54 protein-coding genes and 2 riboswitches (2 of these 56 cut by a window edge) are annotated in these 55,838 nt (G+C 56.6%); of the genes, 25 read left to right on the top strand and 29 right to left on the bottom strand.

Annotated features, from left to right (window positions below):
* Positions 1 to 448, bottom strand: partial view of a class II 3-deoxy-7-phosphoheptulonate synthase gene (locus PLU01S_RS11785; protein ID WP_010798028.1) — the 5' portion only. 899 nt of this gene lie to the left of the window's left edge; 448 of the gene's 1,347 nt are visible here — the first part of the coding sequence; it begins with the start codon at positions 446 to 448; its stop codon lies off the left edge, out of view.
* 125 nt (positions 449 to 573) lie between these two features.
* Here PLU01S_RS11785 and PLU01S_RS11780 point away from each other — a divergent pair, with 125 nt between their 5' ends.
* The 3 genes from PLU01S_RS11780 to PLU01S_RS11770 all read left to right on the top strand — a co-directional run bounded on the left by PLU01S_RS11780 (position 574) and on the right by PLU01S_RS11770 (position 4,018).
* Complete coding sequence (locus PLU01S_RS11780) at positions 574 to 1,323, top strand: spermidine synthase (RefSeq protein ID WP_010798029.1); 750 nt, start codon at positions 574 to 576, stop codon at positions 1,321 to 1,323.
* A 270-nt stretch (positions 1,324 to 1,593) separates the two neighbouring features.
* A complete protein-coding gene (locus tag PLU01S_RS11775; protein ID WP_010798030.1) occupies positions 1,594 to 3,270 on the top strand; it encodes a DEAD/DEAH box helicase in 1,677 nt (558 codons plus the stop codon).
* A 94-nt stretch (positions 3,271 to 3,364) separates the two neighbouring features.
* On the top strand, positions 3,365 to 4,018 hold the full coding sequence (locus PLU01S_RS11770) for a thiopurine S-methyltransferase (RefSeq protein WP_074825382.1): 654 nt from the start codon (positions 3,365 to 3,367) through the stop codon (positions 4,016 to 4,018).
* A gap of 35 nt (positions 4,019 to 4,053) precedes the next feature.
* Here PLU01S_RS11770 and PLU01S_RS11765 read toward each other — a convergent pair whose 3' ends face one another.
* Entirely contained in the window at positions 4,054 to 5,439 is a 1,386-nt protein-coding gene (locus PLU01S_RS11765; RefSeq protein WP_010798032.1) for an adenylate/guanylate cyclase domain-containing protein, read from the bottom strand.
* A 223-nt stretch (positions 5,440 to 5,662) separates the two neighbouring features.
* On the opposite strand from PLU01S_RS11765, the gene PLU01S_RS11760 reads away from it, so the two are divergent.
* Complete coding sequence (locus tag PLU01S_RS11760; protein ID WP_074825384.1) at positions 5,663 to 6,223, top strand: NAD(P)H nitroreductase; 561 nt, start codon at positions 5,663 to 5,665, stop codon at positions 6,221 to 6,223.
* Here the strand turns inward: PLU01S_RS11760 and PLU01S_RS11755 are convergent.
* The 4 genes from PLU01S_RS11755 to PLU01S_RS11740 all read right to left on the bottom strand — a co-directional run bounded on the left by PLU01S_RS11755 (position 6,204) and on the right by PLU01S_RS11740 (position 9,517).
* Positions 6,204 to 7,538: a HAMP domain-containing sensor histidine kinase gene (locus PLU01S_RS11755; RefSeq protein ID WP_074825590.1), complete on the bottom strand. Its 1,335-nt coding sequence runs from the start codon at positions 7,536 to 7,538 to the stop codon at positions 6,204 to 6,206. The genes PLU01S_RS11760 and PLU01S_RS11755 overlap by 20 nt on opposite strands.
* Before the next feature lie 61 nt (positions 7,539 to 7,599).
* Positions 7,600 to 8,046 carry an LTXXQ domain protein gene (locus PLU01S_RS11750; protein WP_074825387.1) on the bottom strand — a complete coding sequence of 149 codons (447 nt, stop codon included), beginning with the start codon at positions 8,044 to 8,046 and terminating at the stop codon, positions 7,600 to 7,602.
* Between the two features lie 130 nt (positions 8,047 to 8,176).
* Positions 8,177 to 8,854 (bottom strand): response regulator transcription factor, encoded by a 678-nt coding sequence (locus tag PLU01S_RS11745; protein WP_010798036.1) that lies wholly within the window; start codon positions 8,852 to 8,854, stop codon positions 8,177 to 8,179.
* A 78-nt stretch (positions 8,855 to 8,932) separates the two neighbouring features.
* Positions 8,933 to 9,517 (bottom strand): septation protein A, encoded by a 585-nt coding sequence (locus tag PLU01S_RS11740; protein ID WP_019365064.1) that lies wholly within the window; start codon positions 9,515 to 9,517, stop codon positions 8,933 to 8,935.
* 62 nt (positions 9,518 to 9,579) lie between these two features.
* Between PLU01S_RS11740 and PLU01S_RS11735 the strand changes: the two genes are divergently transcribed.
* The 3 genes from PLU01S_RS11735 to PLU01S_RS11725 all read left to right on the top strand — a co-directional run bounded on the left by PLU01S_RS11735 (position 9,580) and on the right by PLU01S_RS11725 (position 11,935).
* The gene (locus PLU01S_RS11735) at positions 9,580 to 10,452 is read left to right on the top strand and encodes a PHP domain-containing protein (RefSeq protein ID WP_074825388.1); all 873 of its coding nucleotides are present in this window, start codon (positions 9,580 to 9,582) and stop codon (positions 10,450 to 10,452) included.
* Positions 10,449 to 11,081, top strand: a complete 633-nt coding sequence (locus PLU01S_RS11730) for an L-threonylcarbamoyladenylate synthase (protein WP_010798039.1) — start codon at positions 10,449 to 10,451, stop codon at positions 11,079 to 11,081. Before PLU01S_RS11735 ends, PLU01S_RS11730 begins: the two co-directional genes overlap by 4 nt.
* Before the next feature lie 119 nt (positions 11,082 to 11,200).
* The gene (locus PLU01S_RS11725; protein ID WP_162493724.1) at positions 11,201 to 11,935 is read left to right on the top strand and encodes a segregation and condensation protein A; all 735 of its coding nucleotides are present in this window, start codon (positions 11,201 to 11,203) and stop codon (positions 11,933 to 11,935) included.
* On the opposite strand, the gene PLU01S_RS11720 is transcribed toward PLU01S_RS11725, so the two are convergent.
* The 11 genes from PLU01S_RS11720 to PLU01S_RS11670 form a co-directional block, all read right to left on the bottom strand.
* Positions 11,936 to 12,661 (bottom strand): cobalt-precorrin-6A reductase, encoded by a 726-nt coding sequence (locus PLU01S_RS11720; RefSeq protein WP_074825392.1) that lies wholly within the window; start codon positions 12,659 to 12,661, stop codon positions 11,936 to 11,938. It abuts the gene before it with no gap.
* Entirely contained in the window at positions 12,658 to 13,749 is a 1,092-nt protein-coding gene (locus PLU01S_RS11715) for a cobalt-precorrin-5B (C(1))-methyltransferase (protein ID WP_074825394.1), read from the bottom strand. Before PLU01S_RS11715 ends, PLU01S_RS11720 begins: the two co-directional genes overlap by 4 nt.
* Before the next feature lie 79 nt (positions 13,750 to 13,828).
* Positions 13,829 to 14,617 carry a precorrin-4 C(11)-methyltransferase gene (gene cobM / locus PLU01S_RS11710; RefSeq protein WP_074825396.1) on the bottom strand — a complete coding sequence of 263 codons (789 nt, stop codon included), beginning with the start codon at positions 14,615 to 14,617 and terminating at the stop codon, positions 13,829 to 13,831.
* Positions 14,614 to 15,378 carry a precorrin-3B C(17)-methyltransferase gene (gene cobJ, locus PLU01S_RS11705; protein WP_074825398.1) on the bottom strand — a complete coding sequence of 255 codons (765 nt, stop codon included), beginning with the start codon at positions 15,376 to 15,378 and terminating at the stop codon, positions 14,614 to 14,616. Before cobJ ends, cobM begins: the two co-directional genes overlap by 4 nt.
* Positions 15,375 to 16,139 carry a cobalamin biosynthesis protein gene (locus tag PLU01S_RS11700; RefSeq protein ID WP_074825399.1) on the bottom strand — a complete coding sequence of 255 codons (765 nt, stop codon included), beginning with the start codon at positions 16,137 to 16,139 and terminating at the stop codon, positions 15,375 to 15,377. The genes cobJ and PLU01S_RS11700 overlap by 4 nt, the downstream gene beginning before the upstream one ends.
* Complete coding sequence (cobI, locus tag PLU01S_RS11695) at positions 16,133 to 16,831, bottom strand: precorrin-2 C(20)-methyltransferase (RefSeq protein WP_074825401.1); 699 nt, start codon at positions 16,829 to 16,831, stop codon at positions 16,133 to 16,135. Before cobI ends, PLU01S_RS11700 begins: the two co-directional genes overlap by 7 nt.
* Positions 16,828 to 18,090, bottom strand: coding sequence for a bifunctional cobalt-precorrin-7 (C(5))-methyltransferase/cobalt-precorrin-6B (C(15))-methyltransferase (locus tag PLU01S_RS11690; protein WP_074825403.1), 1,263 nt, complete (start codon positions 18,088 to 18,090; stop codon positions 16,828 to 16,830). Before PLU01S_RS11690 ends, cobI begins: the two co-directional genes overlap by 4 nt.
* Positions 18,087 to 18,728, bottom strand: coding sequence for a precorrin-8X methylmutase (locus PLU01S_RS11685; RefSeq protein ID WP_074825404.1), 642 nt, complete (start codon positions 18,726 to 18,728; stop codon positions 18,087 to 18,089). Before PLU01S_RS11685 ends, PLU01S_RS11690 begins: the two co-directional genes overlap by 4 nt.
* Positions 18,729 to 18,732: 4 nt before the next feature.
* The gene (locus PLU01S_RS11680) at positions 18,733 to 19,770 is read right to left on the bottom strand and encodes a sirohydrochlorin chelatase (RefSeq protein WP_074825406.1); all 1,038 of its coding nucleotides are present in this window, start codon (positions 19,768 to 19,770) and stop codon (positions 18,733 to 18,735) included.
* Entirely contained in the window at positions 19,770 to 20,456 is a 687-nt protein-coding gene (locus tag PLU01S_RS11675) for a CbtA family protein (protein WP_074825407.1), read from the bottom strand. Before PLU01S_RS11675 ends, PLU01S_RS11680 begins: the two co-directional genes overlap by 1 nt.
* A gap of 9 nt (positions 20,457 to 20,465) precedes the next feature.
* Positions 20,466 to 20,651 carry a CbtB domain-containing protein gene (locus tag PLU01S_RS11670; protein ID WP_010798051.1) on the bottom strand — a complete coding sequence of 62 codons (186 nt, stop codon included), beginning with the start codon at positions 20,649 to 20,651 and terminating at the stop codon, positions 20,466 to 20,468.
* A gap of 96 nt (positions 20,652 to 20,747) precedes the next feature.
* Positions 20,748 to 20,963, bottom strand: a riboswitch (cobalamin riboswitch).
* 58 nt (positions 20,964 to 21,021) lie between these two features.
* A riboswitch (cobalamin riboswitch) is annotated at positions 21,022 to 21,211 on the top strand.
* 123 nt (positions 21,212 to 21,334) lie between these two features.
* On the opposite strand from PLU01S_RS11670, the gene cobW reads away from it, so the two are divergent.
* From cobW to PLU01S_RS11645, 5 genes are all read left to right on the top strand, one after another.
* Positions 21,335 to 22,387: a cobalamin biosynthesis protein CobW gene (gene cobW, locus PLU01S_RS11665; RefSeq protein WP_074825409.1), complete on the top strand. Its 1,053-nt coding sequence runs from the start codon at positions 21,335 to 21,337 to the stop codon at positions 22,385 to 22,387.
* A gap of 4 nt (positions 22,388 to 22,391) precedes the next feature.
* Positions 22,392 to 26,141 (top strand): cobaltochelatase subunit CobN, encoded by a 3,750-nt coding sequence (gene cobN, locus PLU01S_RS11660; RefSeq protein WP_074825411.1) that lies wholly within the window; start codon positions 22,392 to 22,394, stop codon positions 26,139 to 26,141.
* A gap of 42 nt (positions 26,142 to 26,183) precedes the next feature.
* Complete coding sequence (locus PLU01S_RS11655) at positions 26,184 to 27,194, top strand: magnesium chelatase ATPase subunit I (RefSeq protein ID WP_074825413.1); 1,011 nt, start codon at positions 26,184 to 26,186, stop codon at positions 27,192 to 27,194.
* Positions 27,176 to 27,880, top strand: a complete 705-nt coding sequence (locus tag PLU01S_RS11650; protein WP_074825415.1) for a VWA domain-containing protein — start codon at positions 27,176 to 27,178, stop codon at positions 27,878 to 27,880. The genes PLU01S_RS11655 and PLU01S_RS11650 overlap by 19 nt, the downstream gene beginning before the upstream one ends.
* A gap of 73 nt (positions 27,881 to 27,953) precedes the next feature.
* Positions 27,954 to 29,273, top strand: a complete 1,320-nt coding sequence (locus PLU01S_RS11645) for a DEAD/DEAH box helicase (protein WP_010798057.1) — start codon at positions 27,954 to 27,956, stop codon at positions 29,271 to 29,273.
* A 42-nt stretch (positions 29,274 to 29,315) separates the two neighbouring features.
* Here PLU01S_RS11645 and PLU01S_RS11640 read toward each other — a convergent pair whose 3' ends face one another.
* The 4 genes from PLU01S_RS11640 to PLU01S_RS11625 form a co-directional block, all read right to left on the bottom strand.
* Positions 29,316 to 31,139, bottom strand: a complete 1,824-nt coding sequence (locus tag PLU01S_RS11640) for a sensor domain-containing phosphodiesterase (protein WP_074825417.1) — start codon at positions 31,137 to 31,139, stop codon at positions 29,316 to 29,318.
* A gap of 214 nt (positions 31,140 to 31,353) precedes the next feature.
* Positions 31,354 to 32,313 (bottom strand): L-histidine N(alpha)-methyltransferase, encoded by a 960-nt coding sequence (egtD, locus tag PLU01S_RS11635; RefSeq protein ID WP_074825418.1) that lies wholly within the window; start codon positions 32,311 to 32,313, stop codon positions 31,354 to 31,356.
* Positions 32,314 to 32,315: 2 nt separating this feature from the next.
* Complete coding sequence (egtB, locus tag PLU01S_RS11630; protein ID WP_374940309.1) at positions 32,316 to 33,599, bottom strand: ergothioneine biosynthesis protein EgtB; 1,284 nt, start codon at positions 33,597 to 33,599, stop codon at positions 32,316 to 32,318.
* Between the two features lie 198 nt (positions 33,600 to 33,797).
* A complete protein-coding gene (locus PLU01S_RS11625) occupies positions 33,798 to 35,015 on the bottom strand; it encodes a maltoporin (protein ID WP_026003839.1) in 1,218 nt (405 codons plus the stop codon).
* A 201-nt stretch (positions 35,016 to 35,216) separates the two neighbouring features.
* Between PLU01S_RS11625 and PLU01S_RS11620 the strand changes: the two genes are divergently transcribed.
* From PLU01S_RS11620 to PLU01S_RS11610, 3 genes are all read left to right on the top strand, one after another.
* Complete coding sequence (locus PLU01S_RS11620; protein WP_010798063.1) at positions 35,217 to 36,710, top strand: MFS transporter; 1,494 nt, start codon at positions 35,217 to 35,219, stop codon at positions 36,708 to 36,710.
* Positions 36,711 to 36,826: 116 nt separating this feature from the next.
* Complete coding sequence (locus PLU01S_RS11615) at positions 36,827 to 41,197, top strand: DNA glycosylase AlkZ-like family protein (RefSeq protein ID WP_074825422.1); 4,371 nt, start codon at positions 36,827 to 36,829, stop codon at positions 41,195 to 41,197.
* Positions 41,198 to 41,334: 137 nt separating this feature from the next.
* Positions 41,335 to 42,843, top strand: a complete 1,509-nt coding sequence (locus tag PLU01S_RS11610) for a methyl-accepting chemotaxis protein (protein WP_074825424.1) — start codon at positions 41,335 to 41,337, stop codon at positions 42,841 to 42,843.
* Between the two features lie 37 nt (positions 42,844 to 42,880).
* Here the strand turns inward: PLU01S_RS11610 and PLU01S_RS11605 are convergent, their stop codons facing one another.
* Together PLU01S_RS11605 and PLU01S_RS11600 are read right to left on the bottom strand one after the other, a co-directional pair.
* On the bottom strand, positions 42,881 to 43,609 hold the full coding sequence (locus tag PLU01S_RS11605) for a TorF family putative porin (protein ID WP_074825426.1): 729 nt from the start codon (positions 43,607 to 43,609) through the stop codon (positions 42,881 to 42,883).
* A 329-nt stretch (positions 43,610 to 43,938) separates the two neighbouring features.
* Entirely contained in the window at positions 43,939 to 44,862 is a 924-nt protein-coding gene (locus PLU01S_RS11600) for a DUF6279 family lipoprotein (protein WP_019365038.1), read from the bottom strand.
* A gap of 210 nt (positions 44,863 to 45,072) precedes the next feature.
* Here PLU01S_RS11600 and PLU01S_RS25695 point away from each other — a divergent pair, with 210 nt between their 5' ends.
* Both PLU01S_RS25695 and PLU01S_RS11595 read left to right on the top strand, forming a co-directional pair.
* On the top strand, positions 45,073 to 45,219 hold the full coding sequence (locus PLU01S_RS25695) for a PA1414 family protein (protein ID WP_010798068.1): 147 nt from the start codon (positions 45,073 to 45,075) through the stop codon (positions 45,217 to 45,219).
* 312 nt (positions 45,220 to 45,531) lie between these two features.
* A complete protein-coding gene (locus tag PLU01S_RS11595) occupies positions 45,532 to 46,671 on the top strand; it encodes a PQQ-dependent sugar dehydrogenase (protein ID WP_074825428.1) in 1,140 nt (379 codons plus the stop codon).
* 24 nt (positions 46,672 to 46,695) lie between these two features.
* On the opposite strand, the gene PLU01S_RS25690 is transcribed toward PLU01S_RS11595, so the two are convergent.
* The 3 genes from PLU01S_RS25690 to PLU01S_RS11585 all read right to left on the bottom strand — a co-directional run bounded on the left by PLU01S_RS25690 (position 46,696) and on the right by PLU01S_RS11585 (position 47,827).
* Positions 46,696 to 46,845 (bottom strand): hypothetical protein, encoded by a 150-nt coding sequence (locus PLU01S_RS25690; protein ID WP_010798070.1) that lies wholly within the window; start codon positions 46,843 to 46,845, stop codon positions 46,696 to 46,698.
* 85 nt (positions 46,846 to 46,930) lie between these two features.
* Positions 46,931 to 47,539: a hypothetical protein gene (locus tag PLU01S_RS11590; RefSeq protein ID WP_074825430.1), complete on the bottom strand. Its 609-nt coding sequence runs from the start codon at positions 47,537 to 47,539 to the stop codon at positions 46,931 to 46,933.
* A gap of 78 nt (positions 47,540 to 47,617) precedes the next feature.
* On the bottom strand, positions 47,618 to 47,827 hold the full coding sequence (locus tag PLU01S_RS11585) for a cold-shock protein (protein WP_010798072.1): 210 nt from the start codon (positions 47,825 to 47,827) through the stop codon (positions 47,618 to 47,620).
* 243 nt (positions 47,828 to 48,070) lie between these two features.
* On the opposite strand from PLU01S_RS11585, the gene PLU01S_RS11580 reads away from it, so the two are divergent.
* Both PLU01S_RS11580 and def read left to right on the top strand, forming a co-directional pair.
* The gene (locus PLU01S_RS11580) at positions 48,071 to 48,919 is read left to right on the top strand and encodes a CvfB family protein (RefSeq protein WP_074825433.1); all 849 of its coding nucleotides are present in this window, start codon (positions 48,071 to 48,073) and stop codon (positions 48,917 to 48,919) included.
* 34 nt (positions 48,920 to 48,953) lie between these two features.
* On the top strand, positions 48,954 to 49,493 hold the full coding sequence (gene def, locus PLU01S_RS11575) for a peptide deformylase (RefSeq protein ID WP_074825436.1): 540 nt from the start codon (positions 48,954 to 48,956) through the stop codon (positions 49,491 to 49,493).
* A gap of 5 nt (positions 49,494 to 49,498) precedes the next feature.
* Here the strand turns inward: def and PLU01S_RS11570 are convergent, their stop codons facing one another.
* Both PLU01S_RS11570 and PLU01S_RS11565 read right to left on the bottom strand, forming a co-directional pair.
* Positions 49,499 to 50,128, bottom strand: a complete 630-nt coding sequence (locus tag PLU01S_RS11570) for a DsbA family oxidoreductase (RefSeq protein ID WP_074825438.1) — start codon at positions 50,126 to 50,128, stop codon at positions 49,499 to 49,501.
* A gap of 46 nt (positions 50,129 to 50,174) precedes the next feature.
* Positions 50,175 to 50,609 (bottom strand): NUDIX hydrolase, encoded by a 435-nt coding sequence (locus PLU01S_RS11565; protein ID WP_074825440.1) that lies wholly within the window; start codon positions 50,607 to 50,609, stop codon positions 50,175 to 50,177.
* Positions 50,610 to 50,927: 318 nt separating this feature from the next.
* On the opposite strand from PLU01S_RS11565, the gene PLU01S_RS11560 reads away from it, so the two are divergent.
* The 4 genes from PLU01S_RS11560 (at position 50,928) to PLU01S_RS11545 (ending at position 53,845) form a co-directional block, all read left to right on the top strand.
* Positions 50,928 to 51,842: a hypothetical protein gene (locus PLU01S_RS11560; protein WP_139208764.1), complete on the top strand. Its 915-nt coding sequence runs from the start codon at positions 50,928 to 50,930 to the stop codon at positions 51,840 to 51,842.
* Positions 51,843 to 51,844: 2 nt separating this feature from the next.
* The gene (locus PLU01S_RS11555; RefSeq protein ID WP_010798078.1) at positions 51,845 to 52,282 is read left to right on the top strand and encodes a phage holin family protein; all 438 of its coding nucleotides are present in this window, start codon (positions 51,845 to 51,847) and stop codon (positions 52,280 to 52,282) included.
* Entirely contained in the window at positions 52,279 to 53,157 is an 879-nt protein-coding gene (locus tag PLU01S_RS11550; protein WP_074825444.1) for a DUF3618 domain-containing protein, read from the top strand. Before PLU01S_RS11555 ends, PLU01S_RS11550 begins: the two co-directional genes overlap by 4 nt.
* A gap of 352 nt (positions 53,158 to 53,509) precedes the next feature.
* Positions 53,510 to 53,845, top strand: a complete 336-nt coding sequence (locus PLU01S_RS11545; protein ID WP_074825446.1) for a hypothetical protein — start codon at positions 53,510 to 53,512, stop codon at positions 53,843 to 53,845.
* Here the strand turns inward: PLU01S_RS11545 and PLU01S_RS11540 are convergent.
* Complete coding sequence (locus tag PLU01S_RS11540; RefSeq protein ID WP_083397877.1) at positions 53,839 to 54,441, bottom strand: hypothetical protein; 603 nt, start codon at positions 54,439 to 54,441, stop codon at positions 53,839 to 53,841. The genes PLU01S_RS11545 and PLU01S_RS11540 overlap by 7 nt on opposite strands.
* A 195-nt stretch (positions 54,442 to 54,636) precedes the next feature.
* Here PLU01S_RS11540 and galU point away from each other — a divergent pair, with 195 nt between their 5' ends.
* Together galU and gorA are read left to right on the top strand one after the other, a co-directional pair.
* Positions 54,637 to 55,467, top strand: a complete 831-nt coding sequence (gene galU / locus PLU01S_RS11535) for a UTP--glucose-1-phosphate uridylyltransferase GalU (protein ID WP_010798082.1) — start codon at positions 54,637 to 54,639, stop codon at positions 55,465 to 55,467.
* A 130-nt stretch (positions 55,468 to 55,597) separates the two neighbouring features.
* Positions 55,598 to 55,838, top strand: the beginning of a protein-coding gene (gorA, locus tag PLU01S_RS11530; protein ID WP_010798083.1) for a glutathione-disulfide reductase. It continues 1,121 nt past the right edge of the window; only the first 241 of its 1,362 coding nucleotides appear in the window; the start codon lies at positions 55,598 to 55,600; the stop codon falls past the right edge of the window.

Genomic DNA, 55,838 nt, shown 5'->3' with positions numbered 1-55,838 from the left:
CCGGTACGCGGTTGGCTTCATCAAAGGTGATGCCATTAACGATATCGCCGCGATAGGCTGGCAGCGTGACGCCATCCTGGGTTTCTTCACCCGAAGAGCGAGGCTTGGCGAACTGGCCGGCCATGCGACCCACCTTGACCACAGGGCACCCGGCGGCAAAGGTCATCACCACGGCCATCTGTAGCAGCACCTTGAACGTATCGCGGATCTTGCCGGCAGAGAACTCCGCAAAGCTCTCCGCGCAGTCACCGCCCTGAAGCAGAAACGCCCGGCCATGGGTAACTTCGGCAAACTGGCGACGCAATTCACGGGCTTCACCTGCAAATACAAGCGGTGGAAAGCCGGCCAGGGTGCGCTCGACGTCGTTTAGACGCTTGGCATCGGGGTAGACGGGTTGTTGCTGGATGGGCAGTGCTCTCCAGCTGTCAGGGCTCCAGGGTTGAGTCATGATGGCTACTTGCTTTACGGATTATCCAATCGGGCAGGCATGTTAACCGATTAACAGCCTTTGGCGCTGATAGACGTGCTATATCAGTCTGCCTAAGATGGTGTGCTCTGTATAAAGGAGTCGACATGGATACTCAGGAGCGGTTACTGGCGGAAGTACACGACGAACATGGTCGTATTCGAGTCGTGGAAGCAGGGGAATACCGCTTTCTCGAGTTTGGAGACGAAATCGAGCAGAGTTGCGTATCGACTGCCAATCCCGGCTGGCTGGAATATGAGTATGGCCGGGCCATGCTGATGGGCGCGCTTTGCCATCCTGAACCACGGCGGGCGGTATTCATGGGCTTGGGTGCCGGAACACTGACGCGTGCCTGCCTTGATCATCTGCCATTGCAGGATGTCGAGGCAATCGAGCTGCGCGAAGCGGTACCGCCGCTGGCTCGACAGTATTTCGGTCTTGGTGACGATCCGCGCCTGCATATCCGTATTGGCGATGCGATGGATCTGTTGGACAGCTGCGAGCCAGCCGATCTGATTTTCGTCGACCTCTATACGGATGTAGGCCCCTCAGCCGCTCACTTGGCATGGGGGTTTCTGACAGGCTGCCAGAGCCGCCTCAATCCTGGTGGCTGGCTCATCATCAATCAGTGGAGCAGTACCGACGACAAGCCCCTGGGATCTGCATTCCTGCGCGGCATGTTCAGGCACCACTATTGGGAGTGCCCGGTGCCTGAGGGCAATGTCATCATTCTGGTGCCGGCCAGCTTCGAGCAAACCCTGGACCGGAGCGGACTGTCGGTACGTGTCGGTGCCATGGAGGAGAAGACTGGTTACTCACTGGGCCATCTGGTCGATCTGATTCGTCCGGCGAGCTAAATGCTTAGCCTTGAAAGCATTTTTGAGAAAGGCTGGGCTAATCCTGAGTTTTCCGGTATGATACGCCTCGGTCTTTTCAGACCTTTCCGTTCAGGAACTGCATTTTCCCGGTTCGCACCGGCCATAGCCTTGCAGTGCGAACTATTCCAGATGTAACACCACGTAATTTACTCATTCGCAAATCCTCACCTCGTCTGCCTGGGTGACTTCGGTCTATCGGAAATTAGCAGCACTAGGTCTTGGGTCTTTGCGATGTACAGAGGCAAGACAATGACCCAGGAAATCGGCGGTTTCGCCGCTCTCGATCTTAATCCTAACGTACTGGCGGCAATCAAGTCCGTTGGCTACGAAGAACCTTCTCCTATTCAGGCCCAGTCGATTCCAGTCATTCTGGCTGGCCACGACATGATCGGCCAGGCTCAAACGGGTACTGGCAAGACAGCCGCTTTTGCGCTTCCGTTGCTGTCCCGTATCGACCCTGCTCGCCGTGAGCCACAGGTCCTGATATTGGTGCCAACCCGTGAGCTGGCCCTGCAAGTGGCAACAGCCTGCGAAACCTACTCAACAGAAATGCCGGGCGTTAAGGTCGTTGCCTTATACGGTGGCGCGCCCATGGGCCCACAACTGCGCACGCTGCGTTTGGGCGCTCAGGTTCTGGTTGCTACGCCAGGCCGCCTGTGTGATCACCTTCGTCGGGATGACAAGATACTGTCCACTGTTGGACGTCTTGTGCTCGACGAGGCGGATGAAATGCTCAAGCTGGGCTTCATGGACGATCTCGAATTCATTTTCGAAGCGATGCCTGAGTCGCGTCAGACCGTGCTGTTCTCCGCTACGCTGCCGCCGTCGATCCGTGCGATCGCCGAGCGTCATCTGAAAGAGCCCAAGCACATCCGCATTGCAGCCAAGACCCAGACAGTTGCCCGTATCGAACAGGCTCACCTGATGGTTCACGCTGATCAGAAGCCAGCCTCCGTGCTGCGTCTGCTGGAAGTGGAAAACTTCGATGCCCTGATTGCTTTCGTGCGTACCAAGCAAGCCACGCTGGACATGGCTGAAATGCTCGAGCGTCAAGGCTATCGCGTCAGTGCCTTGAACGGCGACATGCCCCAGGCTCAGCGAGAAAAAGTGATCGAGTCGCTCAAGGACGGATCGCTGGACATCGTGGTTGCAACAGACGTTGCTGCGCGGGGTCTGGACGTGTCTCGTATCACGCACGTACTGAACATCGACATGCCCTATGACCCAGAGTCCTACGTACACCGTATCGGTCGTACAGGTCGTGCCGGTCGTGAAGGTCGTGCGCTGCTGCTAGTAACGCCGCGTGAGCGTCGCATGCTGCAGGTCATCGAGCGTGTAACAGGTCAGAAGGTTGGCGAGATTCGCCTGCCCGATGCCGAAGCGGTACTGGAAGCCCGCATTTCCCGCCTGGCGGACAGTCTGGGTGCGCTACTTGCGGACGCAGAAGAAAACCGCGGTGCGCTGCGTGACGAGCTGTGCGAGCGTCTGCAGTGTGATCCGACAACATTGGCCGCTGCGGTATTGGCCAAGCTGACTGCTGGCCGTGCGCTGGATATCGACACGGTTCGCCGTGAGCAGCCGCTGACACCGGCGCCTCGCTCCGATCGTGGCGAGCGTCAGAGCAGTGGTGGTCGCAGTGAGCGTGGCGAGCCACGTGATCGTCGTCCGATGGCGCCACTGCCGGAGGGTCGCGTACGTTGCCGTACAGCTCTTGGAGCACGTGATGGCATCGCTGCCAAAAACCTGCTGGGTGCTATCCTTAATGAGGGTGGCGTTCAACGCGAGGCGATTGGTCGTATTCAGATCCGTGAATCCTTCAGCCTGATCGAGTTGCCGGAAGAGGGACTCGAAGGGCTGCTGAATCGTCTGAAAGATACGCGTGTAGGTGGCAAGCCGCTGCGTCTGCGTCGTTATCGCGAAGACTAAGCAGTGTGATCTGCAAAAAGCCCTGGCCTTGTGCCGGGGCTTTTTGTTTTCGGGTGTTGGATGCCTACTGTCTAGTTATCAGCAAGGAGGTCATGTGGAAGCAGCATTCTGGATATCCAAGTGGGAGCGCAACGAGATCGGTTTTCACGTGCCTGAAGTCAGTGCTTATCTCACACGAAACTGGGCGTCACTGGAGCTAGCTGCCGGGTCGCGCGTACTGGTTCCGCTTTGTGGAAAAACACTGGATATGGTCTGGCTGGCAGAGCAGGGCTATCAGGTCGTGGGCATTGAGCTCTCTCAGGTGGCGGTCGAGTCATTCTTTGCCGAGCAGGGGCTGAGTCCTATGCAGGAAAAGCGCGGTGATCTGGTGCTCTACAAGGCGGGACCTTATGAAATTGTGCAAGGTGATTTCTTCAAGGTAGGCGCAGAGCAAGTGGCGGCATGCGCTGGCTTCTTTGACCGGGCAGCCTTGATTGCCTTGCCGGAAAATATGAGACCTTCTTACGTTAAGCAAATGGGCAGGCTTATGCCAGCCAAGGCGAAAGGACTCCTCGTAACTCTTGAATATGACCAGGACCAGCGCGCGGGCCCACCGTTTTCAGTGTCGGAGCACGAACTCCATGCCTTGTATGGCTCTGCTTGGGGGCTGACCTGTCTGGAGCGCAATGATGTACTGGCGGAAAACGCCAAATTCGCCCGGCAGGGGGTGATCCGGCTTGATGAGGTGGTGTACCGAATCAGTCGGTAGGAAAGGAGGAGGGGCAGCAATGCGCTGCCCCTGAGTCAGAGAATGACTTTGTCTCGCAGCTTTTCAGCAGCCTGCTGCAAGGCCTGGATGACTTTTTCCTTGTCATAATTCTGGATGCTATTGGTATCCAGGTACATGGAAAAGCCTGGGGCTTCATGCTCCATGTAACTGGGTGAAGCGCCCAGATCACGGCGGAAGTCCACAACCTGATAGATCTGAACCGGACGGCTGAAGCCCTTTACGCTGATCTGGCTTTTATCCCGGCACATGATGACGTCCTTGATCAACGAGTAGGTCTCATGGCTGATCAGAATTTCCCCGGCATCGGCCGCACTTTCAAGCCGGCTGGCAAGGTTTACTTCACGGCCGATGATCGTGTAGTCCATCCGTGTGCTGGCACCGAAGTTACCGACCGTGCAGTAACCCGTATTGAGGCCCATGCGGATTTCCAGAGGCTTGGTAATGCCCTGGCTACGCCACTGCTGCCTGAGAACTTTCATGTGCTTGCGCATGGCGATGGCCATGGATACCGCTGCAACCGCGTCCTTCTTCGCGCCTTGGGTATTGGGATCACCAAAGAACACCATGACGCAGTCCCCTACGAATTTGTCGATCGTACCACCGTACTTGATGGCAATTTTCGACATCTCGTTGAGGTAGTTGTTGAGCATGTCCGTCAGCGCTTCGGCTTCAAGCTCTTCGGACAGCTCCGTAAACCCTTTGATGTCGGAAAAGAACACGGTGAGCTTTTTACGCTGGGTCTCCAGGATGACGTTCTTTTTACCGGTAAAGATCGACTCCCATACTTGAGAAGGCAGGTATTTAGAAAGATTGTGGGCCAGGTTCGCGGCTTTCTCATGTTCAAGCTTGAGCTCTTCCTGCGCCTGACGCAGGCGAAGTCGCTGTTCATACATGAAGTACGCTGTCATGCAGAGGTGCAGACTGGTGCCTACGATACTGACAAAGGTAACCAGAAGCGGTGTGTGCGGTTCGATGTGCTCCAGCGCGACCGCACTGGTCGCCAGTAGAGCGCTGAAGGCTGTCAGCAATGCAATAGCAGCATAGCGGCCCCCTCCCATCAACAGGGAGGTAAACGTCAGTAGCAGCAGGACCATGAAGCTGGGTACCAGCGAAAAGCCCAGCAGCAGAATGCTGATACCCGCATGCACCGAATCGATGAACAGCAGGATCAGGTCGGTTTCCTGGTTGCGGTTGCGGCGGAAGCGTATGCTGACCTGTTGAGCCACATGGGGATACAGCAGCGTGTAAGGCACCAGCCACAAAATGTTGTATGCGAAGTGGTGGGCATAGGCGCCTGCGGCAATGGTGGCTGCCAGGGCAAGGTAGGCCAATGCGCGAGAATAGTATTCGCCTAGGTACTCGGATGGGCTGTTGGCGTGTCGATGGGTCAGAAACTTCATAGAGTCGAACCATCTGGAAGAAAAAGTGATGCCATAGTAACCCTCAAAAGTCTTGCAAAGAGCTGTGCCAGAATAGCGTTGCTGGCGAGCGCGATCTTATCTGAGGTCGTTATTCTCGTCCAAAGTCTTTACTTGTTACCGATGAGCAGAAGTTTGGCATGGAGTAATGGCACAATTCAGCCGGTCTGTACAACAACGATCGTTTCGATGAAAAGAGGTGTTCATGGATGCACTCGATGTGCTGCTTAACCGCGTTTCCGTTGCTCGCTTGACCGAGCCTGCCCCTACGGCAGAGCAGTTGGAAACCCTCTTTGCTGCCGCGTTAAGGGCGCCCGATCATAAGCAGCTGCGCCCCTGGCGCTTCCTGACGATTCAGGGGGAAGGGCGCCAGGCGCTGGGCGAGTTATTTTCAAGGGCGGTTCTGGCTCAACGCCCAGAGAGTCCGCCCGAAGCCTTGGCCAAGGCGCGCAACATGCCTATGCGTGCGCCTTTGCTGGTGGTGGCTGTGGCCTGCATTCAAGAGCACCCTAAAGTACCTGCGCAGGAGCAGATCCTGGCAGCAGGATGTGCCGCTCACGGTCTGGAGCTGGCAGCTTATGCCATGGGGTTAGGCGCTATATGGCGCTCCGGCGATCTCACGCATGATCCTGTTGTACGCGAAGGGTTGGGCATTGATGCTCACGAGGAAATCGTCGGTTTCATTTACCTGGGGACGCCGGACGTTACTCCGCGCAAGCCGGTAGCGTTGGAAACGAAGCAATTCGTCAAGACTTGGCCGGCGTAATCAGGCTTGCGGGAAGCTCCAGTGTGGCGACGAACCCACCCTCGGGATGGTTGGCGAACACGAGCTTTCCCCCGTGTCGCTCGACCGCGCGCCGGGCGATGGCCAGGCCCAGGCCGTAACCCTGACTCGTCTGGTTGGCTGCACGATAGAAGGGTTCGCCCAACCGTGGTAGGTCTTCATCCGCCACCCCTGAGCCGTAATCGCGCACTGCGATAGTCAGTGTTTCCCCGGTCTGGTGGGCTGTAATTTCCAGAGGCGTTTCAGGTGGATTGAAGCGCAGTGCATTACGGATCAGGTTATCGATGGCGCGTTCGAGCAGGTCAGGCCATCCGTGCAGCATCAGGGTGGCGGATACATTTACCTCGATCCGCTGCTCGGGTGCGGTCAGCTGAGCGTCATCGCACAGGTGTTCGATGAGTGCATTCAGAGGGATGTCAGCCCTGTCGCCAGATTCGCCGTCCAGGCGGGCCAGCGCCAGGATCTCACCGATCAGCGTTTCCAGACGATTGCATTCCTGTTCCAGCCTGGGCCACATGGTGGCGCGATCTTCAGGGGTCGCGCGCTCGGCCAGCGCAAGGGCAATGCGAAGTCGGGCAAGAGGCGAGCGTAACTCGTGAGAGACGTCTCGAAGCAGTTGACGCTGGCTGACTATGAGACTTTGCAGGCGGTCGCCCATTCGGTTGAAGTCTTGCGCCAGTACGCCAAACTCGTCTCTTCGCCGAGAAAGCTTGGCAAGGCTGTCCTGCTGATAGGCCGTACGTCCCAGATCATGCACAGCGCTGCGCAGGCGGTTCAAGGGTCGGGTAATCGCCAGCGTTAACAGCAGACTGAACAGCGTCAGAACTACAAAGGCAATGACCAATACACTGATAGGGAAGAGCACTGAGTCGCGCCGCCAGGCGTTCAGCTCGGGCAGTGGGATATGGTAAATGAACAGGTAACTGCGCCCGCTTTCGCTGCTGGTATATTCCGTAGTAATCCGGCGCCAGGGCGGCGGTCTTCTGGGGCCGCGTTTTTCCATTTCCATGACATGCGGAGGGAGGGTGCCGGGCACCAGTGGCGTCCCGTTCTCGCCCAGTACCTGTATATCGACGCCAAAGCGGCGCTTGCGGTGTTCGAGCAATCGTTGGGCCGCGTCTTCGCCTTCATGCTCGTAGCGCTCGACCCACTTGGCGGGCAGCTGTTGAAGGCCGGGATGGCGGGAAAGGATCCAGGAATCCTGATCGAGAATATGCCCCAGGAGCATGGTCAGGCCGACTGCCGACAGGATTGCCAGCCAGAAGGTACCGAATATTCGCCAGAACAATGTTCTCAATACCATGTGGAACCCTGGTTTGGATGGAAAACTGCCCAGCTGGGCTGGGCAGTTTTAGGCATCAATTGGATTTGTGTTCTTTCTTCCACTGCTGGAATTCAGCCCATTCCGCTTTGCGCTGTTCCTGCTTCTTGGCCAGCTCGTCGAACTTTTTGCGCTGATCAGGCGTGAGCTGATCGCGAATGGTCTTCTGCGTCTTTTCGCGGTTGGCCTTGAGCTCATCCTTCATGGACTGGCGCTCTTTTTCTGGCAGCTTGTCCAGATACTTGTGAATGATGTCCTGGCGATCGTGCATCTCCTGACCCATCAGCTTACCGATGGTACGGTGCTGCTCAGGCGTCAGATCAAGCTCGCGGAACGGGCCGCCCATCATGTCGCGATGTCCCTTGGGACCGTCCATATGCATGCCGGGCGGGGGCGGCGGCATGTCATCGGCTGGCGCAGGCGCTGCAAAAGACAAAGTAGGCAGCAGGGAAGCGAACAGCAGGGCGGGAATCATCTTGCGCATAAGGTTCTCCTTTTTGAGAGCCGGTATCGACCGGATGAGTCCACTTTAGCGGAGGCAAGGTCAGGCGCCGTCAATCAAGGTAAAGCTTGGGTAAATACGCAGTCAGTAAACTGTGTCAGTACCGTGCCGGCTATTCACTGTAGTAATAGCCGCGGCCTCTAATGGCCATGATGCGGGGTCTGCCATCCGCATGGGCACCCAGTTTCTTGCGCAGATTGCTGACATGCATGTCGAGGCTGCGATCGTAAAGCGTAAGCTTACGTCCCAGGGCAATCTGGGCCAGAGCCTGTTTATCCAGAGGGTCACTGGGTTGGCGAAGTAGGGCTTCCAGAATGCGGCTCTCGGTAAGTGTCAGGTTGACCTCGTGCTCGCCGATGTTAGCGACGCCTCGGGCAACGCTCAACGACAGATCGCCCAGCTGTAAACGGGCTGCGGGCTGCGCCGGGTGGCTGCGGCGTAGAACGGCGCGCAGGCGCGCAGTCAGCTCTCGTGGGTCGCAGGGTTTGGCCAGATAGTCATCCGCGCCCAGCTCCAGGCCCAGGATGCGATCCAGGGGTTCGCCACGGCCGGACAGCATCACGACAGGTAGCTCGGGGTAGTCGCTGCGTAGCTGCTTGAGCAGCTCTAGACCACTTCCATCGGGCAGCATGACGTCGAGTACCACTGCAGAAGGGGTGTGGGCAGCCAGTTCCTGGCGTGCAGTCACGCCATCGTGGCTGGCGCGTACTTCGAATCCTTCCTGCTGCAACCAGGCACTTAGCAGATCGCAAAGCTCACGATCGTCATCGATCAGAAGAATTTGGCTCATTACGTTAGGCTCGTCGGGAACCGGAAGCAGGCTGCCGACGTATGACAGGCCGGCAGTTGTATGAAGACTTCAGCGGTTCTAGGATTTCTTGGAGTCGCTGTCATGCAGATGCCTGGACAGGTAAATGCCCTGACCAATCATGAAGAGCAGCGTCATGCCCAGGCTGCCAAACACCTTGAAGTCCACCCAGATGCTCTCGAACGTAAAGGCAACGAACAAATTGGCAAAGCCGCAGACCAAGAAGAAGATGATCCAGGCAATGTTGAGGCGTACCCAGATCGCATGGGGCAGGGTCATGGCATGGCCCAGCATCCGTTCAATCAGCGGTTTGTCACCAATGAAATGACTGCCGATGAAGGCCAAGGCAAACAGCCAGTTGACCACAGGCGCTTTCCATTTCAGGAAAGTTTCGCTGTGGAACGCCAGGGTCATGCCACCAAACACCAGACAGGCCACCAGCGTCAGCCATTGGCCTTTCTCCAGACGTCGCTGCTGGATGAAAAGGATGCCATAGACGATGACTGACGCAATGATCAGAACCGCTGTTGCACTAAAGATGCCGCCCAGTGAGAAGGCATGACCTGCGAACTCGACGGTTCGAGGTTCAAGCTTGAAGACGATGAAGAACAGAAGCAGGGGGATGAAATCGATAAGTTGTTTCATTTAAGCAGCCGGAGCCAAGACATCCGGGCATAATAACAGACGAATCAAGACGAGGAACCAGGATGCGTGTCGATCTGCACTGCCACAGTACGGCTTCCGATGGGACATTGGCCCCGGCCGAGGTGGTTGCACGCGCCTATGAGCGGGGCGTTCGGTTACTGGCCCTGACCGATCATGACACCCTGGAAGGATTTGCCGAGGCGCGACAGACGGCCGATAAGCTGGGATTGACGTTGCTGACAGGCGTTGAACTCTCCTGTACCTGGGGCGGCGCGACCATCCATGTATTGGGCTACGGCTTTGACAGCGACTCTCCAGACTTGAAGCAGGCGCTGGAGGCCCTTTACACGGGGCGTTGGGCGCGGGCCGAAGAAATTGATCGACGTTTGGCTGCCAAAGGCATGCCGGGGGCGCTTGAAGGCGCTCAGGCTATTCAGCAGGCGCTGGGTGATAGCCGTAATGCGCCTTCCCGCCCTCATTTCGCTGAGTTTCTAGTGCAGGCAGGTTATGTGAAGGACAGGGGCGAAGCATTCCGCAAATGGCTGGGCGGAGGCAAGATCGGTGATGTCAAGCAGCACTGGCCGACCCTGGAAGAAACAGTCACAACCCTGCATGCGGCCAAGGCGTGGATCAGTCTGGCTCATCCATTGGCTTATGACTTTACACGGACTAAACGGCGCAAGCTGATCGGTGACTTCATCATGGCCGGCGGGCATGCCCTAGAGGTAGTCAATGGAGTCCAACCGGCCGAACAGGTTGGCATGTTGGCAATTCTGGCGCGTGAGTTCGGTCTGATGGTTAGTGCCGGAAGTGATTTCCATACACCGAGTGACTGGTCTGACCTGGGCATGTACCGTCCGGTCCCTGAAGACCTGCCTCCGCTGTGGGCACGATTCGGCCATGCCATCTACCCAGCCAGTCAGGAGCCAACGTGAGCCAGTACATCGAGATACATCCGCAAAATCCCCAGCCGAGGCTGATCCGTCAAGCCGTGGATATCATTCAAAGCGGCGGCGTGATCGCTTATCCCACCGACTCGTCTTATGCATTGGGCTGTCGGATCGGTGAGAAAAATGCCGTAGAACGCATCCGGCGAATTCGCCAGCTGGACGACAAGCACAACTTCACTCTGGTATGCCGCGATCTTTCCGAGCTTGGTTTGTATGCCAAGGTCGACACGAGCACCTTTCGACTGATCAAGGCGCATACGCCAGGGCCCTATACCTTTATTCTCAACGCCACCCGTGAGGTGCCACGCATTCTGCTGCATCCCAAGCGCCGTACCATTGGTGTGCGAGTGCCCGAACATCCAATTACTCAGGCGCTTCTGGAAGAGCTGGGGGAGCCGCTGATGAGTGTCAGCCTTATCATGCCCGGCGAGAAAGAGTCGCTATCCGACCCTTATGAGATGAGAGACCAGCTGGACCATCTTGTTGACCTGATCATTGATGGCGGAATGGGGGGACTTGAGCCCTCTACGGTGGTCAGCCTGACCGACAGCGAGCCGGAAGTTCTACGTGTTGGCGCTGGTGATCCAGAGCCGTTTGAGCGTGAGCGTGCATGAGCGAGCCAGGCAGTCCTGACGTGAACGAGCCTTCGGCACGCATAGAGGCGGCAGTACCGCTGGTTTACGGGCAGGCTTTTACCGAGCTGCCACAGGACTTGTATATCCCACCAGATGCGCTGGAGGTCTTCCTCGAAGCCTTTGAGGGACCGCTTGACCTGCTGCTTTACCTGATCCGCAAACAGAATATCGATATTCTTGATATTCCAGTGGCTGAGATCACGCGGCAGTACATGGGTTATGTCGAACTCATGAAATCGGTTCGTCTGGAGCTTGCTGCAGAGTATCTGGTCATGGCAGCCATGCTGGCGGAGATCAAGTCGCGCATGTTGCTGCCTCGCTCTTCGGAGGTGGAAGAGGAAGAGGATGACCCTCGAGCTGAATTGATTCGCCGATTGCAGGAGTACGAGCGCTTCAAAAAAGCTGCTGAGGATATAGATACTTTGCCTCGGGTAGGACGTGACATTACCGTACCCACTTTACCGGCACCTGACGCCAAGGCGCGCAAACTCCTGCCGGATGTGGGGCTGAACGAGCTGATGCTGGCCATGAGTGAGGTTATGCGGCGGGCGGATCTCTTCGAGAGCCATCAGGTATCACGGGAAGTCTTATCGACTCGTGAGCGCATGAGCGATGTGCTCGAACGCCTCAAGGGGGGGCAGTTCGTGCCCTTTATTGCCTTGTTTACCGTCGAAGAAGGCCGTTTAGGTGTGGTGGTGACATTCATGGCTATCTTGGAGTTGGTAAAGGAATCGCTGATCGAATTGGTACAGAACGAGCCCTTTGCAGCGATTCATGTACGGGCCCGAGGCGAAGACGCGCCTGTTGCCGATGCAGATATTACCCAGTCCTGACTACCAGCCTAGGCCTAGCGCCGTCATCAGGGAATCGATTGCAGTAAATGTCTGGTCCGCCTGTGGCAATGGGGGGCGAGCACGCATCAGGACAGGAATTTTCAAGTCGCGCGCAGCGATCAGTTTAGCCTCGGTGGCGCTGCTGCCGCTGTTCTTGCATACAATCAACTCGATCCTTTGATCTTTCAACAAGGCGTATTCGTCTTCTATCTGGAATGGCCCTCGTGCGTTCAGGAGCGTAACGTTGGAACGACTCTGCTCCGAAGTGACCAGGCAGCGAACCCACCAATGCTGGTGAGGGGGTATCTCATCGATATGGGTTAGCGGCTCTCGTCCGAGCGCCATCAGGACGCGGGCAAAGGGATAAAGCTGGGCCGTCAGCTCGGGCCAGTGATGCCATTCCCGCCACTCATCACCCGCGCAAGGATGCCAGGCCGGACGATGCAGCACCCAGTATGGGATACCTGTTTGTCTAGCGGCTTTCTGAGCATGTCGGCTGATCTGTTCAGCGTACGGATGGGTCAGATCGAGCAGCAAATCAATTCGTTGTTCATGAATGAAACGAACCAGCCCATCGATACCGCCAAAGCCACCTACGTGGCAGCGGCAGGGTAAGTCATCGGGTATCTGACCCAGGCCAGCCAGGCTATAGATGGCATCAGCGGGAAGCTGGTAGGCAAGGCGCAGACCTTCGCGAGTGCCGCCCAGCAGCAGAATCTTCTTCAAGGCGCGCTTCCCATCAGATTGCCAGCGCGGTCGATGGCAAAAACGTCCAGTGCCGTGGCATCGGGCAGTTTACTGAGCGCCACATTACGGGCGAGTCGGCAGATATGGTCAGCCAGGAGGAAACCGGCCTCATGGGAAAGCTTGAGCGCCTGTTGACTGGTAGTGCAGGAAGCAATAGCCGCTTGCAAGGTGACACCTGCGCCGAGAGCTGCCGCCTGCTCAGCCAGCCAGGGCAGGTCTATGCTGGAGCTACGGCTGTGGAGATCCATGTGTCCGGCTGCCAATTTGCTGATCTTGCCAAAACCACCGCAGAGAGACAGTCGTGGCACCGACACGCGCTTGGTGTGTTTTAAGACTGCGCCGACAAAATCTCCCATCTCGATCAAGGCAATTTCAGGCAGGCCGAAGTGGGTCCGCATGGCCGCCTCGCTGGCATTGCCGGTGCACGCAGCCAGGTGAGACTCCCCGTTGGCGTGGGCAACATCAATAGCCTGCTGAATTGAGGCGATATAGGCTGCGCAGGAAAAGGGACGAACGATGCCGCTGGTACCCAGAATCGACAGCCCTCCCAGGATGCCCAGGCGGGCATTCATGGTCTTTTGCGCCAATACCTCACCGCTTTCAACGCCGATAGTCACTTGGAACCCGCCAGGGTAGCCAGCCTCAAGGGCGAGCCGCTCCAGATGGTGGCGCATCATCTGCCGGGGTACCGGGTTGATCGCGGGTTCACCAACCTCCAGTACCAGACCTGGTCGGGTTACTGTGCCAACACCAGGACCTGCTAGAAAGGTAATACCGGGTTCGGCTGTCAGCTCGACCTGAGCGAAAACCCGTGCGCCATGGGTAACGTCCGGGTCATCTCCAGCATCCTTGATGATCGAGGCGGTGGCACCCGTAGCACTACGCTCGCAATGCTCGATGCGAAGCAGAAGGGTTTTCCCGCCCTTGGGCAGGTCGATGGTCAAGGCATCACAGGTTTCGCCACGCAAGAGCAGGCGTGCCGCTGCCAGGCTTGTGGCCGTGGCGCAGCTGCCTGTTGTAAAGCCGCTGCGCAGCGGACCTTTACGCTCGGGAGATTCCTCGCGCATGGGCGTTGAGTCGTCCTTCAGCCCACCACTGACATGAGTGCGTCAGGTTTGGAGTGGACGAACGGGCAGGTGAACGGTCTCATGCAGGCGGCTCCTCGCTGGCTTTCTTGCGACGCTTGTATGCCGGACGATATACATGAGCCTTGTCCTCCCGGTAAAGAAAGGATTCGGAAAAATCATCTGGTGCCAGCACACGCCCGACAAGAATCAGCGCCGTGCGGTGGAAGCCTTTGGCCCGAACCTTAGCCAGGATGTCTTCCAGCGTACCCATTACCCAGTCCTGATCCGGCCAAGTAGCTCGGTGCACCACAGCCACCGGGCAATCGGCGCCATAGTGCGGGATCAGGTCCTCGACAATCTTGTGCAGTCGGTTGATTCCCAGGTGTATGGCAAGGGTTGCGCCATGCCTAGCAAGGTCCGGCAGTTGCTCACCTTCGGGCATAGCTGTCTTGCCTGCATAGCGCGTGAGAATAATGGTTTGAGAGATATCCGGAAGTGTCAGCTCTGTACCGAGCAAGGCAGCGCACGCAGACGTGGCTGTGACGCCCGGTATCACTTCGAAAGGAATGTCCAGCTCGCGTAAACGGCGAATCTGTTCGCCAATTGCGCCATAGAGTGACGGGTCGCCTGAATGCACGCGTGCTACATCCTGGCCCTTGGCATGGGCAGCTTCGATCAGCGTCATGATTTCCGCCAGATGAAGCTCGGCAGTATTGATGACTTGTTCGGCTGTGTTGCCTTGGAGAACAGCCTCGGGGACCAGAGAGCCTGCATAGAGAATGACCGGGCAGCTGTGAATCAGTCGCTGGCCTTTGATGGTGATCAGCTCAGGGTCGCCAGGACCGGCGCCGATGAAATAAACCGTCATGCATCGGCTCCCAGTTTTTTAGCATAGCCGCGGGGCGTGTATACCCATTGGCCAACTCGGCGGGTTTCGCTGTTGCCCACCAGCACAATAGTCAGCATATCGACCTGAGCTGGGTCCAGTTCGTCTAGTGTAGTGATAGTGATCTGCTCTGTTGCCCGGGTGACGTTGCGACCGATAATGACAGGCGTGTCTGCTGGGCGTTTTTCCAGTAACAGCTCACGGGCACGTGCCAACTGCCAGGTACGCTTTTGGGAGACCGGGTTGTAGAAGGCCACCACAAAATCTCCCAGGCCTGCCGCACGGATGCGTGTCTCGATGGTTTCCCATGGAGTAAGCAAATCCGAGAGCGAGATGGTGCAAAAATCGTGGGCAAGTGGGGCGCCCACACGGCTGGCGCAGGCTTGCAGGGCTGAAATGCCGGGCACTACGGCAATCTCCACCTCGTGCCAGGCGGGCAGCGCCTCGTGCTCCAGTAGCTCGAACACCAGAGTCGCCATGGCATAGATGCCTGCATCTCCGCTGGAAATCAGCGCCACGCTTCGGCCTTCGGCGGCCAGCTCCAGGGAGCGGCGGGCACGGCCGATTTCATCACCCAGCGGGCTATCGTGACGTGCCTTGCCGGCCACGATCTCGCCGAGCAGGTCGACGTAGAGCGGGTAGGCAACCAGGTCTGTAGCGCCTTCCAGCGCGCGGCTGGCAGCGGGGCTCAAGTGCTCCAGCCCACCTGGGCCGGTACCGATGATAACTAAACGTCCAGTCATGAAGGATCCTGATAGGCGCGTGCAAGAGCAAAGGTCGCACGGGTGTTCTTGTGTTTGGGAATGATCAGCTCGGCCGGACCGCCCGTTACCTGCTCGGCCATTGCAAGGGCCGCTGCCTCTGCCACGCCATAGCAGCCCGTTTCGCGAAAAACGATAGCGGAGCGTTGAGTGAGCTGGTTTTCGTACCGGTTGAGCGTGTCGGCCTCGAAAAACCGAATAGGTACATTTAATGTTTCAGCCAATGCCAGCATGCCGACTTCGTCGTGTTTCAATGCGATGCTGGCGAAGCCATTGATGTCGGCTACGGTCAGCGAATGGGCAGCCAGGGTTTCTGTCATCAGTGTATGCAGTACTGATTCCGGGCAGCCTCGCTCGCATCCCAGGCCAGCAATGTAGAGAGGACGGGTGTAGCGCCGGGCACTGGTGATAACGCATTGAGCCTGCAGCTGCTCCGCCCATTCCTGCGCCCAGGCGTTGGCGCCGCCTTCATGGCCGGACAGCAGGGGAATGATGAACCGACCGGCTTCATCCAACACCAGCACCGGCGGGTCGCGGTACTTGTCTTGCAACACCGGCGCCAGGGTGCGTACGGCGATACCGCTGGCACAGATCAATGCCAACCGATGTCCGGCCTGGAAGCGTTGCTGTACGGTTTCGATAAAAGGCTGAGGACGATGCAGCCACTCGGCACTTCGATCCAGTAACTGCAAGCGTTGAGCGAGCGCAGCGCCGGCATCCGTCAGACTGACAATGGTCAGCATGGCTGTGCCCCGATTAGGAACAAGGCAAAGTAGGGGCCTTGTTCTCCATCAGGCATCGCTTCATGGCATCGAATGATCCGCTGTGTGTCACGGCTGGCATATTCGACATAAACGCTATCAGCGTCACGTCCGGTACGTCGCAGCAAGCGCAGGATTTCACCGTACTGGCGGCCGGGTTTCATGATGACGAGCGGTCCGGGCTCATGCAGGGCGCTGGCCAGCCGCTCCGGGCCGGCAGTAGCGGGCAGGATACGCAGGCTTTGTTCGAGTCGCGTCAGCGGGTGACGCGCTGCAGCGGCTGCGGCCATGATCGAACTGATGCCCGGCACGATCTCGCAGGGAAACCGCTCGCCCAGCCGGTCATGTAGATAGATGAAGCTACCAAACAATAGAGGGTCGCCCTCGCATAGAACCGCCACGTCCTGCCCACGCTCAAGCCGATGGGCAATATCGGCGGCAGCTTGGTCATAGACTATGAGCGCCGCATCACGCTGACGCTCGAACGGCATGCGGATGGGCAGCTCCAGCTGATCGATCAGGTGTTCCTGGGCGATAACCCTCGCCTGGGAGGCACCTTGCTGATTGGCAATATAGGCTACTACCGGACACTGCCGGATCAGGCGGGCAGCCTTGAAGGTAAGCAGCTCGGGGTCGCCGGGGCCGACACCGATGCCATAAAGTGTACCAGTCATGGTTTGATTCGCTTGAAAAGAAGTACAGGCAGGTGCGGGCGCATGAGGCGTTGACCGGCGAGACGGTCGCCTCTGGAAACGGCCAACTGGACCCATTCGTCGTCTTGAGTGGGCGCAGTCAGTGCAAAATCATGCAGGGCCATACGCGCATCTTCGGTGACGGCACTGGTAATCAGACGTCCTCCTGACGGGAGTCGAGCCCAGCATGCATTAAGAATCACTGAAAGATCGCGGCCGCCACCGCCTACGAATATGACGGTCGGTTCTGGCAGTTCAACAATATGTTCAGGCGCACGGCCTTCATGGATATGCAGGTTCTTGATAACGCCGAAGCGGTCACGGTTCGTAGCAAGATGGGTGAGTCGCTCGGCGTGATACTCCAGGGCATGAACCTGCCCATAGGGGTTCCATCGGGCCCATTCCACCGCTACGCCACCACACCCTGCACCAATATCCCAGCCGATATCACCTGCACGGGGCTCAAGCAGCGAAAGAGCACACAGCCGTACCTCGCGCTTGGTCAGCAGACCTCTGCCTGCCTCGTCACCGTCTGTGCTGAACGCGGCGTCGGCGATGCCCGGGAATTCAGGCAGTACGCCACCTGCACCTTGAGTCCTGAAGATCACGACGTTCAAGGGAGAAAAGACTTCAGTCGACTCACTGAGAAGGCTGGCCGTATGAGTGGACACACGTTCCTCATAGGTACCCAGGTTTTCTGCTACCCAAACGGTGGAATCACCAAAGCCTCCGGCAACCAGCTCGTCTGCGATCGCGGCAGGATGGCTGTGGGCATCGGTGAGCGTTGCAAACCAGCGGTTGACCTTCAGGGCGGCGCGCAGACTGGAAAGGGGACGACCATGCAGGCTGACCACTTCAGCCTCTTGCCAGGGTTGGCCGATCCGGGCAAAGGCGGCCTGGATACTGGACACTGCCGGATAAAAGCGAAGCTTTTCAGCGGTGAGGTGCTTGCGCAGATGTCCGCCAAGGCCATAAAAAAGCGGGTCGCCAGAGGCAAGCAGGACGATGCGCTGACCGGAATGTTCTGCCAGAAGCGACCAGAGCGCTGAAAACGGGCTTGGAAAATAGGCTCGGCGAGGAACATCGAGGCCTTGCTGCTCGAGCGCTTCGAAATGACGCGGTGCACCAATGACCAGCTCAGCCGAGCCCAGTGCCTGCCGCGCTTCGGCCGAAAGGGCTTCGCCTGAGAGCCCAAGGCCGATGACTTCCAGCGTAGGGCCATTCCAGGTTCGTTCGCTCACCAGCGTATCCCTTGCTGCACACGTGCCAGTGCATTGAGCGTAGCGGCGGCCAACGCGCTGCCGCCCCGTCGGCCACTGAGCGCTATCCACTCTACGCCGAGTGCTTGCCCATGAGCCATGAGCGCATCCTTGGATTCTGCTGCACCAATGAAGCCAACCGGCATCCCGATGACAAGGGCGGGCCTGGGGCCACCCGTTTCCAAGTGCTCAAGCAGTCTGAACAGGGCTGTCGGGGCGTTGCCAATGACTACAATGCTGCCGGGCAGATAGGGCTCCCACAGCGACAGCGCCGCCATGCTGCGCGTTTCACCCGTTGCTTTTGCCAGCGCCGGGATACGCTCGTCATTCAGAAAGCATAAGGGACGTTCACCGAACAGGCGTCGGGTCAGGCCGTGCCTGACCATTTCGACATCACAGAGGATAGAGGCCTGCGCCTCCACGGCGGCAAGACCGGCTTCCATGGCATGTCGGCTGAAGTGCAGCGCTTCCACAATCTCCGGTTCGCCACAGGTGTGCACCAGGCGCATGGCAATCTGCGCCTGGTCAGGGTCGAAGCGGCTGAGGTCGGTCAATGTCCTGATCTGTTCAAAGGACTGACGCTCGATGGCCTCCGGGTCGCGCTGATAATCGAAGGGCATGCAATCAATCCGCCGGGGTCAGTTTCTGAACAGCTTTGAGCGGCGCTGCCTGGGCAGGTGACAGAGCATGATCGTGACTATGGCCATGGTCATGATTGTGGTGGTGATGACCATGATGGTGATGATGGTGATGATGGTGGTGGTCATGATCGGCATCGGTGCCAATACCGCGCACATGGTGGTGGTGTCCGAACTGGGGAGCACCGACACGGTCTTCGAAGCCGATGATCTGCTCGCGGTAATGGCAAAGCTGGCAGTTCATGTTGCCAGTGCCTTCCTCGGTTTCATGGAGTTTGTCCACCAACGCCTCGATGACCAAGGGATGGTCGTTGAGATAACCGGCCTTGACAACCCGTACCTCAGGATGCGCCTCGGCATAGGCATCTACATCTGCATAGATGCGATCGATCAGGCGTCCTGTGAAAAGGAAGTAGGGGAATACGATGACATTGCGGTAGCCCAGGCGATGCACGACAGGCAGCGCGTCGGCTACCAGCGGCTTGGTTACGCCTGAATAGCAGGTCTCGGCCCAAGCGAAGCCCATGCCTTCCCACAGGAAGCGCGTGATCTTGGTGATGTTGGAGTTGGCGTCAGCATCGGACGCGCCTCGCCCGACAACGACCAGGAGGGTTTCATCGCGACGGTAACCATCGCCAAACTGCGCTTCGGCCGCCTCGATACGATCGCGTGCAGCGCGCATCATCTTGGCGTTGACGCCCAGTTCCACTCCGTAGGTGATCTTGACTTCCGGGTTCGCGGCCATGAACTCGTTGAGTTCGCTGGGAATGTCGTTCTTGGCATGGCCGGCGGCCATCAGCATGCCAGGAATGGCGGTAATGTTGCGAGCACCTTCTGCGATCAGCTTGTTAAGGCCTTCAGCAATGGTCGGGCGGGCGAATTCGAGAAAGCCTGTAGTGCACAGACGATCTGGAAAGCGGCTCTTGAGGTGTTCGGCGAGGCGGAAGAACTCTTCGACGCCCGGCCTGCTGCGAGTGCCATGCCCCACGACGAGAATGGCGGGTGCGCTGTTACTTAAAGTCATCAGGTGTTCTCAGCTGTATCACGGGTGTAGAACCAGGCGCTCAGCCAGCCCAGCACAATCCAGAAAACGGCATTGGAAACAAGTGCTGCCAACTGAAAATGTTGCTGCAGGGATTCAGGGGCTAGGCTTGCCTGTTCGGCAGGTTGTGGTGCGCCAATTATATGGGGCAGCGCCAAAAGGGCCAATGCGGCCAGACGCAACACCCTATGGCGGGTGAGAAATAGCAAGGCTAGAGCGCAGGCTGTGGCAGCCGCGGTGCCGATCCACCAGCCTTGCCGTGCGGTCAGTTCAGCCGCTGCAGTGCCGGGCAGTTCCGGTGGCAGCCCCAGGGAGGGCGCAAGACAAAAGGTCAGATAGCCGGTAGCGCCCCAAAGCAAGCCATGCCAGGCGTGGCATGGGGCTCGTAGCGTAAACAGGCCTGCCAATATCAGGCTGAATCCAACCGCAACGACCAGGTTGCCGCCGAGTGTCGAAAGCGTTCGTTGCCAGCCGTCCTCAGGCGCCCAGGCCTCGTCGTCATGGTGGTGAGCAGGCGTGTCAGCGGCATGCGCGTGCGCTTCACCCGCTACCTCATAGGTTTCGGCTTCCAGGATCAGCGGCGTGATCCAAAGATTCTGCAGTACGCTCAGGAGCAGTGCCGCCAGTAGTCCGGCAAAGCCGGCTGTAAAGGCAATCCGTTTGTACATGTCGCAGCCTCAATGGCAGGGGAAGCCTTCACTATGACGGGTGTCATGAGCGCCATTATGAATGGCGTCGATGTGTGAGAAGCCGGCTAGAAAGACCAGGCCTGCTCCCAATACGCACGCCAGGGCGGCGGCAGTCAGGCGTTGAGTCAGGGTGCCGGATGCCGTAGGCACATGAGACAGGGATTGGCTATTCATGGATTCCCTCCTAGGAGTGTGGCGAGGATGAGGGAACGCACGAAGGCGCGGTCGCTTGCGCGCCACGCCATTCAGCTGCGCCCGCCCACCGCGGGTTGCTCAATCGTCAATCAGGCCGGTCTCCGGACTTGTGAAGGGGGTGGAGCAAGGGGCTCCAACGCCTGCAAGATCGGCCTTCCCATGCTCTACAGCCGAGCACAGTGGATATCGATCTACACTCACGTACCGTTGCGGGGGCAGTGCCGGACTTGAACCGGCTTCCCGTTTCACCGCCACGAACCGCGTAGCGACACCTGAAATCAGGCGCAAGCAGACCACGAACACGGGCGAAGCGTCAACTTCATCGATTGACACTCCAGAGTGTCGCTCGTAGCCTTTGCGCCTTCAGGGTGCTTTGGCACATGACCAAAGCTAAGAGGGAATGCGGTGCGAGACCGCAGCTGCCCCCGCAACTGTAAACGGTTGTTTAATCGATGCTTTTCAGGAAGCCACTGCTCTTGGGCGGGAAGGCGAGAAGCGTTGCCGTGAGCCAGGAGACCTGCCTTGAACACATTTCAGAATGCGGCTGCACGTGTGAGCCGTATTCTTTCCGACAACCGGGCGGGGTGATCCGGTGTGGCGTCTGGACTGCGTATGAGCGCGTCTTCGTCATGCCTGCCTGTCCCTTTTTCATAAGGCAGCTCATGAAAACCTTGGCCAAGATTCCTGTCACAATCATTACCGGCTTTCTCGGCGCCGGCAAAACCACATTGCTGCGCCATATTCTGGAAAATGCCCAAGGGCGGCGCATCGCTGTCATTGTGAATGAATTCGGTGAGCTGGGTATCGACGGTGAAATCCTGAAGCAGTGCAGCATCGGATGTACCGAAGAAGAAGCCGCAGGCCGGGTATTCGAGCTGGCTAACGGCTGTCTGTGCTGTACCGTGCAGGAAGAGTTCTTTCCGGTGATGCGCGACCTGGTGGCCCGACGTGCCGATATCGACCACATCCTGATCGAGACGTCTGGCCTGGCGCTGCCCAAGCCACTCGTGCAAGCCTTCCAGTGGCCAGAAATCCGTAATGCGTGCACCGTGGATGCCGTTGTCACCGTGGTGGATAGCCCGGCGGTTGCCCTGGGTACGTTTGCGGCCTATCCCGAAAAAGTCGATGCCCAGCGTCAGCTGGACCCCAACCTGGATCACGAGTCCCCACTGCATGAGCTGTTCGAGGATCAACTGGCAAGCGCCGATCTGGTCATCCTGAACAAGGTCGACCAGATGCCGCAAATGGCCCTGGCGGCCGTGCGTAGCCAGATCGAGAGCGAATTGCCAGCGTCCGTGAAAATCATCGAAGCGAGCAATGGGCAGCTGCCGTTGTCTGTCCTGCTGGGGCTGAATGCCGAGGCCGAGCTGCATATCGACGCGCGAAAGACGCATCACGGCCATGAGCCTCATGAGGAGCATGATCATGACGAATTCGACTCGTTTGCGGTCGATCTGCCAGAGGTAGAGGAGAGTGTCTTGCTGGACGCATTGACCGGGCTGGTGCAGCGCCACGGCATCCTGCGTATCAAGGGCTTCGTCGCCATCAAGGGCAAGCCGATGCGCCTGCTGGTGCAAGGGGTAGGTACCCGCTTCGACAAGCACTTCGATCGTGCCTGGAAGGCGGATGAGGTTCGGCAGACACGTCTGGTCGTGATTGGCCAGGATCTGGATCAGGCTGCCATCAGCGCTGAACTCCGCAGCGTACTGGCTTAATACGATGCATCTCCTCAGGACTCAGCCCGGCGGCTTTACTCCCGACGACGGAATCGCTCATCTTGCACAGACCCCGGGTGACCTGGTGATCCTGTGCAGTGCCGATTCTCATCTAGCGTTGCTGGCCGAAGCGACGCGTGGGCTGCCTGAGGACTTTCCAAGCCTGCGCTTGGCCAACCCCATGCAGCTGATGAATCATGCCTCGGTCGATCTGTATGTCGATGAGGTGCTTCAGCATGCCAAAGTCATCATTGTCTCGTTGCTGGGCGGGGCGGCGTATTGGCGCTACGGTGTAGATCAGTTGGCCCAGCTGGCCGCACAAGGTGCCAGACTGATTCTTGTACCCGGAGATGACAAACCCGATCCTGAGCTAATGGCGTTGGGTAACTCTTCCGTTGAGGATGCCGAGCGGATCTGGCAGTACCTGCGACAGGGCGGCATGGATAATGCCCGCATGCTGTATCGCTTCATCGGCCAGCGATGGTTTGGACATGAGGCGGTGTGGGTCGAGCCTCAGCCGCTACCGCGTGTTGTGGTGTATGCGCCAGAGCGTGATAAAGATAAGGCGCTGGGCTCGTGGCAGCAGCGTTGGCAGGAGGATGGGCCGGTAGCAGCCCTATTGTTCTACCGCAGTCATCTACAAGCGGCCAATACAGGGTTCATCGATACGTTCTGCGAAGCATTGATAGCTCAAGGGATTAATCCGTTACCCGTTGCCGTAGCCAGTCTCAAGGAGCCGGAGTGCCTTGCTGAGGTCGAGGCACTGCTGGAGGCGACAGAGACCGAGCTGATCATCAATACGACAGGCTTTGCCCAGTCCAATCCGGATTCTCCTCATCTTCGCCCGTTCCGTCGCAATGTGCCGGTATTACAGGCTATTTGTGCCCAGGATAACGAGTCGGGATGGCGGGAAAACGCCCAAGGGCTTGGTCCACGCGACTTGGCGATGCACATTGCCTTACCGGAACTGGATGGGCGGATCATCACGCGCCCCGTCAGTTTTAAAGGTCTGGCCTGGCGAGATGAGCGCAGCCAGAGCGATGTAGTCTGTTACCAGCCGGTCCGCGAGCGAATGACATTTGTAGCAGCACTGGCTCGGAGCTGGATCATGTTGGCTCGATTGCCAAATAGTGAAAAGCGTACCGCCTTGATCCTGGCCAATTACCCGACCCGGGACGGCCGGATTGGTAATGGTGTAGGGCTGGATACGCCTGCCGCTGCACTCAATATTCTCAAAGCGCTGGAGACCGAAGGGTATCCGGTCGAAGGCCTGCCCGAGAGTGGAACGGCCCTGGTCCATTCTCTACTGGGCGGCGTGACGAATGATCTGGGAAGCCTGGATCTACGGCCATGCCATCAAAGCCTGGGGATGGAGGACTACCTGCGCTTTTTCGCCGAATTGCCGCAGGTGAACCAGGACGCGGTGCGGGAACGCTGGGGCGATCCCGAGCAGGACCCCATGTTTCGCTGCGGCCGCATGATGGTTGCCGGGCTGCGGTTCGGACTGACGTTTGTAGGTATTCAGCCGGCGCGGGGCTATCATCTTGATCCCAGTGCGGTTTACCACGATCCGGACCTTGTGCCGCCGCATGGGTATCTGGCGTTCTATTTTTGGCTGAGGCACGTCTATCGCGCCCATGCGCTGGTGCATGTCGGCAAGCATGGCAACCTTGAGTGGCTTCCAGGGAAGGGTGTTGGTCTGTCTGAAACCTGTTGGCCAGATGCCGTGCTTGGCCCAACGCCCAACATTTATCCTTTCATTGTCAATGATCCGGGCGAAGGGGCGCAGGCCAAGCGTCGTACCCAGGCGGTTATCATCGATCATCTGATGCCTCCGCTGACGCGCGCCGAGAGCTATGGGCCTTTGCGCGATCTTGAGCGGCTTGCCGATGAGTTCTATGAAGCGCAACTGCTGGATCCGCGTCGCGCCCGCGAGCTGCAAGGCGATATCGCACAGCTGTTACGCCGCTCCAGTCTGGACCAGGAGCTGAAACTCTCGGATACCGAAGCACCCGAAGACTGGTTACCCAAGGTAGACGCCTACCTGTGCGAGCTGAAGGAATCGCAAATCCGCGACGGGCTCCATATCTTTGGTGAGTCTCCGCAGGAGCGCCTGCGGCTTGATACCCTGCTGGCGTTGGTTCGTATTCCCCGCGGTAACGGGCAGGGCGGTAATGCCAGTCTGCTTCAGGCATTGGCTAAAGACCTGAGCCTGAATATTGATCCCCTTGATGCTGCGTTGGGAGAGCCCTGGCTTGGGCCGCACCCTGAAGCGTTACGGGCAGTCAGTACGGAGCCTTGGCGCATCGCCGGTGACACGCGTGAGCGCCTGGAATTACTGGCCGGTCGACTGATTGAGCAGGCACTGGGCGGTGAGTTGAATGAGGCGCAGTGGCCCTATGCGGGGCTGGTGCTGGCCCAGCTCAAAAGCCATATAGCACCGCTTCTTGACGCCTGCGGTCCGGCGGAAATCGCAGGAATCATCAGTGCATTGGCAGGACGGTTCGTCCCGGCAGGCGCCAGCGGAGCACCTAGTCGAGGCCGTCTGGATGTGTTGCCTACGGGCCGCAATTTCTATTCGGTAGACGTCCGCAACCTGCCAACCCAAACGGCATGGCGAATCGGTTGGCAATCAGCCAACCTCTTGCTGGAGCGTCATTTGCAGGATCATGGCGATTACCTGCGGCAATTGGGGCTGTCCGTTTGGGGAACCGCTACCATGCGAACAGGTGGCGACGATATCGCCCAGGCCATGGCACTGTTGGGCGTGCGCCCCGTCTGGCAGGCGGGTAGCCAGCGTGTCAGTGATTTCGAGATCCTGCCTTTGACAATCCTGGACCGGCCGCGTGTAGACGTCACGTTGCGGGTTTCGGGTTTTTTCCGTGATGCCTTCGCCAACCTGATTCGGCTATTTGATGCTGCGGTGCAGGCGGTGGCCGCGCTGGACGAGCCGGACGATATGAATCCATTGGCCGCCCGGGTCCGTGAGGAGCAGCGTGTCCTCGAAGCGAAGGGGCTGGCGACTGACGAGGCGCGGCGCCAGGCTGGCTGGCGGGTATTTGGTTCCAAGCCCGGCGCCTATGGGGCGGGTCTGCAAGGCCCGATCGATGAGCGTCAGTGGCAATCTCGCGACGATCTGGCGGAGGTGTACCTCAATTGGGGCGGCTACGCCTATGGCGCAGATGACCCAGGCACGCCTGCACGGGAGCGCTTCGTCGAGCGGCTCGGCCATTTACAGGCTGTCTTGCACAACCAGGATAACCGTGAGCACGATCTGCTGGATTCGGACGACTACTATCAATTCCAGGGTGGCATGCTGGCCGCCGCAGAGACATTGCAGGGCGAGGCAGTAGCGTCTTATCACGGCGACCACAGTCAGCCGGAGTCGCCTCGTATCCGTACACTCAAGGAAGAGCTTAACCGAGTCATTCGTTCCCGGGCTGCTAATCCCAAATGGATCGATGGCGTGAAGCGGCATGGATACAAAGGTGCTTTTGAGCTTGCAGCCACGGTGGACTATCTGTTTGCCTTCGACGCCACGACAGCGTTGATCGATGACCACCAGTATGCGCTGTTGGCCGATGCCTATGTGCTCGATCCGGCCACCCGCGAATTCATCCAGCAACACAATCCTGATGCCTTACGAGAAATGACCGAGCGATTGCTGGAGGCCCAACAACGCGGGCTCTGGCAGGAGCCGGGGCATTATCGGGAAGCGCTGGAAAACATTCTGATGGACAGCGAGGAAAGCTAAGTAGATGTTTCCTCATAATACCAGCCCATTAATGAGCCCTCTATGACTGATACTCCGCAATTTCCTTTGGCTGCCATTGTAGGAGCTGACTCCTTGAAGTTGGCGCTTTGCCTCAATGCCATTGATCCGGGTATCGGTGGGGTATTGATCGAAGGCCCGCGCGGTATGGCGAAGTCCACCCTGGCACGCGGCGTGGCCGCCCTGATGCCGGGTGGTTCATTCGTGACCTTGCCATTGGGGGCCAGCGAAGAGCGCATTACCGGCACACTCGACCTGAACGCCGCCCTGGGTGAAAAGCGCGCTGCATTTTCACCTGGCGTGTTGGCCAAGGCGGATGGCGGAGTGTTGTATGTGGATGAGGTCAATCTGCTGCCGGATCATCTGGTTGACCTGTTGTTGGACGTAGCCGCCAGTGGTGTAAACACCGTGGAGCGCGACGGGATTTCCCATCGACATCCGGCGCGCTTTGTACTGATTGGCACCATGAACCCGGAGGAGGGGGAGTTACGCCCCCAATTACTGGATCGGTTTGGTTTCAATGTGGTGCTGAATGCCCATCCTGCGCCAGCGGAGCGAGCCGAGATCATGCGCCGCCGTCTGGCGTTCGACCTTGATCCGCCCGGTTTTATTGCCAGTTGGGCCGGAAGCCAGGCGGACCTTGTCGAGCGCTGCCAGGCTGCACGTAGCCGGTTGGCAGGGGTCGCACTGGATGATCTGTCGCTGTCGCGTATTGCCGAGCGCTGTTTTGCAGCGGCAGTGGATGGCATGCGTGCGGATCTGGTATGGCTAAGGGCAGCACGCGCCCATGCGGCTTGGCGCGGCAGCGAGATAATTACCGAAGATGATATCGATGCGGTGGAAGAGTTCGCGTTGCGTCATCGCCGACGACAGCAACCCCTTTCGGAGTTACCGCCACCGCCATCTTCTGATCGTCCCGTCTCCGAACCCTCTTCAAGCCATTCGAAGAGTGAAGGGCAATGGGGTGAGCTACCGCCTCAGGCGACGGCGATTGGCGAAAAACGCTCAGGTGAGGGTTGGCCAAAAAAGCGCTGAGCATTCGCCCGCGTGTAACCCAAGTGGCGGATGCTCGACCTTTACCGGGGAATGCCAGTAGTGGTCGGCACGGTGCTTCTCGCACAGGTGAGGCAGGGGCAGTTGCCTGGGTACCGACTCTGCTGAAGGGGCTTCCTCGACGTGAGGCTGACCTGATACGCCGGCCTCGCTCTCAGTCGCCACGAGAGCATTGGTTGTTCATTGTCGATGCCTCGGCGTCCATGCGACGTCATGGCGCCTTGGTGCAAGCCAAAGGCGTATTGCTGGGTTTTCTCGAGCAGGCTTACCGTGCACGGGCAAGCGTAGCGGTGCTGGGCGCAACAGGCGTACAGCCGCACTGGCTTGCCCAGGCTCGTCGAGCCAGTCAGCAGGTTCCGGATTGGCTTGCAGACCTGGGTGCAGGGGGCGGTACTCCCTTGCTTGAATCCCTGAAGCACGCACATGAGTGGCTAAAGCAACACCAATGTCGTCTCGGCAATGAGCCGGTAAGTGTCGTTGTGATGACCGATGGCCGGGTACGCGCCTGGACCTCATTGCCTCGTCTTGATGCGTCTGTCCTTGTCATCGATACCGAGCGTGCTCCGGTTCGCGTTGGACGTGCGCGTCAGCTGGCAGCTGATCTACAAGCCGTCTACTGTCACGTCGATGAGCTACCCATTGGGAAGCTGAAACATCCGTTGCGCTAAATAAGGCAGCGATTTTGTTGCGTAACCGGTAGGCTATACAGCAGAACTACGATTTTCTTTGAGGTATGCGTCCTTGTTTTCCGATTTCGACCTGCACGAGCGTCTGCTCAAGGCACTGGACACGCTGAAATTCAAAAAGCCCACCCCGGTTCAGGAGGCCGCCATCGGCCCGGCACTGGATGGGCGAGACCTGCGTGTGACTGCCCGTACCGGCAGTGGCAAGACGGCTGCCTTTGTCCTGCCGATTCTGCATCGTCTGTTGTCCGAGCCCAAACCCCAGGTGGGTGCTCGGGTGTTGATATTGTTGCCTACCCGCGAGCTGGCCCAGCAGACGCTCAAGGAAGTCGAGCGGTTTGCCCAGTTCACGTTTCTAAAGGCCGGACTCATTACCGGAGGTGAGGGATTCAAGGAGCAGGCCGCGGCGATGCGCAAGAATCCCGAGATTCTTATCGGAACGCCCGGACGGCTGATTGAGCATTTGAATGGCGGTAGCCTTGAGTTGGACGATGTCGATTTTCTCGTCCTGGACGAAGCCGACCGGATGCTTGACATGGGCTTCTCCGAAGATGTGCTTAAACTGGCAGACGCGTGCACTTCAGAGTCCCGACAAACGTTGCTGTTCTCGGCTACCAGCGGCGGTAGCTCCCTGCGTACTGTCATAGAACATGTCCTGCGTGAGCCGGAAGTGCTCATGCTTGATCGCACCGGGGAACTCAACGAGGCGGTCACCCAGCAGATCATCACTGCCGATGACGTGGCTCACAAGGAGCGCCTGCTGCAATGGTTGCTGGCCCACGAGACCTATCGCAAGGCCATTGTCTTTACCAATACCCGTGTACAGGCCGACCGCCTGGGCGGCGTGTTGACCGCCAGCAACATCAAGGTTTTCGTTCTGCATGGCGAAAAGGACCAGAAAGACCGCAAGCTGGCGATGGAGCGCTTGAAGCAGGGCGCCGTGTCCGTGCTGGTTGCTACGGATGTAGCGGCCCGTGGCCTGGATGTGGAAGGCATGGATCTGGTCATTAACTTTGATATGCCGCGCAGCGGGGATGAGTATGTCCACCGTATTGGCCGTACCGGACGTGCCGGCGAGGCGGGCATGGCAATTTCGTTGATCTGCCATACCGACTGGAACCTGATGTCCAGCATCGAGCGCTACCTGAAACTGCGTTTCGAGCGGCGCGTGGTGCAACCGCTTAAAGGCACCTATCAAGGGCCGAAGAAGCTCAAGGCGTCTGGCAAGGCTGCCAGCACCAAGAAGAAAAAGACCGACACCAAGAAGCCAGTGACGAAAGCCAAGACATCGCCACGGCCCAAGCGCCCCAGCGCTTCCAAGGTGGTCAGCCAGGATGGCATGGCACCTCTGCGGCGTAAGAAGACGGACGCGGAATAAACGAGTTGGCCCTGTTTTTACAGGGCCAACTTCGTCTCAAGGCTAGTTCGTTGCGTAAGACGAGGAGAAAGGCGAGCCGCCCTGGCCAGAGGTCTGAGGTGTTACGGGTCGCCTGAGCCAGTGCTCAAGCTCAAGCGCACCCATGGGTTTGGCAATGTGGTAGCCCTGGCCTTCGTCACAGCCTAGCGCCAGTACACTATCTAGGATCTCTGGCGTTTCCACGCCTTCTGCGGTGACTTCATATCCCAATCCATGCGCAAGCTCCACCATGGTACGAACGATCAGCGCGTCCTTATCATCGCCCGGTAGGCAGCGAATGAAGCTCTGATCGATCTTAATGTAATCCGTCGGTATCTGGCGGAGATAGATCAGATTGTTGTATCCCGTTCCAAAATCATCGATCGAAATGGATGATCCCAGGTGCCTGAGTGCGTCCAGCTGGGTTCGAGCATTCTCAAAATTGCACATGAGCGAGTTTTCCGTCACCTCGAACTCCACACAGGAGGGCGGTACGCCATGTTTGGCCATCTTCTCCGCTACACGTTCGGCAAAGTCTGGATCGTCCAGGTCGTGGGACGAAATGTTGATCGACACATTGAAACAATGGCCGTCTGCTTTCCAAAGCGCATATTGGCTCAAGACAGCATCGATAACCCAATAACTGATGGAGCGAATCAGGGCCGTTTTCTCAGCCAGTGCTATGAATTCGGTAGGCCCAATGGCGCCCAGCTTGGGATGAGCCCAGCGCAACAGGGCTTCCACGCAGCGGCAGGTGCCCGACTTGAGGTCTACGCGAGGCTGATAAAACAGGGAGAGCTGACCTTCGCTGTGCAGGGCGACCGGCAGGCTGCTCAACAGGGCAAAAGCCCGTTGCTGAGCAAGATCATGGGCTGAGTCGTAATAACGGCTCCCCATTCGCCGCTCACGGGCGATATCGGCTGTCGAGATCAGTGCCCTCAGCCAGTCGCGGGTATCGCCGGGCTTGAGCTTGAGAATCCCCAGACCGGGACGGGTTTCAATCGGGATGCCGTTGTAGTCGATAAGCCCCGTCATGCCGCGCTCGATGCAATCGAGTACTTCCTTGCCTTGCAGATCGGTCATGCCGTGGACCAGAAATGCAAAGCGGGCCGTACCGATGGAGTACAGCCGTATCCCCGAGGGCAGCAGGGAAAGCAGTCGCTCCTTGATGGACTGGAGCAGTCCTTCGTAGTGGTCCTGGCCCAGCGCATTGAGCAGGCCATTGAGATAGAACGGGTCGAACACATCCATGGAGACGGCCAGCAGCTCTTCGGAGCTGCGCAGCATCGATTCGGCATCTTCCAGCAGACGGCTGCGGTTAGGCAGCTGGGTAATAGGGTCTACGTAGCTGAGTGAACGCAGCGTCTCGATGCGCTCCATCAGCATATCGCGCAATTTACTGAGGAGCCGTACCTGAGAGGTGTTGAGCTCCGGTCGTGGATTGGTATCTACCAAACACAGGGTGCCCAAAGCCAGGCCTTCGTGTGTCCTTAGCGGGATGCCGGCATAGAAGCGGATGCCAGGGTTGCCGGTCACTAGCGGGTTATCCTTGAACCGTGGATCGGTTTGGGCATCACGCACCTGCATGATGTTTTCATCCAGGATGGCATGAGAGCAAAACGAGATATCCCGAGGCGTTTCCTGCGCGTCGAGTCCGCGGATAGACTTGAACCATTGTCGATGCTCATCCACCAGCGAAACGATGGCGATAGGCACGTCGAAGAGTTCGGTAGCAATTTCGGCTATGTGGTCAAATGCGGGGTCAGCTGGGCTGTCCAGCAAGTTTGAACTGCGCAAAGCAGCCAAGCGCTCTGTTTCATTAGGCGGAAGGGCAGCGCCGTTACTCATAAGCTAAATCCTGCAGACATGTCTGCTAAATAACACACCCATACTTTCGCATGAGCGCTCTACAGCTCATTTCCACTAAACAGTTAGTAATCGCAACGGTTTAGTACAACTATAGGAATAGCTTAGCCTTGGCATCTGCGCCAGAGTGGCGCATCGGCATCATGAGTACCCTAACGGTCAGCCCTTAACGACGCGGCTGACCGCTGCTTGGGCGCTATCGTCCCAGATAGTGCATGCTAAAGAGTGCCGCGGGATCTTTCCATACGGCTATTGGGGAAAAGCCAGCTTCCCGGCTCAAGGTTTCAAATCCTTTCAAACTGTATTTATAAGAGTTTTCGGTGTGCAGCGTTTCGCCCTGACGAAACATGAAGCGCTGGTCTTCGACACGAATCGTCTGGGCGCGGCGGCTGACCAGATGCATTTCAATGCGAGACTGCTGTTCATTGTAAAAGGCGTAGTGGCTGAAGCGCGAAGGATCAAGGTCGGTATCCATCTCGCGACGGATACGCTCCAGCAGATTGAGGTTAAACGCCGCGGTAATGCCCTCGGCATCGTTATAGGCCACCTCCAGGCGGGCCTTGCTCTTGACCAGATCCACACCGATCAACAGTCCGCTGCCCGGTGGTAGTAATCGGTGAAGGTTGCGCAGAAAGGAGCGTGCTTCTGTTGGCGTGAAGTTGCCGATGCTCGAACCGGGAAAGAAGGCCAGTACAGGCGCTTTTCCCAGCGTTTGTGGAAGCTCCATCGGCTGTGTGAAATCCGTGCACAGCGCACTTACGTCCAGCCAGGGGTAGTCAGCGGCCAGGCGGTGTGTGCTGGACAGAAGAAAGTCTCGGGAAATGTCCACACCCAGGTAGCTTTGAGGACGCAGGGCTTCCAGCAGGAGCCGAATCTTGCGGCTGGCACCACTGCCCAGTTCCATGAGCGTCATGCCGGAGCCTGCAATAGCAGCGATATCGCCAGCCGCTTCGGTCAGGATGCGCTCTTCAGTACGAGTCGGGTAGTACTCTGGTGTACCGGTAATGGCTTCGAACAGTTCGGAGCCGCGCTGATCATAGAAGTACTTGGGCGGAATGGCCTTGGGTTCGGTTGCCAAACCATTCAGGACGTCTTCACGTAGGGAGTCGCTGGCGACGTCCGGTTGTTGATCGTAGAAGCGAACCGCTAGAGCCATGATCAGATCTCCTTGGCAAGGCGAAGGCCGGCAAATTGCCAACGCATGGCTGGGTAGAAGAAGTTACGGTAGGTCGCGCGAATATGATCGGCAGGGGTAGCGCAACAGCCGCCCCGCAAGACCATCTGCCCGGACATGAATTTGCCGTTGTACTCGCCCAGACTGCCATCCAGCGGCTTGAAGCCGGGGTAGGGGCGATAGGCGCTGCCGGTCCATTCCCAAACGTCTCCAAACAGCTGGCAGGGTTGATCGGGCGTGTGAGTCCTACAGGCCACAGGCGAGAGATGGTCCTGCTCGACAAAGTTGCCTGTACGCGAAAGACCGGCGGCGGCCACTTCCCATTCGGCTTCGGTTGGCAGGCGGGCGCCGGCCCAACTGGCGTATGCATCCGCCTCGTAAAAGCTCAGATGACAGACGGGAGCCTGCTCATCGACAGGTTGCAGGCCGCCCAAGCCCATGGCGTACCAGCGGCCGTCTACGTTCTCCCAGTAGAGGGGTGCTTGCCAGCCGGCCTGCCGCACTTGGCTGAAGCCATCGGACAGCCAGAGATCACTGCGGCTATAGCCCTGATCTTCGATAAAGGCCATGTACTCACCGTTGGTGACCAGGCGATTCGCCAACTGGAACTCATCGACAAAGACGCGGTGGCGTGGTGTCTCGCAATCAAAGGCAAAACCGTCACCGCTATGGCCTATGTGGCGTACGCCAGCCGGATATGAATGCCATGTCAGCGGAGTGGAATCAGCGTGTGTGGCTGGCTTGAGATCGTGCCGATACACCGGATGGAGAGGGTTCTGGGCCAGGATATGCTTGATGTCCATGAGCAGCAGCTCCTGATGTTGCTGCTCATGGTGTAGCCCGAGTTCTGTCCGACGGGCGATTTCTTCAGCATGCTGTTCCGGCAGATGGTTTAGCAGTTCGAGCATGGCCTGATCGACCCATTGGCGAAAGCCATAGACCTCTGCAACGGTTGGACGGGAGATCAGCCCGCGCTTGGCTCGTGGGAATGGGGTGCCATGGGTTTCGTAATAGGAGTTGAACAGGTAATCGTAAGCGGGATCTAGCGTCTTGTAGCCCGGCAGGAAGGGCTTGAGAATGAACGCTTCGAAAAACCAGGTCACGTGGGCCAGATGCCATTTGGGCGGACTGACGTCTGGCATGCTTTGAATCAGGTAGTCTTCGGTCTGAAGGGGAGCACAAAGCTTTTCAGTAGCGGATCGAACCTGTGTAAAGCGTTCGATGAGGCAGCCAGGGGTGTCGAGAGCGAAGGCATCCACAGTGTTCATCTCGCGGGCGAGATGGCTCATGGCATTATCTCCAGGTCGTTCCGACAGATGCCGGAGGTGGGCTTCGTAGAACGGACCCGGAGATAAACTTAAAGTTCTTTCTAGAATAGAGCCGACTAAGATCGATTGCTTCTGGATGGTCGAAGGCTTATAGCCGTATCGGGGCTGATGTCAGAATACGGCTATAATGCTACCGCTTTACCACCAGGTTTCCAATTGCACGCCGAAGTTTGAACCGTGACGCTGAGAGCCGAATGCCCCTGAATCAGACAGCGCGGTGTCTTGCGCTGCGCTTAGCTGAGCGGCACGGTTCCACTGCGCATAAGTCCAGTAGAATCGGATTTCGGGACGATCCATCAGGCCCATCCCGCCTAACGCAAGGGTGGGCGCCACGGTGAACTTGGTCAATTTGCGTGTGCCGCCTTCTTCAGGGTCGATCTGATCGTGGCCTGCTTCTACCAGAAGCTTGAAATGCTCGCTGAACGCATAGGATGGGCGGACACCAAAGGAGTACCACGTCTGGCCAGCGTTGTTAGGCGCGCGGTCACGCTGTACCAATGCCAGCAGCATTCCGCCAAAGCGCGGGGTAATCTGCCAGCGGGGCGATTCCAGAACCCTTATGCTCTTTACATCCTTGTCGGCTTGTACGTTACCGGTCTGGCCAAGCCCGATACCGGGACCTTCGCCGTATTGAACCGTAAACCGGTTTTCGCCACCAAAGAAATTCACCTGCTTATGTTCGGCCGAGATGGACCAGCCGCTGTGCGAGTCTTCAACATGTCCGGCTTTCTGAATGTAGCTCAGGCCAATTTCAATCTCGGCGTCCTTGTTAGCCTTGATGCCGCCCAGGTTGATGTCGTGTCGGTTGGCCTTGTGCTTCTGTTCGATATTGTCTTCTCGGGAGAAGGCATAGCTCAGGCGTAGTCCTGTGTCACCCAGGCCATAGTCCTCGATACCCGCGCCTGTGCCGCTTGGGTTCCAGTAGTAGAAGTCATTGATGTGAATGTCGTGACGCTTGTAGTAGCGGCGACCGAACCAGAGGCCACCGCCGTTCAGTTCGGGCAACGCCAGACTGGTCCAGATTTGTGGCAAGCGGACATTGCCATTGTCGCCGCTAAACGTGGGTGACTGGTCATAGACATTGTAAAGGCTTGCCATGCCGTGCAATTTCCAGAGCGTCCCGTCAGCGCCCTTGTACAGTTCCTGGTGACCCTCTAGCTCCCAGTAGGTCTCGCACTCGTTACCCAAGCGGTATTTGGCAGGTGCTCCTGGAAGCTGAAAGCAGGACTGCTTACCGCCTGCATCGGCACCCCCTATACCAACACGTCCGTACCCATCAAATTCGAATGCCTGCCCTGTGAGCGGAAAGATGCATGCTAAAAAAGCCGCAGAGGTGCCGCGAATCATTGTTTTCATTAGTTATTTTCTCTATCCCGATAGCGCAATAGTTCTTTTTTAAAAAAAGCTTTTCTCGGACTCGCTGTTTCTCGACGAGTTGCGTAGCGCCTCGCTGAACTACTTTTGTATGACCTAGCTCTCAATTTGTAGACGAGCTGTACAAAAGTGCCAGTCGCATCGCTGTACGGCCCCTTTATAAAAATAGTGAGGACAAGAAATATGGCGGCCTCAGATGTTTCCGCTGTCCAAGAGACGGATTCCCCTTCTGGCAAAAAACTGCACGAGCACATTTACGAAACCAACCTTCCGGCCCGGCTCGACCGCCTGCCCTGGGGGCGCTTTCATACCCTGTTGGTCATGGCTTTGGGTATTACCTGGATTCTCGATGGTCTTGAAGTAACATTGGCGGGTTCGGTAGCCGGCGCCTTGAAGGCGAGTCCCGCGCTTCAGTTGACCAATGCTGATGTTGGATTGGCAGGTGGCGTTTACATCGCCGGTGCAGTTTTGGGTGCGTTATTTTTTGGCTGGCTGACGGACCGGCTAGGGCGTCGCAAGCTCTTTTTCATCACACTGTTTCTCTATGTAGGTGCAACGTTTCTGACGGCGTTTTCCTGGAACCTGTGGAGCTTTCTGCTGTTCCGCTTCCTGACAGGCGCAGGCATTGGAGGCGAGTACACGGCCATCAATTCCACCATTCAGGAATTCACGCCAGCGCGTTATCGCGGCTGGGTTGACCTGACGATCAACGGCTCGTTCTGGGTGGGTGCAGCCTTGGGTGCCATGGGCTCGATTGTGTTTCTGGACCCCGAACTGCTTCCAGGCGACCTGGGGTGGAGAATGTGCTTTGGCATTGGAGCGGCGCTCGGGTTGATCATTCTATTCATGCGCATGTGGATACCCGAAAGCCCGCGCTGGCTCATGATTCATAATGAGCCAGAAGAGGCCAAGCGAATTGTCGATAACATCGAAAAACGCTTCGAAGCCGAAGGCTACAAGCTTGAGCCGGTCGATCCCAAATTCCATTTGCGCATGCGCGGTCGGGACCATACGCCACTCAAGGAGGTCTTCCAGAGCTTGTTTGTCGTGCATCGCCAACGCGCATTGGTAGGCATGACCCTACTGACAGCTCAGGCCTTTTTCTACAACGCAATCTTCTTTACCTATGCGTTGGTACTGACAGATTTCTACGATGTACCCTCAGAAAATGTCGGCTGGTATGTACTGCCATTTGCGCTCGGTAATTTCTGTGGTCCACTGCTCTTGGGGCGACTGTTCGATGTGGTTGGCCGCCGGATCATGATTAGCTCTACCTATGCTATTTCAGGTGTCCTGCTCATTATCACGGGCTATATGTTCCAGCAGGGTATGCTGGATGCAACGACTCAGACGATTGCCTGGATGGTTATCTTCTTCTTTGCCTCAGCCGCAGCCAGCTCGGCTTATCTGACCGTTGCTGAAACGTTCCCGCTGGAAATCCGCGCCTTGGCGATTGCAGTGTTCTACGCCTTTGGTACCGGGCTTGGCGGAATCATTGGCCCAACCCTGTTTGGACAACTGATTGAGAGTGGTAGCCGAGTCAACGTCTTCTATGGCTACGCCATTGGCGCTAGCCTCATGATTGCAGCAGGGATAGTGCAGTCGATCTGGGGCGTGGCAGCCGAACGCAAGTCACTCGAGTCAGTCGCGCGACCGCTGTCGCTGGCAGACAATTGAGTCAGAAGGCTTGATGCAATCGTCTGTTACTAAGCCGGGCGAAGTGGAGAAACCCACTCGTCCGGCTTCGTTTATACCGCCTTGTCTGTTATCGAAGTCGCTCCCATAGTGGGGTCATGACTTATCCTTTACGTCCCGCTTCCAGCCAAGAGACTCTGGCAGGTTTTCATCCTGCCGTGCAGTCCTGGTTCTCGCGTACCTTCGCCTATCCAACCCAAGCCCAGCAGCATGCCTGGCCTGCCATCAGGGCAGGACAGTCGACGTTGGTCGCAGCGCCTACCGGCTCTGGCAAGACCCTGACAGCCTTTATGGCAGCAATCGATGAACTGGTACGCCTGGGTGTTGAACACAACGGTGCCTTGCCGGATGAGACCTGGGTTGTTTACGTTTCACCGCTCAAGGCGTTATCGAACGATATTCGAATCAATCTGGAAAAGCCGCTCGCAGGTATCACGGCTGAGCTTGAACAGTGTGGTCTGCCGTCTGTAGCGATCCGAACGGCCGTCAGAACAGGCGATACACCGCAGCGCGAGCGTAATGCCATGCGTAAACGGCCACCACATATCCTGGTGACGACGCCGGAATCGCTTTATGTACTGCTGGGCTCAGATTCTGGACGCGTACTGCTACGGACGGTGCGCAGCGTCATTGTGGATGAGATCCATGCCATCGCCGACGGAAAGCGGGGTAGTCATCTGAGCCTTTCTCTTGCGCGCCTGGAGGCTCTGTGCGAGCGGCTACTGGTACGTATTGGATTGTCGGCTACACAAAAGCCTATCGGCGCCGTCGCGCGCTTTCTGGTGGGGTGCGATAGAGCAGGGCAGGAAAGACCTTGTGCGGTCGTTGATATCGGCCATGATCGTGTTCGGGATCTTGCTCTTGAAGTACCGCCCGCTCCGCTGCAGCCTGTGATGTCCAATGAAGCGTGGGAAGGGCTTTATGATCGTCTGGCCGAGCAGGCTGAGGCCCATCGAACGACGCTGATTTTCGTCAATACGCGGCGTATGGCCGAGCGCATGGCTAGACATCTGACGGACCGGCTCGGCAGTCGGGCAGTGGCCGCCCACCATGGCAGTCTGGCCAAGGAGCAGCGCCTCGACGCCGAGCAGCGCCTCAAGCGTGGCGAACTCAAGGTGCTTGTAGCAACCGCATCGCTGGAATTGGGCATCGATATTGGTGAGGTTGATCTGGTCTGCCAGATCGGGTCACCTCGCTCCATTGCCGCTTTTCTTCAGCGTGTAGGCCGCTCGGGTCACCATGTCGAAGGGATTCCGAAAGGGCGACTGTTCCCAACGTCTCGGGATGATCTGATCGAATGTGCAGCGTTGCTTGATTGCATCCGACGTGGCGAAATGGATACGTTGGTTATTCCTAGGCAGCCGCTGGATGTGCTGGCACAACAGGTCGTAGCGGAAACCGCATGCCGTGAGTGGGACGAGGACGCCTTGTTTACGCTGGTCCGATGTGCCGAGCCCTATGCGGCACTGTCACGAACTGACTTCAACGCGGTAGTGACGATGCTGTGTGAAGGCTTTAGCCATCGGCGAGGTGTTCGAACCGCCTATGTGCACCGCGACGCCGTGAACGGGCTCTTGCGCGGTCGTCGTGGTGGCAGGATGACTGCGGTCATGAGCGGTGGGACCATTCCTGAAACCGGCGATTATTCTGTCGTGCTGGAGCCGCAGGGGCATGGGGTCGGGACGGTCAATGAGGACTTCGCGGTCGAGAGCCTGGTTGGCGATATCTTTCAGCTGGGCAATACGTCCTATCGAATTCTCAAGATCGAAAGTGGACGTGTCCGCGTTGAGGACGCACAGGGTCAGCCGCCCACTATTCCATTTTGGCACGGCGAAGCACCTGGGAGAACAGATGAGCTCTCACACGGTGTTTCGCGCTTGCGTCATGAGCTGGAGCTACGCTTATCCGATACGGCGTCGGTCATCGAATGGCTGAAAGTGGAAAAAGAGCTTCCAGCGGCGGCGGCTGAGCAGATCGTCGATTATCTGGGACGTGCTCGACAGATGCTGGGTGCGTTACCGACCCGGCAGACGTTGGTAATGGAACGGTTTTTCGATGAGGCAGGCGGCATGCAGCTTGTCATCCATTCGATTTATGGAAGCCGTGTCAACCGAGCCTGGGGACTGGCGCTGCGCAAGCGGTTCTGCCGCCGTTTCAATGTGGAGCTGCAAGCGGCGGCGACAGAGGATGCTCTCATCCTTTCGCTCTCTACGAGCCATAGTTTTCCGCTGGAAGAGATGTGGCGGTACCTGCACTCAGCAAGTGCGGAGCACATTCTTATACAGGCGCTGCTTGAGGCACCGCTTTTTGGCATTCGCTGGCGCTGGAATGCCACCACCGCATTGGCCTTGCCGCGGTTCACGGCAGGTCGGAAGGTCGCGACTCAGGTCCAGCGGATGCGCAGCGATGATCTGCTGGCAACCGTCTTTCCCGATCAGGTGGCTTGTCTGGAAAACATTGTTGGCGAGCGTGAGGTTCCCGAGCATCCGCTGGTCAAGCAGACCCTGCATGACTGCCTACAGGTATCCATGAATAGCCGCGCCTGGCTGGAGCTGCTCGGGAATATCGAGGCGGGTACGGTCGCGACAAAGGTTTGCGATCTGCCTGCACCGTCACCCCTTGCAGCCGAAATTCTTACCGCACGCCCCTATGCCTTTCTGGACGATGCTCCTTTAGAGGAGCGCAGAACGCTGGCTGTGATGAATCGGCGTTGGTTGGATTCCGCGACTGGCGATGATCTGGGTGCGCTCGATGCCGAGGCGATTGACTCAGTACGGGAGCAGGCCTGGCCGCAGGCACGTGATGCCGATGAGCTGCACGAAGCGCTCACAGGACTGGTGTGCATGACTGAAAAAGAGATGTCTGCGCAAAACAGCTGGAAACCGTTTCTGGCCAGGTTACTCAAGGCAGGTCGGGTATGCCGTGTTGTTACGCCACATCAGGTCTTTTGGGCCCCGGTTGAGCGTGTACGCCTTTTGGAACTGGTTTATCCGGGAATGACACGTGATCCTGATGGCTCACTGCCTGTCGAACTTGATGAGATATACACTCGGGAAGAGGCGCTGGTAGAGCTCATACGTGCCCGGCTGACAGGCTTCGGTCCGCTGACGTTAACAACGCTGAGCCAGCACATGGGACTTTCAGCCTCAGAGCTCATGGTGGCACTCGCTGCACTGGAGCGGGAAGGTTATGTTTTGCGGGGGCGTTTCACGCCTGTCGCTGCTGAAGAGGAATGGTGTGAGCGTCATCTGCTGGCTCGCATTCACCGCTATACCGTCAACCGGCTACGTCGTGAGATTGAGCCGGTGAGTTGTACGGATTTCATGCAGTTCCTGTTTGACTGGCAGCACGTCACACCTGAGACCCAGGCCAGAGGGATCGAAGCCTTGTCAGCGGTACTGACCCAGCTGGAAGGGTATCAGGTGGCTGCTGCAGGCTGGGAAAGTGAGATATTACCTGCGCGCCTGCCGGATTATGGCTTTCATTGGTTGGATGATCTGTGTCGTAGCGGGCGTATGGTGTGGATGCGCCTGGATCCCGTAAGCAAAGCTGCTGGCGGACCTGTACGAGCTTCTCCCATTGTTTTATTGCCCAGACGCGACTTGGCTGTCTGGAATGCGCTGTCTGCTCATTCGGCCGAGCCGGAGCTTTCACCTAAGGCACAAAAGGTCATGGATGCCCTGTCCCGTCGCGGCGCGCTGTTTTTTGACGAACTGATGAGCGAAGCTCGTTTGTTGCGGACAGAGCTGGAAAATGCCCTGGGCGAGTTGGTCAATACAGGGATGGTCAACGCAGACAGCTTTGCCGGATTGAGGGCGTTATTACTGCCAGCCGCCAAGCGGGGCAGCCGTACCACGAGTCGTCGGGGCAGGGTGCCTCTGTATGGCGGGATGGACGATGCAGGCCGCTGGGCATTGATCCGGCCGCCTGCAGCAGAAGCCGTGCAGCAGGTATCCAAACCCCCACGCTGGGGTGATGACGTCATGGAGCACATTGCCTGGGTGTTGCTGAAGCGATATGGCGTCATCAGCTGGCACCTGCTGGCACGGGAGGCAGACGCCTTGCCGCCCTGGCGCGAACTGCTGCGCATCTATCACCGTCTCGAAGCGCGAGGAGACATACGCGGCGGGCGTTTCATAGCGGGTCTTTCCGGTGAGCAGTTCGCCTTGCCGGAAGCTGTTGCGCTACTACGCGCCGTGCGAACACGTGCCGCAACTGAACGCTATGTGCGTATTGCCGCCGTAGACCCACTCAATCTTGCCGGTACACTGCTACCTGGAGCCAAGGTTCCTGCGGTCATGGGGAATCGGCTGCTGTTCAGAAATGGCGTACCGATTGCGGCCTGGGTGGCCGGTAAGTTCAAGGTGTTGATCGCCTTAGAGCCAGAGGAAGAACAAAAGGCCCGGCTACTGCTGATTCGAGGTGACGCCTACCTTGCACAGACAGGCGTAAGCAGCGTTTATGAATAGTCTGCTCATTACTTTGCCATTTGTCGTGATTAGATAAGTTTAATCAGGCGCTTACTCAATAAATTCAGGCAGCAGGTCGATACCTCCTACGACACGACTGTGTCGACCCATTAAACAATTATTTCTTGGTAGAGGGCATGCCTGTGTCCGAGTCCGTTTATTCCCTGAATACCTACTACCGCAAGGCCGATAAGTTGATGTTGGCTGTGGTTTGGGTCATGTTCGTCTATTCGCTCTGCCTGACCTACTGGGAAGGAAGTCTTACGCAGGCCCTGCTTGTCGGTGGAGCATTGGCTGCTTTGCCTACAGTGCTTTATAGCGTTGCACCCGGCTCACGCCTGATGCGTTGCACCATAGCCGTTGTATTCATGGGTTTTGCTGCCTTGCAGATCCACCTCTTGCAAGGCATGGAGGAAATGCACTTCGGCGTCTTTGTACTGTTGGCGTTTCTGGTGTATTACCGTGACTGGTTACCTATTCTCATAGCGGCGGGCGTTATCGCTGTTCATCATGTTGGATTTTATGCAATCCAAGCGTCAGGATGGGATCTGCATGTCATCCATCGTAGCGAAACATGGGGCGTTATTTTCCTGCACGCGTTTTATGTGGTGTTGGAAAGCGCCATTCTTATCTATCTGTCGCTTCATACCCGTAAGCAGGCGGTTGTCAGTGAATCCTTGTTACTGGCAGTAAACTATCTGACACGCCATGGTCAGGCGGTCGATCTGAGCTATCGCATTTCACTGAAAAACGAACTGACAGACCGGTTCAACGGATTTCTTGACTCGCTCGACCACACTGTTGGAAGTGTCGTTTCTAACAGCCAAGGGCTCTTTGTTGCCGGTGAGGGGATGGCTAAAGCCACTTCTCACATGCGTGAGGGCTCACGCATACAGCATGAGCAAATTACTAAGGTTTCATCTGCTATTGATCAGATGGGAGCCACAATCGGTATAGCTGCTGAACAGGCTCAGCAGGCTGCTCAAGTAGCCGGTCAGGCGACTAAGCGTGCTTATAAAGGCAGTACCGATCTGAATGCCATGCAAAAGGAGTTCAGCCTTCTGGCTGAGCATCTTGAGGGAACCGATGAGGAAATGCGCGCTTTGGCCGCTCACTCTCAACAGATCGGAAAAGTGCTGGAAGTCATCAAAGCGATTGCCGAGCAAACTAACCTTCTGGCGCTTAACGCAGCCATCGAGGCGGCCCGGGCTGGAGATCAGGGTCGAGGGTTTGCGGTGGTGGCAGATGAGGTGAGGGCATTGGCGCAGAAGACAGCGGCCTCGACCTCAGAGATCGAAAACATCATTGGCTCATTGCAGATGGGAAGCAAAAGTGCAGTAGAAGCCATGCAGGAAAGCCGAGAGCGCGCGGTTCGCTGCGCTAGCGATGTGCACAAGAGCGCTCAGTCCTTGCAATTGATCTCCGATGACATCCGTGCCATTAACGATATCAATGCGCAAGTAGCAGCTACCTCCTGTCATCAGGTTGAAGTCACTGGCGAGGTAAGTAAGCACCTCTACTCTGTACGGACAATCACCGAAAAGAATGCTTTAGAAGCGGAAGGGCTTGAGCATGAAAGCCAGCGTTTGAAAAGCCTCTCAGAGCAGTTCCATCAATTAAGTAGTGTTTTCAAAACCAGTCTTTAACCTATTGCACCCAGCGGTCTTATGACCGCTGGGTGACTTAAAACAGAGGGTGCGACGCCTTCAGCAATAAAGCGGTATCGCAGTAGGCGTTGTGTCCTGAATAGGATGAGCAATCCTGTCCCTGAAGACTGGTTCCGGTGTAAGAAAAGTTGAACTGAGTATCAGCCCATTTGCGGGTCAGATTTACCGACCAATCATTATACGAGCGAACCATGTCGCCACTTGCCAGCGTCACCGGCGAGTTCAGCATGTAATTTCCATAACGCATGGAAAGGCCCATTCCGAGAATCGGAGTAGTACCCAGGTCCGCGTAAAGAGATGTGTTGCTACGGTCGGGATCATTGGCGAACGCCGCGCCAAAGCGGCTGCCGAAGATGCTAATACCGGAGTAGATTTCCCGGCTGGGTTCTACGTCCTGCGTGACGTGATCGTAATTGATCAGGCCGAATTCATAACCGTATCCGCTGCTGGCAAAGCGATGCTTGTAGCCCGCATAAGTATCCATTTCAATGGACAGGTTATCCGCGGAGGATCCGCTGTTCGCCGTCCACTGGCCAAAATACAAGCCAGTGTCATGGGTGAAATCCAGACCGCCATTTACTGCGCCGTTAGAAGGCTTGACGAGTCCCTGGGCCATAGTGCGCGTCTGGGTCGTTCCCAGGGTCATATCGAAGCCGCCCAGGTCACGCTGCAAGAGCGTCTGGGCTGTAGCAGTACCGGAGGCAAGAGCCGCCACAATAAAAACAAGCCATGAAGGGTTTGGCATGGGTTTCACTCCCCTAGGTTTAACAGGAGCGGCGATTGCTCAGCAGCCTGCACTAGCAGGCAAACAGCCAGAGGCCAAAGCAATGCCTGACGTCAACATTCATCCGGGGTTGAGCAGGTAGTTAATATTCAAAAAAGTCCGCCACGTGGAACACGCTACGTTCTTGTTATGACAGGAGGAGCCAGGCACTCAGGCACGTAAAACAGGCTCAGGGGAATAATATCGATCTAGCCGAATTGGAAAAGGTCATTCGTCGGTTAAATTTTGACCAATATTACAAACTTAGGAATAAGACCTCAGGTAATTACTCAACAGTTCCGCTGATCGTGCTAATTTTTCGTTCTATCGCACCGTTGAGGTTCAAGGTCTTTCTGTATATCCGTTAATCGACTGACGATCTGATTACGCTGTGTTTCATCCGTGGTTTTGTACACGTCGTCAATAAGCGAAATCGCTGCCTCCTGAGTTTTCGAAAAGCTTTCCCGGTAAGCAGGCGTCCACAGGCTTTCCCGATCCTGCAGCAGCTGTTTGACGCGCTGTGGGAAATCTGGCTCGCCGCGATGTTGCAAGGCCTCAAGCAGTTCTCGCTGCCACTGAATCCGATTGCCGACCCAGGCCTGATTTTGATCACCAAGTTGCACCGACCATTGCATGATTCGGTCTTTCTGAGCCGGATTGAGCGAGCCTGTCCAGAAGCTGATGCGTTCCTCCATACGAGCGGCCCGATCTCGAATCTGTTCGCCGCGGGAAGGGTCGAGGTACTTTTTACGACGGTCCCTGATGTCACGGTCCAACTCTTCCTTCAGCTCTGCGACCTGCTGATCGGTCAGCTGTTTTAACAGATCGGTACTGGTCGGTGTGATTTCAACCGCCAGGGTATCGACGGCCTGTTTGAGTTCATCCATGCGAGCCCTGATCGTTACTGGGGATACCTGCTGGTTACGCACCATAGTCTTGATGCCATCCATCCACTCCAGATAGCGAGGCAGCTCGTGGCTACAGTGCCAACGCAGATGGTCTGCCAACCGTTCGTCAAACCAACGACGCTGCTCGGAGTTCATGTCGAGGTAATCGTTCATCGACCACGGTATAAGCGTATTGAGGTGCTTATAGGCAAATCCGACACGGGTACAGGCCCCGACGCTTAGGGCAATGGCAAAGATGACCAGCCAGGGTGAAAGCGGAACACGCATGAATACTGCCTCTTCCAGAGCACTACTGTTTAGTCCTTCAAAAACTGGTTCTGGTTGCATACTTGTCTGTTTGCAACGTAGCGCACAGGCCGTTTGGGTTGAGCGAAATATAGTGTTACGGCTGGGGCAATAGTTCTGGAATTGAATAGGGCAAAATTGACTCAATATTAAGGTAAGCCTGCCGATAATCTGTTGAGTGCGTTATTCAGGCAATTTTCCGGCAGACATGCAGTCTCTGTATTACAGGTAGTAGATCTCAGGAGATCGGTGATGAAAGAACGTATTCAAGAGCTGGCGTCCAAATTGATCGAGGCGCTGGGCCTGGCTGATCAGCCGCGTCTTCAGCCTATTCCTGTGCGCAGCCGCGAGCGGGAGCGTTTGGCAGAAGAGCAGCGTCGTCGCGCACGTCGTCGCTAACCCCTACTTAAATTCTATGCATTGAACGCTTGTCTTTGCCGTAGCCCGTATAGTCAAGTCGGTAACGGCAACGTCCAATGCAGGAGTCGATGCTGATCACGGCCCCTCTTCCCTGATTAACCCCCTGCAACCTGAATCGCTAACACTGCTTTCACAGCACTGATCTACTATAGGGTAATACCATTCCTGTTCAAGGGTGCCGAAACGGACTACGTTTGTAAGCGCTCGCTTATTGTAACTGTCTATGTGAGTGGGCCTTTTTAACCAAAGTAAAGCGCTACAGTCAGTTCTCCGGTTAAAAGGGGGAACACTATGTTTAAGTGGGCGTTGGCAGCAGGCGCGTTGCTGTTAAGTGATGTAGTCATTGCTCAGGGACAGGTCGCTACCTATCCCAGTGAGAAAGGCAAGGTTAGCGTTACGGTCATTAAGAAAGGCTTGGACCATCCGTGGGGGCTGGCTTTTTTGCCTGATCAAAAGGGAATGCTGGTAACCGAGCGGCCCGGGCGCCTACGTGTACTCAAGAGCGACGGCTCTGTATCTAACCCTATTGCAGGCTTGCCGGTTGTCTACAATCGCAGCCAGGGCGGCTTGATGGACGTGGCTTTGTCTCCTTCTTTTGCTGAGGATCGTCTTATTTATCTCAGTTACTCCGAAGGGGGAGGCGAGGATGACAAGGCTGGTACGGCGGTTGGGCGAGGCACGCTCTCTGCTGACATGACCCGTGTAGAAGGCTTTACCGTGATTTTCAGGCAAGAGCCCAAACTTTCTACCGGTGCGCATTTCGGCTCGCGGCTGGTGTTTGATCAGCAGGGCTATCTATTCATTGCGCTGGGTGAGAACAACCAACGTATCACGGCGCAGGCGCTCGATAAGCTCCAGGGCAAGCTTGTTCGCATCAAGGCCGATGGCACCGTTCCGAACGATAACCCCTTTGTAGGCCAGTCAGGTGCTCGCCCGGAGATCTGGTCCTATGGGCATCGCAACCAGCAGGGCGCGGCCCTGAATCCCTGGACCGGACAGGTGTGGACGAATGAGCATGGGCCTCGTGGAGGAGATGAGGTCAATATTCCGCTGGCAGGTAAAAATTATGGTTGGCCTGTGGCTACCCACGGGATCAACTACTCCTATACACCCATTCCGGAAGCAAAGGGCAAGGACGTACCAGGGACAGAGCAGCCATTGTATGTATGGGAGAAGTCGCCGGGCGTCAGCGGCATGGCCTTCTACTCAGCCGATCAGTTTCCCGCCTGGAAAAACAGCCTCTTCATTGGCGCTCTTGCTCAAGAGAATCTGATCCGGCTGCAGCTGGAGGGCAACAAGGTTGTCCATGAGGAGCGTTTGCTGGAAGAAAAAGGGGCACGTATCCGGGACGTTCGCCAGGGACCTGATGGTTATCTGTACGTATTAACGGATTCGTCAGAAGGGGAAGTGCTGAAAATAGGGCTTGAATGAAGAAGGGCGCATACGCGCCCTTTCTTAGTTATAACCCGTGCCGTCTTTCATGCGATCAGGGCTGTTGGGAGAAGGCGGGTTACGCTCCGAATCCACCTGGGCATGTTCTGTGCGGCGTGGCTTTTCTGCTTGATCTCTTTTTTCGTTTTCGGCATTTCGCGTTTGTTCAGTCATGGCTCACCTCGCATTGCGTGGTTATGAATGGCTCATAAGGTGTGACTGAACTTATACAGACCCGTTCAATGTTTTCGGCCAACGGTCATTGCAGTGTCTGAAACGTTGGCTGCTCAGCTATCAAGGTCTTTAGCAGCTCGTTGACCTGCCGGGTAAAGGTATCAGTAATCGCTTCGCCGGTTGTATGTCCCATGAAGGGAAGAAACCAGATACCCATCCAGGTCTTGATGGAATCATCGTTACGGTGCCGGGCAACTGGGTGCAGGCTAGGGTCGAATAACTCGCCTGTCAGGGTAAAGTTGTCCTTGGCCACGCCGGGGACAATAAATAGCGTTGCGCCGGTAAGCATGCCGCTGGCAACAGAAGCTGCCATGGCGCTGTGGTTGTATAGCTTCAACTTGAGCACGTAATCACCAGGCTCGGCACGATCAGGCGCCAGGCTGTAATGACTGAAGAGCTCCGAGGCCTGCAATGCCTGGACGAGGGCCGGTTCCAGACCCTCACGCGCTACTGGAATAGATCGGGCATCCCCATCGCCGGGTTCGCCACGGTAGAAATTGAATTCCACGTGTAATCCAGGACGGGCGAAAGACGGCGAAGCGATAGGCCCTGGTGTGGGGGCGACCTGATCGCCTGGAAACACCGCACATCCTGATAGGGTCAGAAGCAGAACGAGTCCTAGTTTACGAAGCATATATCATCCTGATGTCTGTCGTGCAGGCATAAAAAAAGCCCAGCTTTGCAGCGGGGCTTTTTCGAGAAGTCGGGGTAGTTAAACTACCTGAACCTCATCAGCCTGCAGGCCCTTCTGGCCTTGCACGACCAGGAAGGAAACGGCTTGGCCTTCCTTCAGGCTCTTGAAGCCAGTGCTCTGAATGGCACGGTAGTGTACGAAAACGTCCGGGCCGCTCTGCGGAGTGATGAAGCCGAAGCCTTTTTCATCGTTGAACCACTTGACGGTACCGGTTTGGCGAGTAGACATGGATTGCTCCCTGAACAAAGATTTTTGACAGCGCTGGAACTGCCCAGGCTGCGACTGAGTGCAAAGAGTCACCACTGCTAAGCGTGGCCATGGCCTCGCCGATAAACGGTACACGTGCAACACAGTGCAGGCACTGTAACGCTTTCGAAGATTTTGTCTAGCCCTTTTGCCAGGGCATTTCATGGTTTATCGGTTGAGCAGAATATGTCAGGTATGATAGTGGCTTCTCAATGAGGTACTAGCATGGCTTTAATCGGGCGTTTTAATAGTCTGCAAATTATCAAGCGGACGGACTTTGGCTTATATCTGGATGCCGAGCAGGACGGTGAAATCCTGTTGCCGAACCGCTATATCCCGAAGGATCAGCCCACCGAGGCGGGTGATTGGATCAATGTATTCGTTTATCTCGACAGTGAAGACCGGATCATTGCGACGACTCAAAAGCCCAAGGTTCAGGTAGGGCAGTTCGCCAGTCTGAAAGTGGTCGAGGTCAACCGTATCGGAATTTTTCTGGATTGGGGCCTACCCAAGGACCTGTTGCTCCCGCACTCCGAAGAAAAGCGCCCGTTGCAGGTTGGGGATTACTGCGTGGTCTATGTCTATATTGATCAGCGCACCCACCGAATTACCGCAACGGCGCGCCTGGATCGATACCTGGATACCGTACCGGCGTCTTACACAAGCGGTCAGGCAGTCGATCTGCTGGTGGCCGAACAAACGCCCATGGGCTTCAAGGCCATTATCGAAGGGAAGCATTGGGGACTCATTCATCAAAATGAGGTCTTCAAGTTTCTGCGTAGCGGTATGCAGGAAAAGGGCTTTATCAAGGAAGTGCGCCCCGATGGAAAGATCAGTCTTTCCCTGCAACCGTTGGGACGTCAGGCTGTCGATGCGCTGGGTCAGCAGATACTTGGGCTGGCAAAAGCCCGCAATGGCGTTCTCGAAGTCAGCGACAAAAGCTCGCCAGAACTGATCAGCAAGCTGTTCGGCGTCAGCAAGGGGACGTTCAAGAAGGCCATTGGCGGTTTGTACAAACAGGGGCTGATCGTTATATACGACGACAGGATCGAATTACCTGAGACGGACGATTGATAGCCGCCTCACCTGAACATTGACGGAGGCAGAAATGATTCGTGAACTGGTGAGAATGGGTGATGAGCGCTTGTTGCGCATCGCCAAACCTGTGCCGGCATCCATGATTGGCAGCCAGGAGTTGGATGCGCTGGTGGCGGATATGTTCGAGACTATGAAACAAGCTGGTGGTGTGGGTTTGGCTGCTCCGCAGATCGGTGTGGATCTGCAGTTGTTTGTAATGGGCTTCGACAGCAGCGAACGCTACCCGGATGCACCGGCAGTGCCCCAAACCGTTGTTATCAATCCTGTGATAACGCCGTTATCACAGGAGATGGAGGAGGGGTGGGAAGGCTGCCTTTCCATCCCCGGCCTGCGCGGTGTCGTTGATCGGTATGCCCGTATCCGTTACGAGGCAGTGGACGCGAGAGGCGAAACGATTGATCGGATCGCTGAAGGCTTTCATGCGCGCGTGGTTCAGCACGAGTACGATCATTTGATCGGGCGGCTCTACCCGTCGCGTATCACTGACTTTTCCCGGTTCGGATTCACGGATGTCCTCTTTCCGGAAACCTCACCGGCAGCTCAACGCTAGCAGGCTCAGCGTTGAGTCGTGAGCGTCTCGATTGCCCGTGTGAGACGCTCATAGTCCACCGCTCCGCTAAGCTGGGTTGCCTCTTCGTAGGCTTGGCCTTCCAGACGGATTAGTAAGGTGGGTACCGCTGTAATACCCAGTGTCTGGGCCAGCGCTTCATCGTCGAGCACGCTCTGGGTATGGCGATTTTCTTCAAGCGCCACACCTAATTCGAATGTATCGATGCCCTGCAGGTTCGCAATATCCAGCAGTATGTCGTCACGACCGATGTCGCGCCCTTGTTCAAAAAAGGCCTTGAATATCCCTCGATGCATGGCATCGAACTGTCCAGATTGCCGGGCATGTTCAGCTACTTCCAGTGCTCGTCGGCTACGGGGTTGCACGGGAGGCAGGCGCAATGTCAATTCCCGTTCTTCCGCCATGGGATATACCGCTCGCGCCCATGTGCTGCGTAAGTAATGGCTATCCGGGATAAGGGTTGGGATGGGGTCTGGTCTCAATTCGAAGGCATGCCATGTAACGGTCAGCCTGTCGCCATAATGCGCCTTCAGCTGATCGAGCAGCGGCAATTCCAGATAACAGAATGGGCAGACGTAATCGCTCCAGACGTCGATATGGATAGGCAATGTGCTCATAGGACTCTCCTTTGCAGGAACGACAGGCGTAGACTCTTGACTCTCGCTATGCCTGTCGGTTCGCAGGGGAAAGGCCCGTATTCCGCTGCAATAGCGGTAGAACGTGTTCAGACAGCAGGGGCGCCAGAGCAACCTCATAAGGTGGTGTCAGCGGTATCCAGGCCAACGCCTCAAGCTCCGCCGCTACAGCCAGCGCGGGTGTATCTACATAAGCCATGAAAAGCTCTGCCTCAATCATGGTGTCTGGCTCGTTGGCAGCGGGCGCCTGGAAGAGGCCAAGGGGCTGACAGATCTCGGTATCCAGCAGCAGATTCAGTTCTTCCTGAATCTCTCGTGCAAGTGCTTCGAGACCGCTTTCGCCTGCCTCCAGTTTGCCGCCAGGCAACATGAAGAATCGGGTATGTCGTTTACGTACCACGAGTAATTCGTTTGCCGGGTTGAGCAGGCAAGCGGCGGCAATCTTTAGGCGAGTAATAGGCATGACACATCCTTGTCTTGGAAGAGGGCCGCTATTGTCCGCACCTTGGTCAGTACTGACCAGCCCTATGCGCAGCTGGGTATGAGGAATTGATGCGAAAACCAGAGGTAATCGATTTTTCCAACATTTCACAAAAAAACCTTTAAAGGCGGCGTATACCGATGCCGGTTATCGTGAATAGCGCTACTTGACAAAATCGAAACGAACTCCTCCGTGCCGCTGAAGTCACCTTATTAACGCGCAGTTTTATGTCTTTTGAGTCACCGCTGCGCTTACCAGCCGCTATTGTGCGGAAAAACGTAAAAATGGTGGGACCAAGCTATGACATCACCCTACGAGAGTAATACTCGAGAAAGCCAGCAGCAGAGTATGCCGTCTGCCCAAGAACAGGCCGAAGCCATGAAAGATAAGGCCCGGAGTGTGGCGGATAATGCAATGGTGCAAGGTAAAGGTCAGATTGATCGTTACAGCGACAAAGCCGCCAATGAAATCGAAACCGTCGCTAACAGTTTCAAAGCGGCAGCGTCGGAGCTGAGCGATCAGGATCGTGCCGGTCTCTCAGGCTATGTCTCCGATATCGCCCAAAGCATGGCCGGGCTAGCTGATACGCTACGTGGCAAAAGCGCTGATGAGTTGATCCAGGAAGCAGGCCGATTGGCCCGTGAAAACCCGGCACTCTTTTTGACCAGCAGCATCGCTATTGGCTTCGGACTGTCTCGCTTTGCCAAGGCCAGCAGCCGCAAAGTCGATACCTCCGGTACGGAGATGTCGTCCTCGAACACCAGCGGCTCCGGAGTAGGTTCCGATCTGTCCTCCGGTTCGTCCTATACCGCTCGGGCAGGTGCAACGGGTGAAACCACAACCACACCGCCAACGCTGGGCGAGAGCGACAAGGAAACATCCTGTCGTGTAATGGGCTCCAGTGCGGCCATGGGAACCACATCTTCGGTTAACCATGCCGGTATGGGTGGCTTTGAGCATTCAGATGGCACGCGTACCATCGATCCGGCATCCCAGACCAGCACACCTGTTATCGCCGAACAGGAAAGCACCTATCAAAACAGTACCTCCCAGTTGCCTAAAGGCGATACTACGGCCACTACCTCAATTGTCCGTCCAGTGCCTACATCCGACTTGGGCGATACCCCACCCTATGGTTCCCCCGCGCTTGATCCTGATCGTGCATCAACCACAGCGCTAGGCAACACCAAGAAGGACACTAACGGAGGTCTGTAATCATGAAAGAACAACCGAATCTACGTGATGCTACCTATCAAGAAGAGACTGGCATCGATTCAAATTCAACCTCAATTGCAGGTCTGGTGCGTCAGCTGACACGCGAAGTGCCTTCTCTGTTTACCAAGGAATTAGCACTAGCCAAGGCTGAGATTACCGAAGCCTTGAATACTACCAAGGCTGCCACAATCAGCATGGCATCAGGCGGTATTGTTTTGATGGCCGGTTTTATCATGCTGCTGCTTTCAGCCGTTCTTGGGCTGAGTCAGGTCATGGCGCCCTGGTTGGCCGCCCTGATCGTGGGCGGTGTGGTGTGCATAGTGGGTCTGGTAATGGTATCTGCGGGCAAGAAGAAACTTGACCCTGCGGCGTTCAAGCCAGAGCGAACCATTAATAGCATGCAGAAAGATAAAGAAGCCGTGAAGGGGAAAGTAGCATGAGCACCGATACCCATAGCCGACTAGACGCTGAATCGCAAAAAGATCCTGCGACTCTTGAGCGTGAAATCGATCAGCAGCGTGACAGTATCAACGATATCGTGAATGCGCTGGAAAGCCGCCTTTCTCCCGGCGAGTTGCTTGACAAGGCAATGACTTATGCCAAGGGCAATGGAGGCGAATTTATCAATAATCTGGGCTCGACCATCAAGGCGAACCCAGTGCCGACACTGCTTACCTCGGTTGGGCTCATGTGGATGATGATGGGCCAGAATCGCAGTCAGCCCTATACCAATGCGGGCATGTCCTCCACAGGCACGTCTTCCACCGGTATAGTTGACTCGCTAAGGGACAAAGCTTCAGGCCTGAGCGACACATTACACGACAAGGCCAACAGTATGTCCGGCGCGGTACATGACAAGACAGACAGTATGAGAACGCAAACTCAGGGCTTTAAGGATAAGGCTGCGGACATGCGCAGCAGCACGTCTGACTCCATGAGTTCAGCCCGTCAGACTGTAAGCGAAAAAGCTCAGACTGCATCCGAAACCATGCGTAACCAGACGGCCAAGGCCAAAAGTGGTTTCCAGTATATGCTGGAAGAGCAGCCGTTGGCGCTGGGTGCCATTGGGATTGCAGTAGGTGCGCTACTTGGAGCGACCTTGCCTGCAACCGAGCGTGAAAATCGCTTGATGGGCAAGACCAGTGATCGGATTACTGACAAAGTGAAGATGAAAGCCGAGCAGGGTTATGCCAAGGCAACTGAAGTAGGGCAGGATCTGGCTGATCAGGCGACAAATCGTGTTAAGGAAGAAGCTGATCACATGTCTTCCAAGCATCAGGAACAAGAGCCACAGCGCGCATCACGCTCCATGTGATATGTGCTTTCCCGCTAGCGGCCTGCGCTCGGTAGGCCGCTAGAATTTCTCTAGCTTTTGATTGGATTCTCCTGAGTCGTATCGGGTATAGCGGCCTCTAACGGAGGCACGAACGTGCAATCGATATCTCACGATCCACTCCTTCCCGTATCCCTTTCTTTTTTCGTCTATAGAAAGCCTTTGTTGGGACTTTATTGAGTCCTGCCAGAATACTCTGCCTAACAACGCCGTCCTGGCTTCACACGCCCTACCCGGCACCACCGAAAAACTGAAAAGGTGTGCGACGGGACCAATGGTTTGAAACAGGCCCTTTCGTAGAGGTCTTAATGTGGAGGAAGGGCAGGAGATCGAAATGAGTATATTTAAAATAGCAACGTGCGGGCTTGGGCTGGCGTTGGTGTTGGCCGCCAATACAGGTATTGCAGACGAGTTTGATAGACGTGCGATACCCCGAACCTATATAAGCCCCGGAGCGTCCGGGAGCATCGAGACGCAGCAGCGTAGCCAGCACTATAATCTATACGGTGGCCAGGCTGTCCCGCGTGGAACGGTTCGGGAGTACCGCTCTCATTCCAGCGGACAGTATGAACAGCGAGGCTCGATTCGCCAGAGCACGGAATACCCTGGCGGAATCGAAATTGAACGGACGCCGGGCTCTACAACCAACCGGCTTGAACGTCGTCAGTGAGTCATGGCCGCTGTTTCGGAAGGCTTGTCACTGCTCAGACGCTCCACCAGTACCAATGCCTTCTCGAAAGAAGGATAGCCGCTCTTGGCAACGTCAAGATCGCTATAGCTGTCCTTGTAGGTTTCCGCTCGAATAGGGTCTGCTTCACTTACCAGGTAAGGCTTGGAATAGACCTGATAGAGCATTGCATAGGCCAGCGGATACTCTTTCTTGGCTGAGGTTTCCAGCAGGGACAGCACGTCATCTGCTTGCGGGCCTTGCTTGATCATTACCAGCGCCTTGTAGAACTCGATCTCACCGGTGCCTTCTTCAGCTTTGTCGGTTTGCATCGAGGCGCGGCTGAGCAAGGCGTCAGCCAGTTTGAGTTCATCTTCCCCTCCGGATACTACAAGCATCTTTGCCTGGAGGAGGTCATTCTGGGTGAGCAGATGCAGTTCTTCCTGAGTAAGTTGAGGGGATTTACTGGCGCAGCCTACCAGCAATGCGGTAGCGAAAAGAGGAATCCATTTTTTCATAATAGATCGTTTGATCCCTTGTCTAGCCATCTGAAGCAGCTTGTCTTCGACGGTGGTGGTGCCAACGAGTTCACTACTCATCATATCTCGTCTGCGGAAAAGCGCTTTATAATCGAACCGCTGGGCGCTTTCGTGGTCGGATCTCCCAACGCTTGGGGTCGAGCGCTTTTAGACGTCCATTTAATCGGTCACTGAGAGCCTCATGCTGAGCATTGTAACCCGATGAACGGCTGTTTAGACTGCCATAGTATTGCTCCCACAGATCAAAGGACGCCCATGATCACCAAATGTCTGTTCCCGGCCGCCGGCTACGGCACTCGCTTTCTTCCAGCAACCAAAGCGATGCCGAAGGAAATGCTGCCCATCGTGAACAAGCCCCTGGTCCAGTACGCCGTTGAAGAGGCACTCGACGCTGGGCTCAAGCAAATTGCTATGGTCACCGGGCGTGGCAAGCGCTCTCTGGAAGACCATTTCGATATCAGCTACGAGCTGGAAAGCCAGATCAAGAACACCGCGAAGGAAAAGTACCTGACCGGGATTCGCCGCCTGATCGACGAATGCTCCTTCTCTTATACCCGTCAGATCGAAATGAAAGGTCTGGGTCATGCCATCTTGACTGGCCGTCCTCTGATCGGTGACGAGCCGTTCGCCGTTGTGCTGGCGGACGACCTGTGCCTGAACCTCGAAGGCGATGGCGTTCTGAAGCAGATGGTCAAGCTGTACAACCAGTTCCGCTGCTCCATCGTGGCTATCCAGGAAGTACCTGCGAACGAAACACACAAGTACGGTGTGATCTCGGGCGAAATGATCCGTGATGATATCTATCGTGTGAACAACATGGTTGAGAAGCCCAAGCCGGAAGATGCACCTTCCAACCTGGCGATCATTGGCCGTTACATCCTGACGCCTGATATTTTCGACCTGATCGAGCAGACCGAGCCAGGCAAGGGCGGTGAAATCCAGATTACTGATGCCCTGATGAAGCAGGCTCAGGACGGTTGTGTTCTGGCTTACAAGTTCAAGGGTCAGCGTTTCGACTGCGGTAGTGCGGAAGGCTTCGTTGAAGCAACCAACTTCTGCTTCGAGAACGTCTACAAGGAGCTCTGATCTCCTTGTTAGCCTGTGTTTGACAGAAGCCACCTTAGGGTGGCTTCTGTCGTTTAAGGCAACAGTATTTTCGTCAGCAGCGATGCAGGTGCGTTAAGCTGGTGAGCAGTTGAGCCGATCAGGATTCGTCATGACATACGATTTTGACCTTTTTATCATCGGTGCGGGTTCGGGCGGTGTTCGTGCAGCGCGTTTTTCCGCCGATTTTGGTGCTCGCGTGGCCGTAGCGGAAAGCCGCTACCTGGGCGGCACCTGCGTAAACGTCGGCTGTATGCCGAAAAAGTATTTCGTCTATGGGGCTTCGTTCCATGACGAGTTCAGGCAGTCGCGCAGTTATGGCTGGAAGGTCGAGGAACAGGGGTTCGATTGGC

This window comes from Pseudomonas luteola NBRC 103146, assembly GCF_002091675.1.
In the GTDB taxonomy this organism is placed as follows: Bacteria; Pseudomonadota; Gammaproteobacteria; order Pseudomonadales; family Pseudomonadaceae; genus Chryseomonas; species Chryseomonas luteola.
This window is presented reverse-complemented; position numbering and strand designations above follow the sequence as displayed.

What these genes read in the sequence shown, in the direction of transcription:
- PLU01S_RS11780 (WP_010798029.1), top strand. Translation starts at nt 574, where the DNA reads ATGGATACTCAGGAGCGGTTACTGGCGGAAGTACACGACGAACATGGT.
- PLU01S_RS11775 (WP_010798030.1), top strand. Translation starts at nt 1,594, where the DNA reads ATGACCCAGGAAATCGGCGGTTTCGCCGCTCTCGATCTTAATCCTAAC.
- PLU01S_RS11765 (WP_010798032.1), bottom strand. Translation starts at nt 5,439, where the DNA reads ATGAAGTTTCTGACCCATCGACACGCCAACAGCCCATCCGAGTACCTA.
- PLU01S_RS11760 (WP_074825384.1), top strand. Translation starts at nt 5,663, where the DNA reads ATGGATGCACTCGATGTGCTGCTTAACCGCGTTTCCGTTGCTCGCTTG.
- PLU01S_RS11750 (WP_074825387.1), bottom strand. Translation starts at nt 8,046, where the DNA reads ATGCGCAAGATGATTCCCGCCCTGCTGTTCGCTTCCCTGCTGCCTACT.
- PLU01S_RS11745 (WP_010798036.1), bottom strand. Translation starts at nt 8,854, where the DNA reads ATGAGCCAAATTCTTCTGATCGATGACGATCGTGAGCTTTGCGATCTG.
- PLU01S_RS11740 (WP_019365064.1), bottom strand. Translation starts at nt 9,517, where the DNA reads ATGAAACAACTTATCGATTTCATCCCCCTGCTTCTGTTCTTCATCGTC.
- PLU01S_RS11735 (WP_074825388.1), top strand. Translation starts at nt 9,580, where the DNA reads ATGCGTGTCGATCTGCACTGCCACAGTACGGCTTCCGATGGGACATTG.
- PLU01S_RS11715 (WP_074825394.1), bottom strand. Translation starts at nt 13,749, where the DNA reads ATGCGCGAGGAATCTCCCGAGCGTAAAGGTCCGCTGCGCAGCGGCTTT.
- cobM (WP_074825396.1), bottom strand. Translation starts at nt 14,617, where the DNA reads ATGACGGTTTATTTCATCGGCGCCGGTCCTGGCGACCCTGAGCTGATC.
- cobJ (WP_074825398.1), bottom strand. Translation starts at nt 15,378, where the DNA reads ATGACTGGACGTTTAGTTATCATCGGTACCGGCCCAGGTGGGCTGGAG.
- PLU01S_RS11700 (WP_074825399.1), bottom strand. Translation starts at nt 16,139, where the DNA reads ATGCTGACCATTGTCAGTCTGACGGATGCCGGCGCTGCGCTCGCTCAA.
- cobI (WP_074825401.1), bottom strand. Translation starts at nt 16,831, where the DNA reads ATGACTGGTACACTTTATGGCATCGGTGTCGGCCCCGGCGACCCCGAG.
- PLU01S_RS11685 (WP_074825404.1), bottom strand. Translation starts at nt 18,728, where the DNA reads ATGCCCTTCGATTATCAGCGCGACCCGGAGGCCATCGAGCGTCAGTCC.
- PLU01S_RS11680 (WP_074825406.1), bottom strand. Translation starts at nt 19,770, where the DNA reads ATGACTTTAAGTAACAGCGCACCCGCCATTCTCGTCGTGGGGCATGGC.
- PLU01S_RS11675 (WP_074825407.1), bottom strand. Translation starts at nt 20,456, where the DNA reads ATGTACAAACGGATTGCCTTTACAGCCGGCTTTGCCGGACTACTGGCG.
- PLU01S_RS11670 (WP_010798051.1), bottom strand. Translation starts at nt 20,651, where the DNA reads ATGAATAGCCAATCCCTGTCTCATGTGCCTACGGCATCCGGCACCCTG.
- cobW (WP_074825409.1), top strand. Translation starts at nt 21,335, where the DNA reads ATGAAAACCTTGGCCAAGATTCCTGTCACAATCATTACCGGCTTTCTC.
- cobN (WP_074825411.1), top strand. Translation starts at nt 22,392, where the DNA reads ATGCATCTCCTCAGGACTCAGCCCGGCGGCTTTACTCCCGACGACGGA.
- PLU01S_RS11655 (WP_074825413.1), top strand. Translation starts at nt 26,184, where the DNA reads ATGACTGATACTCCGCAATTTCCTTTGGCTGCCATTGTAGGAGCTGAC.
- PLU01S_RS11640 (WP_074825417.1), bottom strand. Translation starts at nt 31,139, where the DNA reads ATGAGTAACGGCGCTGCCCTTCCGCCTAATGAAACAGAGCGCTTGGCT.
- egtD (WP_074825418.1), bottom strand. Translation starts at nt 32,313, where the DNA reads ATGGCTCTAGCGGTTCGCTTCTACGATCAACAACCGGACGTCGCCAGC.
- egtB (WP_374940309.1), bottom strand. Translation starts at nt 33,599, where the DNA reads ATGAACACTGTGGATGCCTTCGCTCTCGACACCCCTGGCTGCCTCATC.
- PLU01S_RS11625 (WP_026003839.1), bottom strand. Translation starts at nt 35,015, where the DNA reads ATGAAAACAATGATTCGCGGCACCTCTGCGGCTTTTTTAGCATGCATC.
- PLU01S_RS11620 (WP_010798063.1), top strand. Translation starts at nt 35,217, where the DNA reads ATGGCGGCCTCAGATGTTTCCGCTGTCCAAGAGACGGATTCCCCTTCT.
- PLU01S_RS11615 (WP_074825422.1), top strand. Translation starts at nt 36,827, where the DNA reads ATGACTTATCCTTTACGTCCCGCTTCCAGCCAAGAGACTCTGGCAGGT.
- PLU01S_RS11610 (WP_074825424.1), top strand. Translation starts at nt 41,335, where the DNA reads ATGCCTGTGTCCGAGTCCGTTTATTCCCTGAATACCTACTACCGCAAG.
- PLU01S_RS11605 (WP_074825426.1), bottom strand. Translation starts at nt 43,609, where the DNA reads ATGCCAAACCCTTCATGGCTTGTTTTTATTGTGGCGGCTCTTGCCTCC.
- PLU01S_RS11600 (WP_019365038.1), bottom strand. Translation starts at nt 44,862, where the DNA reads ATGCAACCAGAACCAGTTTTTGAAGGACTAAACAGTAGTGCTCTGGAA.
- PLU01S_RS25695 (WP_010798068.1), top strand. Translation starts at nt 45,073, where the DNA reads ATGAAAGAACGTATTCAAGAGCTGGCGTCCAAATTGATCGAGGCGCTG.
- PLU01S_RS11595 (WP_074825428.1), top strand. Translation starts at nt 45,532, where the DNA reads ATGTTTAAGTGGGCGTTGGCAGCAGGCGCGTTGCTGTTAAGTGATGTA.
- PLU01S_RS25690 (WP_010798070.1), bottom strand. Translation starts at nt 46,845, where the DNA reads ATGACTGAACAAACGCGAAATGCCGAAAACGAAAAAAGAGATCAAGCA.
- PLU01S_RS11590 (WP_074825430.1), bottom strand. Translation starts at nt 47,539, where the DNA reads ATGCTTCGTAAACTAGGACTCGTTCTGCTTCTGACCCTATCAGGATGT.
- PLU01S_RS11585 (WP_010798072.1), bottom strand. Translation starts at nt 47,827, where the DNA reads ATGTCTACTCGCCAAACCGGTACCGTCAAGTGGTTCAACGATGAAAAA.
- PLU01S_RS11580 (WP_074825433.1), top strand. Translation starts at nt 48,071, where the DNA reads ATGGCTTTAATCGGGCGTTTTAATAGTCTGCAAATTATCAAGCGGACG.
- def (WP_074825436.1), top strand. Translation starts at nt 48,954, where the DNA reads ATGATTCGTGAACTGGTGAGAATGGGTGATGAGCGCTTGTTGCGCATC.
- PLU01S_RS11570 (WP_074825438.1), bottom strand. Translation starts at nt 50,128, where the DNA reads ATGAGCACATTGCCTATCCATATCGACGTCTGGAGCGATTACGTCTGC.
- PLU01S_RS11565 (WP_074825440.1), bottom strand. Translation starts at nt 50,609, where the DNA reads ATGCCTATTACTCGCCTAAAGATTGCCGCCGCTTGCCTGCTCAACCCG.
- PLU01S_RS11560 (WP_139208764.1), top strand. Translation starts at nt 50,928, where the DNA reads ATGACATCACCCTACGAGAGTAATACTCGAGAAAGCCAGCAGCAGAGT.
- PLU01S_RS11555 (WP_010798078.1), top strand. Translation starts at nt 51,845, where the DNA reads ATGAAAGAACAACCGAATCTACGTGATGCTACCTATCAAGAAGAGACT.
- PLU01S_RS11550 (WP_074825444.1), top strand. Translation starts at nt 52,279, where the DNA reads ATGAGCACCGATACCCATAGCCGACTAGACGCTGAATCGCAAAAAGAT.
- PLU01S_RS11545 (WP_074825446.1), top strand. Translation starts at nt 53,510, where the DNA reads ATGAGTATATTTAAAATAGCAACGTGCGGGCTTGGGCTGGCGTTGGTG.
- PLU01S_RS11540 (WP_083397877.1), bottom strand. Translation starts at nt 54,441, where the DNA reads ATGAGTAGTGAACTCGTTGGCACCACCACCGTCGAAGACAAGCTGCTT.
- galU (WP_010798082.1), top strand. Translation starts at nt 54,637, where the DNA reads ATGATCACCAAATGTCTGTTCCCGGCCGCCGGCTACGGCACTCGCTTT.